The 57,671-nt window shown below is 38.3% G+C and carries 49 protein-coding genes (1 of these 49 running past the window's edge); 16 read left to right on the top strand and 33 right to left on the bottom strand.

Annotated features, from left to right (window positions below; genetic code table 11):
- From BI291_RS06200 to BI291_RS06155, 10 genes are all read right to left on the bottom strand, one after another.
- Positions 1-154: the 5' end (the start) of an NADH:ubiquinone reductase (Na(+)-transporting) subunit D gene (locus BI291_RS06200; RefSeq protein ID WP_074497189.1), read on the bottom strand. 470 nt of this gene lie to the left of the window's left edge; the window shows 154 of its 624 coding nt (coding positions 1-154); the start codon lies at positions 152-154; its stop codon lies off the left edge, out of view.
- Positions 154-933: a Na(+)-translocating NADH-quinone reductase subunit C gene (locus tag BI291_RS06195; RefSeq protein ID WP_074497186.1), complete on the bottom strand. Its 780-nt coding sequence runs from the start codon at positions 931-933 to the stop codon at positions 154-156. The genes BI291_RS06200 and BI291_RS06195 overlap by 1 nt, the downstream gene beginning before the upstream one ends.
- Positions 923-2,125, bottom strand: coding sequence for an NADH:ubiquinone reductase (Na(+)-transporting) subunit B (locus BI291_RS06190; RefSeq protein WP_074497184.1), 1,203 nt, complete (start codon positions 2,123-2,125; stop codon positions 923-925). Before BI291_RS06190 ends, BI291_RS06195 begins: the two co-directional genes overlap by 11 nt.
- A 2-nt stretch (positions 2,126-2,127) precedes the next feature.
- Positions 2,128-3,477, bottom strand: a complete 1,350-nt coding sequence (locus BI291_RS06185) for a Na(+)-translocating NADH-quinone reductase subunit A (protein WP_074497234.1) — start codon at positions 3,475-3,477, stop codon at positions 2,128-2,130.
- A gap of 371 nt (positions 3,478-3,848) precedes the next feature.
- Complete coding sequence (gene fabV / locus BI291_RS06180; protein ID WP_074497181.1) at positions 3,849-5,039, bottom strand: enoyl-ACP reductase FabV; 1,191 nt, start codon at positions 5,037-5,039, stop codon at positions 3,849-3,851.
- 122 nt (positions 5,040-5,161) lie between these two features.
- On the bottom strand, positions 5,162-6,259 hold the full coding sequence (locus BI291_RS06175; protein ID WP_254849537.1) for a TRAP transporter substrate-binding protein: 1,098 nt from the start codon (positions 6,257-6,259) through the stop codon (positions 5,162-5,164).
- Positions 6,260-6,282: 23 nt separating this feature from the next.
- Positions 6,283-7,668 carry a TRAP transporter large permease subunit gene (locus BI291_RS06170; protein ID WP_083601927.1) on the bottom strand — a complete coding sequence of 462 codons (1,386 nt, stop codon included), beginning with the start codon at positions 7,666-7,668 and terminating at the stop codon, positions 6,283-6,285.
- Complete coding sequence (locus BI291_RS06165) at positions 7,668-8,192, bottom strand: TRAP transporter small permease subunit (RefSeq protein ID WP_074497177.1); 525 nt, start codon at positions 8,190-8,192, stop codon at positions 7,668-7,670. The genes BI291_RS06170 and BI291_RS06165 overlap by 1 nt, the downstream gene beginning before the upstream one ends.
- 122 nt (positions 8,193-8,314) lie before the next feature.
- Entirely contained in the window at positions 8,315-8,644 is a 330-nt protein-coding gene (locus BI291_RS06160; RefSeq protein WP_074497174.1) for a BolA/IbaG family iron-sulfur metabolism protein, read from the bottom strand.
- A 125-nt stretch (positions 8,645-8,769) separates the two neighbouring features.
- The gene (locus BI291_RS06155) at positions 8,770-9,339 is read right to left on the bottom strand and encodes an alpha-ketoglutarate-dependent dioxygenase AlkB (RefSeq protein ID WP_368482958.1); all 570 of its coding nucleotides are present in this window, start codon (positions 9,337-9,339) and stop codon (positions 8,770-8,772) included.
- A gap of 95 nt (positions 9,340-9,434) precedes the next feature.
- On the opposite strand from BI291_RS06155, the gene BI291_RS06150 reads away from it, so the two are divergent.
- Positions 9,435-10,574: a methyltransferase gene (locus tag BI291_RS06150; protein WP_074497169.1), complete on the top strand. Its 1,140-nt coding sequence runs from the start codon at positions 9,435-9,437 to the stop codon at positions 10,572-10,574.
- 80 nt (positions 10,575-10,654) lie between these two features.
- Here the strand turns inward: BI291_RS06150 and BI291_RS06145 are convergent, their stop codons facing one another.
- Positions 10,655-13,621, bottom strand: a complete 2,967-nt coding sequence (locus tag BI291_RS06145; protein WP_074497167.1) for a TonB-dependent receptor — start codon at positions 13,619-13,621, stop codon at positions 10,655-10,657.
- Positions 13,622-14,119: 498 nt separating this feature from the next.
- On the opposite strand from BI291_RS06145, the gene BI291_RS06140 reads away from it, so the two are divergent.
- The 4 genes from BI291_RS06140 (at position 14,120) to BI291_RS06125 (ending at position 17,561) form a co-directional block, all read left to right on the top strand.
- A complete protein-coding gene (locus BI291_RS06140) occupies positions 14,120-14,722 on the top strand; it encodes a YajG family lipoprotein (protein WP_074497164.1) in 603 nt (200 codons plus the stop codon).
- 7 nt (positions 14,723-14,729) lie between these two features.
- On the top strand, positions 14,730-15,314 hold the full coding sequence (locus BI291_RS06135; RefSeq protein ID WP_074497162.1) for a peptidylprolyl isomerase: 585 nt from the start codon (positions 14,730-14,732) through the stop codon (positions 15,312-15,314).
- 229 nt (positions 15,315-15,543) lie between these two features.
- The gene (locus tag BI291_RS06130; protein WP_074497159.1) at positions 15,544-15,873 is read left to right on the top strand and encodes a hypothetical protein; all 330 of its coding nucleotides are present in this window, start codon (positions 15,544-15,546) and stop codon (positions 15,871-15,873) included.
- Positions 15,874-15,962: 89 nt separating this feature from the next.
- A complete protein-coding gene (locus BI291_RS06125) occupies positions 15,963-17,561 on the top strand; it encodes an MFS transporter (protein ID WP_286269608.1) in 1,599 nt (532 codons plus the stop codon).
- Positions 17,562-17,573: 12 nt separating this feature from the next.
- Here the strand turns inward: BI291_RS06125 and BI291_RS06120 are convergent, their stop codons facing one another.
- The 3 genes from BI291_RS06120 to BI291_RS06110 form a co-directional block, all read right to left on the bottom strand.
- Positions 17,574-17,828 carry a hypothetical protein gene (locus BI291_RS06120; protein ID WP_083601926.1) on the bottom strand — a complete coding sequence of 85 codons (255 nt, stop codon included), beginning with the start codon at positions 17,826-17,828 and terminating at the stop codon, positions 17,574-17,576.
- A 554-nt stretch (positions 17,829-18,382) separates the two neighbouring features.
- The gene (locus BI291_RS06115; protein WP_074497155.1) at positions 18,383-18,595 is read right to left on the bottom strand and encodes a helix-turn-helix transcriptional regulator; all 213 of its coding nucleotides are present in this window, start codon (positions 18,593-18,595) and stop codon (positions 18,383-18,385) included.
- Positions 18,592-19,083 carry a hypothetical protein gene (locus tag BI291_RS06110; RefSeq protein WP_074497152.1) on the bottom strand — a complete coding sequence of 164 codons (492 nt, stop codon included), beginning with the start codon at positions 19,081-19,083 and terminating at the stop codon, positions 18,592-18,594. Before BI291_RS06110 ends, BI291_RS06115 begins: the two co-directional genes overlap by 4 nt.
- A gap of 1,045 nt (positions 19,084-20,128) precedes the next feature.
- On the opposite strand from BI291_RS06110, the gene BI291_RS06105 reads away from it, so the two are divergent.
- Entirely contained in the window at positions 20,129-21,037 is a 909-nt protein-coding gene (locus tag BI291_RS06105; protein WP_074497150.1) for a polysaccharide deacetylase family protein, read from the top strand.
- Positions 21,034-22,422, top strand: coding sequence for an amidohydrolase family protein (locus BI291_RS06100; protein WP_074497148.1), 1,389 nt, complete (start codon positions 21,034-21,036; stop codon positions 22,420-22,422). Before BI291_RS06105 ends, BI291_RS06100 begins: the two co-directional genes overlap by 4 nt.
- A gap of 185 nt (positions 22,423-22,607) precedes the next feature.
- Here BI291_RS06100 and BI291_RS06095 read toward each other — a convergent pair whose 3' ends face one another.
- Complete coding sequence (locus BI291_RS06095) at positions 22,608-23,156, bottom strand: YkvA family protein (protein ID WP_074497146.1); 549 nt, start codon at positions 23,154-23,156, stop codon at positions 22,608-22,610.
- Between the two features lie 175 nt (positions 23,157-23,331).
- On the opposite strand from BI291_RS06095, the gene BI291_RS06090 reads away from it, so the two are divergent.
- Positions 23,332-24,561 (top strand): DUF3667 domain-containing protein, encoded by a 1,230-nt coding sequence (locus BI291_RS06090; protein WP_074497143.1) that lies wholly within the window; start codon positions 23,332-23,334, stop codon positions 24,559-24,561.
- A gap of 71 nt (positions 24,562-24,632) precedes the next feature.
- Here the strand turns inward: BI291_RS06090 and lysS are convergent, their stop codons facing one another.
- The 4 genes from lysS to dsbC all read right to left on the bottom strand — a co-directional run bounded on the left by lysS (position 24,633) and on the right by dsbC (position 29,973).
- Entirely contained in the window at positions 24,633-26,186 is a 1,554-nt protein-coding gene (lysS, locus tag BI291_RS06085; RefSeq protein WP_074497141.1) for a lysine--tRNA ligase, read from the bottom strand.
- A gap of 59 nt (positions 26,187-26,245) precedes the next feature.
- Positions 26,246-27,344 (bottom strand): peptide chain release factor 2 gene (prfB, locus tag BI291_RS06080; protein ID WP_175573082.1). Its coding sequence is split into 2 segments (ribosomal slippage): positions 26,246-27,268 and positions 27,270-27,344, totalling 1,098 coding nucleotides; the frame shifts between segments, so codons are not numbered across the junction.
- A gap of 112 nt (positions 27,345-27,456) precedes the next feature.
- Positions 27,457-29,181, bottom strand: coding sequence for a single-stranded-DNA-specific exonuclease RecJ (recJ, locus tag BI291_RS06075; protein WP_074497227.1), 1,725 nt, complete (start codon positions 29,179-29,181; stop codon positions 27,457-27,459).
- 24 nt (positions 29,182-29,205) lie between these two features.
- A complete protein-coding gene (gene dsbC, locus BI291_RS06070) occupies positions 29,206-29,973 on the bottom strand; it encodes a bifunctional protein-disulfide isomerase/oxidoreductase DsbC (protein ID WP_074497138.1) in 768 nt (255 codons plus the stop codon).
- A 273-nt stretch (positions 29,974-30,246) separates the two neighbouring features.
- On the opposite strand from dsbC, the gene fldB reads away from it, so the two are divergent.
- The 4 genes from fldB (at position 30,247) to BI291_RS06050 (ending at position 36,399) form a co-directional block, all read left to right on the top strand.
- On the top strand, positions 30,247-30,771 hold the full coding sequence (fldB, locus tag BI291_RS06065; RefSeq protein ID WP_074497136.1) for a flavodoxin FldB: 525 nt from the start codon (positions 30,247-30,249) through the stop codon (positions 30,769-30,771).
- 226 nt (positions 30,772-30,997) lie between these two features.
- Positions 30,998-32,233, top strand: coding sequence for an ATP-dependent RNA helicase SrmB (gene srmB, locus BI291_RS06060; protein WP_074497133.1), 1,236 nt, complete (start codon positions 30,998-31,000; stop codon positions 32,231-32,233).
- A gap of 188 nt (positions 32,234-32,421) precedes the next feature.
- Positions 32,422-33,444 carry a FecR family protein gene (locus BI291_RS06055; protein WP_074497131.1) on the top strand — a complete coding sequence of 341 codons (1,023 nt, stop codon included), beginning with the start codon at positions 32,422-32,424 and terminating at the stop codon, positions 33,442-33,444.
- Positions 33,445-33,537: 93 nt separating this feature from the next.
- Positions 33,538-36,399 (top strand): TonB-dependent receptor, encoded by a 2,862-nt coding sequence (locus BI291_RS06050; RefSeq protein ID WP_074497128.1) that lies wholly within the window; start codon positions 33,538-33,540, stop codon positions 36,397-36,399.
- Between the two features lie 31 nt (positions 36,400-36,430).
- Here the strand turns inward: BI291_RS06050 and yaaA are convergent, their stop codons facing one another.
- Positions 36,431-37,201 carry a peroxide stress protein YaaA gene (gene yaaA / locus BI291_RS06045; RefSeq protein WP_074497125.1) on the bottom strand — a complete coding sequence of 257 codons (771 nt, stop codon included), beginning with the start codon at positions 37,199-37,201 and terminating at the stop codon, positions 36,431-36,433.
- Positions 37,202-37,404: 203 nt separating this feature from the next.
- On the opposite strand from yaaA, the gene tal reads away from it, so the two are divergent.
- The 3 genes from tal (at position 37,405) to BI291_RS06030 (ending at position 39,303) form a co-directional block, all read left to right on the top strand.
- Positions 37,405-38,358: a transaldolase gene (tal, locus tag BI291_RS06040; RefSeq protein WP_074497122.1), complete on the top strand. Its 954-nt coding sequence runs from the start codon at positions 37,405-37,407 to the stop codon at positions 38,356-38,358.
- 152 nt (positions 38,359-38,510) lie between these two features.
- The gene (locus BI291_RS06035; protein WP_074497120.1) at positions 38,511-38,684 is read left to right on the top strand and encodes a DUF3545 family protein; all 174 of its coding nucleotides are present in this window, start codon (positions 38,511-38,513) and stop codon (positions 38,682-38,684) included.
- A 64-nt stretch (positions 38,685-38,748) separates the two neighbouring features.
- A complete protein-coding gene (locus tag BI291_RS06030) occupies positions 38,749-39,303 on the top strand; it encodes a hypothetical protein (protein WP_083601924.1) in 555 nt (184 codons plus the stop codon).
- Here BI291_RS06030 and BI291_RS06025 read toward each other — a convergent pair.
- From BI291_RS06025 to BI291_RS05965, 13 genes are all read right to left on the bottom strand, one after another.
- Entirely contained in the window at positions 39,285-40,058 is a 774-nt protein-coding gene (locus BI291_RS06025; protein WP_074497117.1) for an EAL domain-containing protein, read from the bottom strand. The two genes, BI291_RS06030 and BI291_RS06025, sit on opposite strands and share 19 nt — an antisense overlap.
- Before the next feature lie 92 nt (positions 40,059-40,150).
- Complete coding sequence (parC, locus tag BI291_RS06020) at positions 40,151-42,457, bottom strand: DNA topoisomerase IV subunit A (RefSeq protein ID WP_074497115.1); 2,307 nt, start codon at positions 42,455-42,457, stop codon at positions 40,151-40,153.
- Between the two features lie 220 nt (positions 42,458-42,677).
- The gene (locus tag BI291_RS06015) at positions 42,678-43,877 is read right to left on the bottom strand and encodes a GGDEF domain-containing protein (protein WP_074497112.1); all 1,200 of its coding nucleotides are present in this window, start codon (positions 43,875-43,877) and stop codon (positions 42,678-42,680) included.
- Positions 43,870-45,798, bottom strand: coding sequence for a GGDEF domain-containing protein (locus BI291_RS06010; protein ID WP_074497109.1), 1,929 nt, complete (start codon positions 45,796-45,798; stop codon positions 43,870-43,872). Before BI291_RS06010 ends, BI291_RS06015 begins: the two co-directional genes overlap by 8 nt.
- A gap of 110 nt (positions 45,799-45,908) precedes the next feature.
- A complete protein-coding gene (locus tag BI291_RS06005; RefSeq protein ID WP_074497107.1) occupies positions 45,909-46,310 on the bottom strand; it encodes a VOC family protein in 402 nt (133 codons plus the stop codon).
- A 137-nt stretch (positions 46,311-46,447) separates the two neighbouring features.
- Entirely contained in the window at positions 46,448-47,158 is a 711-nt protein-coding gene (locus tag BI291_RS06000) for a copper homeostasis protein CutC (protein ID WP_074497105.1), read from the bottom strand.
- Entirely contained in the window at positions 47,151-48,137 is a 987-nt protein-coding gene (locus tag BI291_RS05995) for an HD-GYP domain-containing protein (RefSeq protein ID WP_074497102.1), read from the bottom strand. The genes BI291_RS06000 and BI291_RS05995 overlap by 8 nt, the downstream gene beginning before the upstream one ends.
- A gap of 11 nt (positions 48,138-48,148) precedes the next feature.
- Positions 48,149-51,469, bottom strand: coding sequence for an MHYT domain-containing protein (locus tag BI291_RS05990; protein WP_074497100.1), 3,321 nt, complete (start codon positions 51,467-51,469; stop codon positions 48,149-48,151).
- 71 nt (positions 51,470-51,540) lie between these two features.
- The gene (gene parE / locus BI291_RS05985) at positions 51,541-53,430 is read right to left on the bottom strand and encodes a DNA topoisomerase IV subunit B (protein ID WP_074497097.1); all 1,890 of its coding nucleotides are present in this window, start codon (positions 53,428-53,430) and stop codon (positions 51,541-51,543) included.
- A gap of 37 nt (positions 53,431-53,467) precedes the next feature.
- The gene (locus tag BI291_RS05980) at positions 53,468-54,043 is read right to left on the bottom strand and encodes a YqiA/YcfP family alpha/beta fold hydrolase (RefSeq protein WP_074497095.1); all 576 of its coding nucleotides are present in this window, start codon (positions 54,041-54,043) and stop codon (positions 53,468-53,470) included.
- Between the two features lie 4 nt (positions 54,044-54,047).
- On the bottom strand, positions 54,048-54,794 hold the full coding sequence (locus BI291_RS05975; protein ID WP_074497093.1) for a metallophosphoesterase: 747 nt from the start codon (positions 54,792-54,794) through the stop codon (positions 54,048-54,050).
- 15 nt (positions 54,795-54,809) lie between these two features.
- Positions 54,810-55,190 carry a DUF1249 domain-containing protein gene (locus BI291_RS05970; protein ID WP_254849534.1) on the bottom strand — a complete coding sequence of 127 codons (381 nt, stop codon included), beginning with the start codon at positions 55,188-55,190 and terminating at the stop codon, positions 54,810-54,812.
- A gap of 94 nt (positions 55,191-55,284) precedes the next feature.
- Positions 55,285-55,911 carry an NUDIX domain-containing protein gene (locus BI291_RS05965; RefSeq protein ID WP_074497088.1) on the bottom strand — a complete coding sequence of 209 codons (627 nt, stop codon included), beginning with the start codon at positions 55,909-55,911 and terminating at the stop codon, positions 55,285-55,287.
- A gap of 179 nt (positions 55,912-56,090) precedes the next feature.
- On the opposite strand from BI291_RS05965, the gene tolC reads away from it, so the two are divergent.
- On the top strand, positions 56,091-57,467 hold the full coding sequence (tolC, locus tag BI291_RS05960; protein WP_074497085.1) for an outer membrane channel protein TolC: 1,377 nt from the start codon (positions 56,091-56,093) through the stop codon (positions 57,465-57,467).
- Positions 57,468-57,671: the final 204 nt, after the last annotated feature.

Here is a 57,671-nt window from a genome sequence, read left to right as displayed (position 1 = left end):
AACCCGTAACAATAACTACCGCAATTGTCATTACTAGGGCATTAGTCATTGAACTTGTTACAGCTAATGCTGAACAAATCCCTAATACTTGTAAGGCAATCGGGTTATTATCTACAATCGGTTTTGTTAAAACACTTTTGTTATCAGCAGACATTATTTAACCTCCTGAGTACGAAATTTAGTAATGAAAGGCTTATAACCTTTTTCACCAAACCAAAATTGCAACGTACGTGTAACACCGTTACTTGTTAGCGTAGCACCTGACAGGGCATCAACGCCATGTTCATTGCTTGCTTTCGCACCGCCTTTAACAAGTTCTATCGCAACGTTACCCGCTTCATCGTAAATTTTCTTACCTGGCCATTTAGCAATCCACTTGGGGTTTATAACTTCTGCCCCTAAGCCAGGAGTTTCCTTATGGTCTGAATAAATAAGATTTCTTACCGTATTTAAATCTGACTTTAAGCCAACATAACCATACATTAAGTCCCATAAACCAGAACCTACGATAGGTAAGACAACAGTTTCAATTTCACCTGCACCATTGCTCACTAAGTAAACAACGGCAGTGTGTGAACGACGATTAATGCCCGCAATATCTTCTTCAAGATCTGACGACTTTTCAGGATCACGAGCGTTACGACGTTCATCAAATAATTTCGGGTTGCCTTCAATAAACTCACCTGAGTCTAAGTCAATCATTTTCGCATCAACAAATTGCTCAAAGGTCGATTGAATTGACGCTTTTGTGCCATCTGTCATTGACAAAATATCTGCTGCTTGCAAAATTTTTGTTTGTTGATCAAATAGTTTATTTTCTACTTGTAGAGGCTTTAATTGAACCGCTGAAATTGATACTAATGCAGCACATGCTAAACATACTGCAATAACAAATCCAAGCGTTTTACCAAATGTTTCTTTTTTAGCTGACACGTGCAAGCCTCCGTTTCACATTCGATTGAACGACAAAATAGTCGAATAATGGTGCGAATAAATTAGCAAATAATATCGCTAACATCATACCTTCTGGGAATGCTGGGTTCACAACACGTACAAGCACTACCATGATGCCGACTAAGGCACCAAAAGCGTACTTACCAGTATTGGTAAATGAAGCTGATACAGGGTCTGTCGCCATAAACATCATACCGAAGGCAAAACCACCGAGTACAAAATGCCAATACCATGGCATAGCAAACATCGGGTTAGTATCGCTACCAATCATATTAAATAGATAAGACGTTAACACCATACCTAAAAATACACCTAAGACAATTCGCCACGAAGCTATACCTTTATAGAGGATATAAGCACCACCGAGTAAAATACAGAATGTAGATACTTCACCAACAGAGCCTGGGATATAACCCCAAAATGCGTTCCACCAGCTGGCATCTAATGCATAGCTAAGTTGGCCTGAAGCAGCAGCACTTAACGCTGTAGCTCCTGAGAAACCATCAACCGCTACCCACACTGCATCACCAGAAATTTCTAACGGATAAGCAAAGAATAAAAACGCACGACCCGCTAAAGCAGGGTTCAAGAAGTTTTTACCTGTACCACCGAAGATTTCTTTTGCCACAACAACACCAAAAGTGATGCCGATAGCAACTTGCCATAATGGAATTGATGCAGGAAGAATCAATGCAAATAAAATAGATGAAACAAAGAAGCCTTCATTTACTTCATGCTTACGTACAGCCGCAAATAATACTTCCCAAAAACCACCTACCGCAAAGGTAACCGCATAAATAGGAAGGAAAAAACATGCGCCGTAAAGCATCATCGCAAACCAGCCAGCGTCAGCTGAAAGTTCACCACCTAGCATTTGGAATAAACCAACCTGCCAAGAATCAGGTAAAGCGTAACCAGCAGCTAATGCTTCAGTCGCTTGGAAACCAATGTTGTACATACCAAAAAACATGGCAGGAAACACCGCTAACCACACTGTGATCATAATACGCTTCAAGTCAATGCTATCACGTACGTGCGTTTTACCTTTAGTCACATAACCAGGTGTAAATAAACCTGTTGCTACCGCTTCATATAAAGCGAACCATTTTTCATGTTTGCCGCCTTTTTCAAAATGCGGCTCGATATCTTCAATAAACTTTTGCAAGCCCATGACTAACCTTCCTTCTCTATTGTGGTTAGACAGTCACGAAGTAATACGCCGTAGTCTGTTTTGCCTGGGCAAACAAACGTACATAACGCTAAATCTTCTTCGTCTAGCTCTAGAGCACCAAGTTGCTGAGCGCCATCGGTATCTCCAGCACATAAATCACGTAATAACACGGTAGGGAGTACATCTAACGGCATCACACGCTCATAGTTACCAATAGGTACCATGGCACGTGGGCTACCATTAGTTGTTGTTGTCATGTTAAATAATTTACTTGGAAAAAGATGAGACATGTAAGCTCGAGTCACCGAAAATTTATTCGGTCCTGGGTACATGTAACCCATAAACTCTTTCTCACGGCCTTCTTTTAATATCGCAATTTGTGTGTGATAACGCCCCAAATAAGCATGAACGCCAGCAGCTTCACAACCTTGCAATACAGAACCAGAAATTACGCGTAATTCAACATCATTAGTTTCATTAGCAATAAGCTGTTCTGTGCTTGCGCCAGTAAGTGTACGAACTAATCTTGGATTCTTTGCTTCTGGACCAGCAATCGAAACAACACGTGTTGCATCAATTTCACCGGTAGTAAATAATTTACCGTAAGCAATAACATCTTGGTAACCAATGTGCCATACAATGCTTTCAGCACCGACTGGTGACAAGAAATGAATATGGGTACCTACTAAACCAGCAGGATGTTTACCTGAAAATTCATTTACTTCTTCATTACCTGTTGTTGGGATACTTGCATTAGGTGCTTTAGAAACAAACACTTTACCTTCTGTTAAACGGCTTAATACCGTTAAACCGTGTTTAAAGGCTTCGCTTTGTTCATTAATGATCACTTCAGGATCTGCAGCTAACGGATTAGTATCCATTGCGCTAATGAAAATAGCTTTTGGGGTGGAGTCTATCGCTGGAATTTTACTATATGGACGCGTTCTAAGTGCGGTCCATAAACCAGAATTAACCAAGTTGCTAACAACATCTTCACGGTTAATGGTGGCTAAATCAGATTCAGCATATTTAGCGAATGTTTCTTGTTCGTTACTATCTGACTCTTCATTGAGAGTGATAACAACAGACTGTAACACACGCTTTTCACCACGATTGATTTCTGTTACTACACCTGCAGCTTGAGCTGTGAATTTAACGCCAGCATTCTTTTTGTCTTCAAAAAGCGCTTGACCTTTTTTAACACGATCACCCACTTTAACAAACATGGTTGGTCGCATACCCACATACTCTTCACCGAGTGTCGCAACGCTTTTGATGGACGGACCATCATGGATTACTTGCTGGGGAGCACCTTGAACAGGAACATCCAGACCTTTTTTTATTGTAATCATAAACACTTGCACTACTTTGACGGGAGTAAAAATCAGCCGATTTCTCACCTAAGTACTTTTAAATCAAAACCTTAAAGTAATTAAGTGAGAAAACATTTGATTTCAGTGTATTTCAGTAGAAAAGCTCTTTATTAACATTACGCTAACAAAAAGTATCTACCGGCTCTTAAGTTAAAAATATTCTGGCACGAATTTTAGCATAATTTTAGAGAATTGCGCCATTATCCTGTAACACTTTCTGTATTATTTTTACGACTTTGCTGTTTTTTTAGACTAATCACTCGATTTTAATAATCTTACAAAAACAAAAAAGAGCAATGTTATAAAATCATTGCTCTTTTTTTACATCAACAGTTATAAGTTAGTAATTTTTACACTAAATTATTTATCTCAGTCACTGGACTAAGGTCCGCTTCATAGTCAACACCAGCAACATTAAAACCAAATAACTTTAAAAACTCATTATGGTAGCTTTCATAATCCGTAAGTTCATCAATGGTATCGCTGTCAACAGAATCCCAAATCGTTTGAACACGTTCTTGTACGCCATCTTCAAGCTCTTTATAATTTTGGCTTAAGCGACCAGCTTCATCAAAACGCGGTGTATTACTATATAAGTTTTCATTAAATAATGATTGAATTTGTTCAATACAGCCTTGATAAGTACCATCACTTTTCATCACTTTAAACATTGCTGAAATATAAAGTGGCATAATTGGTATCGCAGAACTTGCTTGCGTAACTACCGCATTTAATGAAGTAACATAGGCTTGGCCTGAAATATTTTCAGTTGACGCTTTAATCGCACTTGCTGCGCGATCAAGATCTTCTTTTGCACGACCAATTGTTGCATGGCCATAAATTGGCCAGGTTAATTTTTTACCTATATAAGTATAAGCAGTCGTTTTAAAGCCCTTTGCTAAAACGTCTGCTTCTTGTAACGCCTTGATCCATAATTCCCAATCAGCGCCGCCCATAACATCAACAGTACCTTGAATTTCTTCTTCGGTAGCTTGTTCAACACTGACCGAGTCAATGATGCGCTTAGACGTATTTAAATTTTTGGTAGTCACGCTTTGACCAATAGGCTTTAACGTAGAGGAATACACTTCACCTGTATCAGGATCAGTACGACGCGGAGAAGCTAAGCTGTATATGATCAAATCTACTTGGCCAAGTTCTTCTTTGATAACATCAATCGCTTTCGCTTTCAGCTCATGGGAAAAGGCATCGCCATTAATATTTTTTGACCACAATCCTGCTGCATCAGCAGCTTTTTGAAACGCTGAAGTATTATACCAACCCGCTGAGGCTGTTTTTCTATCTGTAGGTGCTTTCTCAAAGAAAATACCTAAGGTTTTTGCGCCACAGCCGAAAGCAGCCGTGATACGAGATGCCAATCCATAACCGGTGGATGCCCCAATCACTAACACATTTTTAGGTTTGTTTTCCGGTTGAGGTTGGCTTTTTACATATGCTATTTGTTCATTAACATGAGCTTCACACCCTGCTGGGTGTGCATTTGTACAGATGAAGCCACGGATTTTAGGTTTGATGACCATATAAACGCCTTTCGTGTTGTTCTTACTAAATTGCCGCATAGTGTACCCTTGTTATTAAAATAAGAGGTACGAGCAGTTGAAAAAAACGCTTGCAACGCAAGCGTCATGATTAAAATTATGATTTAACGATTTTCATAATAGGCTTTCATTGTTAAATCGTTATATTGGCGCGCATTGGCTAAAAACTCACTATACGACGCCCATACCTTTGCAAATGTTTCATCAGCATTGGCTTTTTCTTCGATCACTTCTTTGGTGTAACTTTTTAACGCTAACATAACATCAGCAGGAAATTGTTTTACTTGCACATTATGTTTATTAATGAGTGTTTGTAACGCATTATTATTACGGGCGTTGTATTCATCAAGCATGTTTTGATTGACGGCACGTGCGGCGACTTCAACAATTTTCTGTAGGTCCTCTGGTAATGAGTTTAGCGCCTTTTCATTGACTAAAAACTCTAAATTTGTGCCCGTTTCATGCCATACAGATGAATAGTAATACTCCGCCGCTTGGTGAAAACCAAACGCTAAATCGTTATATGGGCCAACCCATTCTGACGCATCAATCGCACCACTTTGTAAAGAAGAAAATATTTCGCCACCCGTCAAATTAACAGGAATAGCACCTGCGCGTTTTAAAACTTCGCCACCTAGACCAGGGATTCGCATTTTTAAGCCTTTAAGATCTTCAACGCTGTTGATTTCTTTTTTAAACCAACCCGCAAATTGCGCCCCTGAATTTCCACCCGCCATAGGTACTACACCGAATGGTTTGTATAATGCTTGCCACATTTCAAGGCCACCACCAAAGTGTAGCCAAGCATTAAACTCTGTGGCGGTCATACCAAAGGGGATAGCACTAAAAATAGGTGCCGCTGACATTTTACCTTTCCAATAATATGCACCACTGTGCCCCATTTCGGCTGTACCTTGAGAAACCGCATCAAATACTTCAAAACCAGGTACAAGCTCTCCGGCACCATACACTTTTACCGTCAATCGACCTGCACTCATTTCATTGACATACTTAGCAAATGTTTCAGGGCCTAATCCTAAACCGGGAAAGTTTTTCGGCCAAGAAGTTACCAATTTCCATTGATATTGCTTTTGCGGTTGTGCATTCGCATTGGTATCTTGCTTTTGTTCGCTGTTACAACCCACTAAGGCTGCGAATGCTAAACATCCTACAAGCCACTTTTTAATCATGTTTATTGTCATTGGTTTTCCTTTCCTTTTTATTATTAACCATAAATTTTTTCCGGTAACCATGTTACTAATTCAGGCCACTGCGCCAACACCACCAATAGTATCAACTGTATAATGATAAAGGGAATAACACCTTTGTATATTGAAGCAGTTTTCACCGCAGATGATGCTACGCCCCTTAAATAAAATAAAGCAAAACCAAACGGGGGCGTCAAAAAAGAGGTTTGTAAATTGATGGCAATCATGATCCCTAACCAAAGCGGATCTACCCCCATCGATAGTAAAATGGGTGCAACAATGGGCACAACAACAAACGTGATCTCAATGAAATCAAGAATAAAGCCGAGCAAGAAGATAATCGCCATCACAATGATAATTGCGCCAACTACGCCACCTGGCATCTGTTGAAAAAAACTATGAACGAGATCTTCACCACCAAAACCACGAAACACTAAGGAAAATAAACTAGCACCGATAAAAATTAAAAATACCATTGAGGTAATTTTTAAGCTGCTATCCATCACCGCTTTTAAATTAATCAATGTTAATTGTCTCTGCCATAGCGCTAACAAAATTGAGCCTGTTGCACCAACTCCTGCTGCTTCAGTTGGCGTGGCAAAACCTAATAAAATAGAGCCTAGCACTGCAACAATCAGCAATAAAGGTGGGATCAATGCTGAAAACATTAACTCAATAATTGAGCGTTCCTGTTTAATATCTTTAATATCTTGCTCGGTTAAACTCGGCACTTGTTCAGGTTTAATCACTGAATATATGACACAGTAAAGTAAGTACATGCTTACCAACATTAGTCCAGGTATGACTGCACCGGCAAATAAATCCCCTACTGAAACGGTTTCTGGGCTAAATATGCCCATATTCAACTGCGCCTGTTGATAGGCGCTTGATAACACATCACCTAGTAACACTAAGGCAATTGAAGGTGGAATAATCTGTCCTAATGTACCCGTTGCACAAATAATTCCCGTTGAAAATTGTGGGCTATAACCACGTTTAAGCATGGTCGGTAATGATAATAACCCCATAGTTACTACTGTTGCACCGACAATACCGGTGCTTGCAGCAAGTAGCATTCCCACTAGTGTTACTGAAATCCCTAAACCACCTTTAAAACGCCCTAATAAAATCGACATGGCATTCAGTAGATTTTCAGCAATTTTTGCCCGTTCAAGCATGGCTCCCATAAAAACAAAGAGTGGAACCGCTAATAACGTTTGATTATTGATCACCCCAAAAATACGGTTTGGCAATGCGTTCAAGAAACCCGCTTCAAAAACCCCAACGCTCCAACCAATACCTGCAAAAATTAACGAGGTACCAGCCAAGGTTAACGCCACCGGGTAACCAAATAACAACACAATACAAACAACAAGAAACATCACTAAAGACAAATATTCCATTATTTGTGCTCCTGACTTTCTTGTATTTGCTTAAGGCTTCTGAGTAACTCGGCAATACCTTGAATACCTAATGTTAAGGCAAGCAATATTAATAATGATTTACTTAAAAAGACAAATGGCAAGCCGCCGGCTTCGCCTGAAGCTTCTAATATTCGCCAAGACGTTGCTACGTAATCCCAACTGATCACTGCAATGGTAATACACACAGGCAACAACAATAACAGGCTGCCAAAAAAGTTGACGTGGGCTTTATTTCTCGGCGAAAATTTTTGATAAAAAATATCAACACGAACATGTCCATCATGTTTTAACGTATAAGCTGCTCCCAGCATAAAGGCAAAACCATGAAAATACAGCACGGATTCTTGCATGGCTATCCAGCCAATATTGAAACCATACCGCAATATAACAATGGTAAACGTGAGTAACACCATGATTAAGGAAAACCAGGAAATAATACGGCCAGTATATTCAGTAAAAGTATCGAGATGTTTAACAAAAGATTCTAGTTTAGACACAGACATATTAGTCAATAATTTTTCTTATTTTTGTACGTTACAGCTTAGCAAGCTTTTTCATCGCAGGAAACAAAAAAGCCATAAGATAACATCACCTTATGGCTCTATTGGAATAACAGCTACATAAATTAGATACGCTGCTCTTTTTTACTGCCGCCTAAACACTTTGGTGATAGCGGCGTGTTATCGGCATAATATTCTAGCCATTCTTTTTCAGTATATGTATGCAATGCTAATGCGTGAATGTGCTCAGATAACTCTTCTGATAGCGTCGCGTTCACTGCTCTATGACGTTTAATTAACCGCTCTCCTTCAAAAGATTTAGAAACGATAATCACTTTAAAGTGTGATTCACTGCCGGGTGCTACATTATGTTGGTGACTTTCATTAACAACATCTAAGTGAATGGGAGAAAATGCCGACAAGAGTTTTTCTTCAATGACAACTTCGATACTCATAAAATTCCCTTGTTATTTTTCATCATGCTCAGGCTTAAGTTTAGTTAGCCATGATAATTTAGCCATCTATCTAGATGGCTAAATTATCGCTTAAAACACTAACTCTTTGCTAGTAAAACTAAAATTTATTTAATTATTTTTCGAAAGGTTAAATTAATCCGCATTGGTGCATAAATACGTGATTTAAGTACAGCATGTTGCCAATACTTCTGAGTATTTCCTTTCATAATCAACAAACTACCAGATGGTAATTTAAACTTATGTGATAAAGGCTTGAACTTATGTTTTAAGTGAAAAAAGCGCTCTGCACCCAACGACAACGACGCTATCACAGGCATTTCACCTAATTCTGGCTCGTCATCACTATGCCAACTCACTGAGTCTTGATGATTCCGATAGCAATTGACTAAAACAGAATTAAACTCTGCATTTGTCGCTTCACTTATTTGCTGTTTCAACGTAAGTAATTGATTAGTCCAAGGCAACGGCGCCATTGTTAATTGTGAATACGTATAATCCGTACCTTGATCACCATACCATGCCTGTAACCGAGGTACTTTAACAGGCTTTCCGTACATCATTAACTCATCATGCCGCCAAGGTATGTCGGCGTATAGTTGTTGAGCCAATACCTTACTTTCAGACAATGCAATAAAATTAGGTAAAAAGGTAACATCAGCATCAGTTAGTGGAATTTTAATAACAAGCTCTTAATTTTATATAGAGTCGATACACGAATTTTGGCACAATGTACTTTCTGCTTCCAGCCAATCCGCACTGTATAAACATCATGATTAGCCCTTTTATTGTAAATGATCGAAACCTATTTTTAGAAAGATATCCCGCAAACCAAGTAACACGTAGTTTACAAGCATGGGATTCTGCAGACGAATATATCATTAACCATGTTCAAGAATCGGAGTTACTGACCCACGAAAGTCATATTTTAGTGATGAACGATAACTTTGGTGCTATCTCGTTAAATTTTCCTTTGCAAAAAGTAACGACCGTTTCAGATTCATATATCAGTGAATGTGGCTTAAAGAATAATGCTGAACATAACCATCTATCGCTGGAAAATCTTACGCAAATAACCAGTGTAAGCGAGTTGCCCGCTGATGTTGACATTGTGTTGTATAAAATACCAAAAAGTAACAACTTACTGAAAGAACAACTGCAAAAGATTAGGCAAACTTTTAATAGTAAGCTGATATTTATCGCGGTAGATAAAGCGAAAAACATACACAGCAATACCTTAAAATATTTCGAGCGTTATTTAGGCACTACCACAACGTCATTAGCGGTAAAAAAGTCACGTTTAGTTTTTTCAGAACTTAACGCAGAAGTTACTGATACTACTTTTCCAATCGTAAAACGCTGGAAAACAGAAGTCCATCAATTTGAAATAGTCAATCATGCAAATGTCTTTGCCAGAGACAAATTAGATATTGGCGCTCAGTTGTTATTAGCACATTTACCCAATGTTACTGAACATGAACATCTAATTGATTTAGGTTGTGGTAATGGCGTATTGGGATTACATATTCTAGCACAACAACCAAACGCGAAACTCACCTTTAGTGATGAATCATATATGGCAGTAGCATCAGCTCGAGACACTGTTGCGCATAACTTGCCACAGCTTCTAGACCAATGTCGTTTTATGGTTAATGATTGTTTAACAGATGAGCAAGCTTCAAGTGCAAATAAAATTTTATGTAACCCACCATTTCATCAACAAAATGCCACTACTGATCATATTGCTTGGCAGATGTTCAACGACTGCTACCGTGTGTTGAAAAAAGGCGGAACATTAACCATTGTAGGTAACAGACAACTTGGCTATCACATCAAATTAAAGCGTATTTTTGGTAACGCAACGTTAATCGCCAGTAATAAGAAATTCGTGATCTTCTCTGCGAAAAAATAAAATGCTCGAAACTAAGTGTCGAGCATTTTATATACCCACGTTAAATAGGTTAACGCGGTAAACCGTTACTTGTGGTTTAATTAAAAGCTATAACGCGCTTCAAAACTAACATAACGAGCGCCTAAGCGACCTGTAGTCATGCCCCAATTTGGGTTCTCTTCGATACCATTATCGCCATCACGAGAAAATGCTTGTTGTATAGACGTTTGCGTATCAAAATTAAAGACATTATAGATTGTCGCTTTAAGCATTAAATCACCCTCACCAAGTGTAGTGTTATAGGCAAGGCTCATGTCAAACTCTTTAAGCCAATCAGTTTCACCGTAAATACCTCGAGGAGCTGGATTTCCCTCTGCATCATAAAACGATACATGTCCATACCCTGCACCAGAACAAGCTTCCCAAACAGAGCCGGCAGCACAACTGTCAACACCCAATGGATGACGAGAGAACTTACTGATCGGTGCACCTGAAGCAATACGCGTGTTAAAACCAAGTGTTAATTCATCATTAATTTGATAGTAACCATTTAACTTAAATGAATGACGGCGATCATTAGGTAAATTACCATTTGAATGATCCATCAACTCAGCGTAGTCATATGAAGTAGTCCAACCTGGATCAGCCTGGCCATTATCAGTACGCACTAAGCCTTCTGTATTACCCCAGCTATGTGACCATGTATAAGAAGCGTTATAGTTAAACTTCTCACCTATTTTACCAGACAACGTGTTTTCAATGGCAGCATACTTACGTTCAGGTTCAGGTAAGCCAATATAACTCGCAGGAATATTAACTCTTTCTGCCACGCCATCACCATCAAAGTCATAGCTGATGTCTAAGCCAGAACCTGGGTTATTAAGTACGTATGCACTACTAGGAGCCCCTGACATACCGTTTTCTGCAAACCATTTTTGTAACACAGGTGCATAGTCAGTATCTTCAATGGAACGTTTTAGCTCACGATAAATACCGCGAATACCGTACACTAAATCACCCTCCATAAATTCACTTTCATAACCGATAGTAAATTCATCTGAATACATAGATTCCATATCTTGGCTAGCAATTAAGGTAGGTTCACTAATACCTTCTTGCACAACATTTTCACCTAAATAATCCCCAACATTCGGTGCTCCGTCTGCATCAAGAACAACTTCTCCGTTCGCATCAACTTGACCAAGTTCATAAAAACGTCTTACATCACGACGTTGGCCGCCTTGTGTAATATTCATATTTGCAGATACAGGTTGAAAGTAGCGACCAAAAGTTGCATATACTTTTGAAGTTCCATCGCCCTCTAAATCATAAATAGCTTGTACACGCGGCGCAAACTGGCCTTTTACATCAACATATTTACGGCCGTCAGAAACAGTGTTGTATACATTTGAGTAACGTAAGCCCAGATTTAACACGAGTTGATCAGTCACAGCCCAAGTATCTTGAATATATAACGCGCTAGAGCTTACTTCTGAGTCTGTAAAGTCAGTACGTATACGCTGGCGAATATATGGGTCACCTACTGGATAATCTACAGGGTTGTTCGCCCATGCATAATAAACATCCCACCAACCAACTCGATCACCTACGCCGTTAGGGCTATTTTCATACTCAATTGCAATATTGGTGTAATCAAAGCCAATTTTAATATCGTGATTTTCTAGCATCCAACTAAAATCAGCACGAAACTGATCACGTACAAACTCACTTTCAGTAATTGATGAAGCTGTTTCTCGAGAAACTTTAACCCAACCCCCTGTCAATTGTGACCATACAAGTGGGTCACTACTTGTTGCAGTATTATAAGTTTTGTCTTTGGTTCTACCTGCAACAACCTCGATTGACATGTCGTCATTTAAGATACCAGAATACGTTAAACCAAATATATCGCCGCCACTGCGTGATTTATAATGACTTAATTCTTCGCCAACATCTTGTGTTTCCCAATCATTGGCATACGTTTTACCTTTGCCTTTATTAGTAAAGCCAATCGCGGTTGCTGTAATTGAATGGTCATCATTAATAAACCAATCAAGTGTTGCTAAGTAACGATCTGCCGTGTTTTCACCAATATCAATGGTATTTCTACCCGCTGCATCGTACTCATTTTTTTGTGGCGCATAAATACCGTAGAAGAACAGTGAATCTTCAATTAACGCGCCACTTGCCCAAATTGAGGCACGAGTGAAAGTGCTTTCGTCTTGCTCCGTATTCGAAAAGTAATCCCCTTCAGTGGTTAACAAGTTATTATGCTGTGATTGTGTCGCAGCTGGGTCGATGCGGCCATATGCACCAAATTCCCATTCATTTGACCCTGACTTAGATACTGCATTAACAATCCCACCTAATGCACCACCAAACTCTGGTGCTACTCCACCCGTAATCACTTCAGTTTGTGCTACGGCTTCCCATGGAAGACCGATAGAACCAATACCTGTTTTTATTGATGTAATGTTAATACCATTTAGGTAATACGCATTTTCTGCTGAGGAGCTTCCCCCGACACTTGAAGCGCCAAAGCTGTTACTGCCAACTACACCTGGCGCAAGTAACGCGATAGATTCAAAACCAGTTTCAACGGGTAAGCGTTCAAGTTCTTCTGCAGTGATTACAATACCACCTGCTGAGGACTCCATATTAACAGGCGCAATTCGACTACCAGTGACTTGAATGGTTTCCATATCAGTACCGCTTGAATATAGCACCCCATTGTAAACAATGGCACTACCCACTTTAACGAGTAAATCTTGCGCTTGTATTTGTTCAAAACCTGACTTTTCAATGGTCATTGTATATAAGCCAATAGGTAACTTCCGAAGCGTATAATTACCATTCTCATCAGTAATTATCGTACGAGTAATACCTTTGGTTTTATGCTTCAAGGTGATAGTTGCACCTGCAAGTTGTTGATTACTTGCCGAAGAAATAACCCCTTTAACCGTACCGTTAAAAGCATCATTTGCAATAGTTGGTGTTGTAATCGCAACAGCTGACGCAACGGCTAATGCACAAGCTGAACGTTTTAATATTGTTTTTGTATTCATCATTATTGTGTTTCCTGAATTGTAACAGAGAACATAATGCACACTTATTTTTTAATATATTGTATACATTATGCTCAGCCGATACTACACCCCATTAACCCCCCTGTAAAGATTGTATACATTATATTTACAATTAATATAATGTATTAAAAAATTATAACTAATAATAAATAGTACTATTAATATACATAGATAGAATTTGCCTATTGGCGGGGGAAATGAGAAGGATAAAAATTGAGTTTAACTAAGGTCTGTTGAACTTTTGAGATTGGACTTTGTTCGAACTAAATGCGAAATACAACAAACCATAACCTGTTACATTTACCCTTTGATGTTTGATATTGATACATGAATACACCTGTTTTTTATGGTATTTCTTTAAAAAAGATCAACGTAAAAAGATAAGAATCAACTAAGCTACCATATTCATCACACACGAATGTGTGATAATGTTAATCAAGGAATATTACAAACTCTCAGAAGATTTACGGCTATTAACTCATGATAAAAATCTCATATTTTCGTCGCTTTTTCGCGATCAGTACGGTAATCGCTACCAGTGCTATAACCACAGCATGTAGCACTACACCAAATGCTTTCATTGTTACTCCGCAATTACATTTGCAAACAAATACTCATTATTCTGGACAACATGCTTCTGTGGCAGTAGAAGATATGCGTACTGCACATCATGTATTAGAAATAATAAAAGACGACAGTGCAGCACATATCGTAACGTCTCGTACTCCTTTACAAACAGATATTGCTACTGCATTTTCTGCGGGCTTAAAAAAAAGTGGCTTAGATGTTTCACCAACGTCAGAAAATCAACTGCGCTTAGTGATAAATCAGGCAAAAATTACCGTTGAACAATCACTTTCAAAATATGCTAGTCGCTCTGTTATTCGTTTGACGGCTCAGTTTTCAGGGGGTGAAAAAACATTAACGAAAACCTTCAACAGCACTACCACTAGCAATGGTATTTTGAAAGCCGATATGGCAGTGCTTGAGCGAGATTTTAATCAACAACTTAGCTCTTTGCTAACACAAGTGGTGCAAGATCCAGAGTTACAACAATTTGTGCAAAAAAATTCAGTACGATAGGAAAATAATGAAATACTTACTTTTAATATTAACGTGCTTTATTCAACAAACGTTTGCGCAAAATATGGAGTTAGATCCTTACAATTTGTATCCAAAAGTAAAACTTGAAACCAATAAAGGTGTGATAGTTGTTGAACTTGATCGTGTTAAAGCGCCTTTAACCGTTGATAATTTTTTAACCTATGTAGTGAGTGGCGAATATAACAATACTATCTTCCACCGTATTGTAGAAGACTTTGTAGTACAAGGTGGTGGTTATGATACCGATCTCAAAATAAAGAAAACTAACGGTGATATTGTTAACGAATCAGGAAATGGGTTGAAGAATGTAACAGGCACCATAGCCATGGCTAGAGAGCGCCAACCTCACTCCGCTAACAGACAGTTTTTCTTTAATATTGGCGAAAACACCAATTTAGACCCAGGCGTGAGTTGGGGTTATACCGTATTCGGGTTAATCGTTGAAGGTGAAGAAATTGTCACTGAAATGGCAAAAGTAAAAACAGACTTTAATGAAGAACTCGGTTGGGAAGATGTACCCATTGAGCAAGTAATACTCAAAAAAGCAACCTTATTACCTGAAGGACAATAAACCAGTTAAACAAGCTACCTGTATTGCGGGCTACTCTTTGTGCTCGCATTCTTCTATTTGTCCCAACAGTAATACGCGTTAAATTTTGACAGAATTCAATTTATCAACGATAACTAAATAGTACGTGTAGCAGCCTCCCAATAAAAATAACAATCAGACTTGCACACCATCTCAGCTAGTTCATATTACGGTAGCTCAAGCATACGCGAGAACTCAATTGGGGAAAGTCATGATCATTGAGCAGTTCATCAATGAAAAAATTTTACAAACAACAGCATACGTTAAAGCCGTCATAGACAACACATTACACTACACCGAACTTGACCGCTTCGTAAACGACACCATGGAAGAGTGGACACTCATCAACGTTACTGATGAAACCCCCGGTAGCGCAAAAGAGCGAGTGTTTTGGCATGTGATACATCAATTTTCACTACATGGCAGCCAATCGCTGCTCACTAATTTATATTTTCAAAGTGAAATAAAAACCTGTATTGAGTTTTTTGAAGGTATTGGCAGCTACCCTATTGATTGCATAGGTTGGCGCCCGTTAGCGTAAAAACTATATTTGTGTACATATTTTACTTCTGTCCCTTTTTAGAACCTGTTACCCTGCTAGCAGCTTTACTTACCGTAAAATAAATTTCAGTGCAAAGTATTAAACAAACGCTTCTCTATTTTAAAAATAAACGCTTATTAACAGTTTTCTTTTTTGGCGTGGCCAGCGGCTTCCCTTGGGTAATGATAGGCTCAGCAATGACCGGCTGGTTAAAAGATGAAGGCCTAAGCCGTTCAAGTATCGGATTATTTGGTTTAATATTTGCTGCTTATAGTATTAACTTTTTATGGTCTCCCTTAGCCGACAGAATAAAGCTACCCTGGCTAACCGCTAGCTTTGGACAACGACGTAGTTGGATTATCGCGACCCAAGCCATTATAGTATTGGCTGCACTACAGCTTAGTGCCTTTGATGTAAAACATCAGTTGCACTTAATGGCATTTTTCGGCTTGGTTATCGCTATTGCCGGAGCCACACAAGATATCGCAATTGATGCTTATCGTATTGATATTCTACAAGCAAAAGATAACAATTTAATGGCTGCGGGTTCGGCTATGGCTACCGCCGGCTGGTGGACTGGTTACGCAGGTCTAGGCAGCATTCCGTTTATTTTAGCCAGTGACCCTCAATGGCAGTGGTCAGAAGTATTTTTAGTGCTAGCCTTAATAATGTTACTACTAATGTTAACTGCTTTTATCGTAAAAGAACCAAATGAAAACAACCGTGAAGCAGTGCTGAATAAAATACAAACCGATTACGTAAAGGTATTACCCCATTACACGCGTGAAGCTTGGCTTATTTTACTCATTATCCCGCTGATTTTCTCTGCGATTATTTACGCTAATATTGGCTATCCAAGCTGGCCAGACAATGTGATCAGCACAACCTATCGATTTCATGCCTTATCAATAACCGTTGTCGGTTTAATCGCATTATTTTATCGCCAATTAACCAGGCTTAATCGCAGTATTTCCCATCATGAATTGATTGATAATAGTAACCCAAGTATTCAACGAGTACATAAGCTTACTGCTTGGTTATTAGCTACATTAGTTTCCCCCATACAAGAATTTTTTACCCGAAATGGCACCAAATTAGCATTTTCAATTTTGATGTTTATTTTTCTCTTTAAGATTGGCGAAGCGTACTTAGGGCGTATGTCGATCGTGTTCTATCGTGAGGTAGGTTTTTCCAACGAAGATATTGCTTATTATTCGAAACTCATTAACTGGGGCACTACAATCGTGTTCTCTTTATTAGGGAGTATATTCACTATACGTTTTGGTATTTTAAAAGGGTTATTTATTGGCGGTATTGCGATGTCTGCGAGTAACTTGCTCTTCTCTGCGATGGCGGTTGTAGGCCCAGATAAAGCACTATTCGCCCTAACGGTCTTTGTTGATGGCTTTACTTCGGCTTGGGGATCGGTCGCCTTTGTTGCATTGCTTTCAGTGCTTTGTAATAAAAGCTTTACTGCGAGCCAATATGCATTAATGGCATCATTAGGTACCTTTGGAAGAGTTATGGTCGGTTCGTATTCTGGCATTATTGTAGATTGGCTTGATGGCAATTGGGCATTATTTTTCATATTGACTTCCGCTATGGTGATCCCTAGTTTGCTGTTTTTATACAGTATTAGAAAACCATTAACAGCACTTATTGAGCAACAAAACAAAGTAAACGGGTAGTTAGATAAACATTTATTCAGAGCTTTCGTGAGGCTCTGAGTTCTCCTTTTCCTTTTTTATTTGTTGCTGCTTTATTTTTTCTAATTTTTTTATTTCTTGTGGCGGAATAGGAAATATAGAAATTAACGGGAAAAGTGCCAGAAAAATAAATGCGCCTTTTGGCATCTTTTTACTCCACTTCACCAAGCGAAACATCACAAAACCGAGCAAGCAACAACTGATGATAATTAACAAGACTGTAATAAGTCTAACACTCAAAAAATCCATATTTTCACCAAGTTCCCCATTTCTTTCAATGATATATGGGTAACTAGGTATTAATACAACACATAAATAAAGGTAGACTTTTAAGCGTTACGCCCAGCCGATAAATAATGTTTAACGCTTTTTATCAACTTTCAGTGCAAATAGCGCTAAAATAAACTACCATACTGTTATTAATCAATCACTTGATGTTTAAATATGATCCGTCTTTTTTTCTTATTACCCATAATCATGTGTGGCGTTTGGTGGTGGTACCTCAACGCTAAAGGATACACAGTTAAAGAGGGTATTAAAGGGTTTGCTTATATTATTACCTTTAATGCGGTAATCATCGCTTTTTTTGTTCTCATGCTTTTTGTCACCCACCCTTAACACAAGCCTATTTCCATTCACATCTGTAGACTTGGCTTACTCAAAATAAATAACCACGTTTACTAAAGTCTGTAGTAATCAACTAAGCATTTAATGTACCTGACCCCATTTTCCAGCTTAAAATATGCAGCCTGAACCCTTGTGTTAGATACAAAATTTCTATTGCACTGCGAAAGTTAAGGTTATTAAGTCTTGTCATCAAGCGTAAATATTTCCTCTACTTTGGTATCAAATAATTCCGCCAGTTTTAAGGCCAAACCCACAGAGGGCATGTAAACACCTCTTTCTAAAGTACTAATTGTTTTGCGTGAGACCAATACTTTTTGTGCCAACTCTTGCTGGGTAATATCCAACTTAGCGCGCCAGACTTTGATGCAGTTGTTTACTTTATAACTCATGCGTCTTTTTCCAACAATAAATAGCTAATTAAGGTGGACGCTACCGCGACCAAAAGAACAGACCTCGCCACTAAGGTGCCACTTAAGGCAAAGTTTTGGGCGAACGCATCAAACAATATTGATGCCCCAAAAAGCAAGGCGGTTGTACCAAGTGTAATGACTAGTCCGTAAGACATTGCCCGAAGTCTGATCAGTTTTGTACGCTCATCGTTAATTTGATGATTTAAAGCCAGATTATTTTTTAGAAACCGACCTATTTTAATGAAATAAAGAATAAAGCCAACCCAAGCAAGTGCCCCCAGCAAGTTGATTAATTGAAATACAAATAGAACATAAGGGTGAAGAATGTCAGTGAAATGATCGCCCATTATTTGCCCTAGTTGCCAGCCAATAAAACTTAAAATGAGTCCTTTCAGTACAAAAAATTTATTCTTTTCATATTGTTCAAGCTGCTCTATCGAGTGTGCTGTTTGCTCAGTATTTTTCATATTCGACACCTTTTTCGACCTTTATGACACCCTAAGGTTACAATAAGGTAATTTTAGGTGTCAAACATTAATTTATATTTGATGCAGCTTAACTAATTTATCGGCTTGTCCGATATTGGATAATCAATCAAGGGTAAAGTCTTTGGCAGTGGTGAGCAAATAGCGAGGTAAGCGAGTCGGTGCGATGTCGCGGTTATTTCCTTTCTTACTGGGTGATGGACGTACTGTCTCATTTATAGTTCAAGCATATATCACCTGATGAAAAAACCTTTGCTCAAACACAAAAACCGACTTTATCTGACCCACGTATTGTGAGCAGCCAGTAACGATAATAGTGATCATACATAGGCACGTGGAAGGCGGGTGTAAAAATTGATTATTTCTTATTAAGGATATAGGAAGTATAAACCACCTTTTTGCTCCTCTGGTTAAGTATCATACCTGAAATTCCCTCACTCATTTACCGTCAAGTCCCCATTTCACCGCTGGACCAGCTCAAATCACTCTTATTATGTTCGGTTTAGAATAAAGTCTCTGACTGGTAGTTCGCTGGATGTAAGTTACTCTCTGGCCGCTGTGAATACTGGCAAAATAGGCTTTGATGTCGTTAATCAAAGAACTTTGCGCGTTTAGCTAATACCATATTTCCCACCTAAAAATGATGATTTACCATGAAAAATAATTATATAAAGCACCACTTCATGAATTATGATTACAAACTATATTGTGCGTGAAAAACAATTACGGAGCGTGAAATGTGATTATATTTAACGCACTAGTGTGAATTATGGTTATTTGTTAGTGGATACCAAAGTAATTTATTACTAATTCAAATTATAAAAAGGGTAATGCAAATGCAACCTCCTTGGCTGGGTTAGAATATGCTGTCATCATTTAACGCAGATGGATGAGATTTACCATAGACCTCAACCGACTTTGACCGTTACATCCAACTTCACTTTCAAAAAATTGAAAATTAACTAGAGCTATGTGACGATCGTGTAATTTTTGATAGGCTAAAGAAAAACTCGAATAAAGAATATTCATGAATTATAAAGCCCTATGTACTGTTTTTTGTTTTCTGTACTTTCCAAGCATTTTTGCTAAAGAATTAGCGATTACTTTTGATGACTCACCAAGACATGCAAATGGTTATTTAGATGGTAAAACCAGATCGCAATTATTGATTAAACAATTGGCCAAGCACAATGTACCGCAAGTCGCTTTTTTTTCCGTGTCTAACAGGTTAGATGCAGAAGGAACTGCACGATTAAGACGTTATGCGAGTGCAGGACATATCATAGCAAACCATACGGATAGTCACCCTAACATCAACCAATCAAATCTAAATGATTACGGTGATGACTTTTTACAAGCTCACACCAAACTCCACTCATATGATAACTTCCGTTCTTGGTTCAGGTTTCCATATCTGAGAGAAGGAGACAACTTAGAAAAACGCAATGGAATGCGACAATTATTAACTAAATACCGTTACAAAAATGCTTATGTTTCGTTGAACAATTACGATTGGTATATTGAAAGCTTATTTCAGCAGGCGGTCAAACAAGGTATAAAGATTGATATGCAACGCATGGAAAAATTTTATGTGGAGCAACTAATAGAAAGCATAACCTACTATGATGACATGGCAATTAAGCACTTAGGCCGCTCACCAAAGCACGTATTATTACTGCATGAAATGGATATCTCTGCCCTTTTTATCGGCGGACTAGTAGATGAACTTAGAAGGCTGGAATGGAAAATTATATCTGTGGATGAAGCATATACTGACGAAATTGCTAACTATAAAACAGAAAATATATTCAAGTTCAACCCAGGTCGAATCGGTGAAATCGCAAAAGATAACGGGCAAAATAAAAATTTATGGCATCATAGCCTGAATGAGAACTACCTTGAAGAAAAGTTCAAACAACAGGTAATTTTACATTGAAAGCTTCATATGCAGTTGCATTATTATTGCTAGGAGGTTTACTTCTTAATAGCCTATTTGTTGTCGCTAATAGTGAAGCTTCCCAACATGTTATTACTTACCACAAAGGTGCAAGAGCTTTTATCAATGTGCAGCTAATAGATGGTACAGGTGAGAAGGTAAAGTACGATCAAACTATTCTCGTTGTGAATGATCGCATAGTAAAAATAGGCGACACTAGCAAATTAAACATTCCCTCTGGCTACGAACTCGTTAACGTAAAAAATCACACCGTGATACCTGGATTTATTGGCGTTCATAACCACTTGCATATTTCTGGTCATAAATATAATGGCGATAATATAGCTAAGCTATATTTAGCCGCAGGTGTCACAAGTATTCAAACAGTAGGCTCCGCGTTTCCAGAGAAAGAAATTGCTCTAGCGAATGACATAGCCTTAGGTCAAAAACTTGGACCCGAAATTATTGCTAGTGGCCCTTATTTTACCGGCTCTGATGGTAACAATAATATGCAACAAGTAAATAAAGCTAAAGATATTGCTAAAACTTTAAAATACTGGAAAGACAAAGGCGTAAAATGGATTAAAGTCTATAGACATATAGAGCCTACTCAGTTACAAACGATAATCACTGAAGCACATAAATTAAAACTCTTCGTGACTGGTCATCTTTGCTCGATAACCTTTGCAGAAGCTATCAACATGGGCATTGATGGGATACAGCACGGCCTCAACAGCGCGAGTGATTTTAGAACGAATAAAACATTTGGACAATGTAATGGCGGCCGTGAATACATAGATATTATTGATGTTGCTAGTCCCAAAGTTAAAGCTCTACAACAGTTAATGATCTCTAATAATGTATTTTTAACGTCCACCTTGTCTATTTTCGAATCATCTATTTCGCACCGTTCGCAAGCTGACCAACGGAGTATTCTACTCATGTCAGAACAAATGAAACAACGCTATCAAAGTTCACAGCAGCATAAAGGCAAAAGCGACCATCAACGAGAGCAAAGACTTAAACGAATTATGGCATTTGATTACCAATTCTACAACATGGGTGGACTGCTTGGTGCTGGAGTAGATGCTGGACGATTCTTATTACCAGGTTATGGCGATCAACGTAACTTTAAACTTTTTCTGGAAGCCGGATTCAGCACAGAACAAGCGATACAAGTGATGACATACAATGGTGCTAGGATCCTAAAAAGGAATGATATCGGTTTAATTAAAGAGGGAAAACGTGCAGACTTTTTAATTTTAACAGGAAGCTTAAAGAAAAACCCAAATGTGATCAATAATATTAAAACTGTATTTAAACAAGGTGTTGGATACAGCACAGATAGCATTGAAGCATCCCTACAGCATAAAATAGGGCAATAAGAAGCTATCAGAGGTTACTAGATAACGCCTGTTCGCTTTAGCTTTTAGAGAACTTCATCTAAGTATTTTTCATACAGTATCAGACCAATCTAACGAAATATATTTGAATAATTATCGTTTTTTCATTAAAAAGCACTAACGGGAATACGATTAGTGCTTTTGTTTATTCTGTTAACTGGTGTCGATTAGAAAATCGAACGGAATGATGAGCGGCCACCTCGGCGTGTAGACCTACGGTTACGCATACGGCTATGAAGTTCACGTCGTTTTGCATCTAACCAATCTTCGGTAGTAATTGGTGCGTCACCAGAGCGTGCTTGCTCTCTTTCACGATAAGCACAGAACTCTTCAAACGCTTCAATATCATCTTTTAGTTCTTCGGCCACGAGTTCAATCATGATGGCATCATCTAAAAAGCCTAATGCTGGAATATGATCAGGCACGAGATCTTCAGGATCACTAAAATAAGCAAGTGCTGTAAGTACGTCGTTTTTTTCTTCTTCTGGTATTTGCCATTCACTATCTTCAATCATCGCGACTAGCGTTTCTAATTTTTTAATACGCTCACTAACAAAAGCAGGAACACCACCTTTTACATCTTCGCTTAATTTACGCGCATTATCTAAAATACTCGCTTGTGATAATATTTTTGCTCCTTGTTGAGCTTTCTTCATTACATCACGAAAATGGTCTAGATCTGAATCTGATAATTCAAAGGTCACTTCAAACGCCATTATAATTCTCCTACTGTTGGCTTTTTTGTGAGAAATTCTCAATAGACTAAATTTAACAGAACATTTTGCATTCATCACGTAAAAGATACGAATTCATGACAATATCTTTAAAAAATTGCTACTGCCGCTAACAATGAACTGATAATATTAACTTTTTTAATGTGTTTTTATTATTATGGATCACGAACAGCAGCTTCAAAGAAGTCCTCCTGAGGCATCCGCTCAACCACACATCAAAGAATGTGATAACTGTCATGCGCCAATAAACGGGCCTTATTGTTCACAATGTGGGCAAGAGGCTGAATCAACATTGACATATTTTTGGACGGTCATTCTACATATTCTAGACGATATATTTAGCTTTGATTCACGCGCTAATCGAACATTATTGCCCTTGTTATTTCGCCCTGGCTTTTTAACTAATCAATACTTTGCAGGTCATAGGGTACATTATATTCCCCCGCTTAGACTTTATTTGTTTATCAGTATTATCTTTTTTATCTCTTTAAAGTTTTTTGCTTCCGCAGATTTACAATCAGAACATACTAAGGAAATTGAAAGTTTATCAAAGGAAATTAGTAAAATTGAGGCAATTTATAAAGCACAAGAAGCCACAGTAAACATTTCTGATAAGCTAACGTTATTAGCCTCTTTAGAAAGTAAACTTGCTGATATAAAAGAAAAGGACACCATTAATAATCGTAATTTATACCTATTAATACAAAAACTAGTTGAAGCGGAAAAAAAACAAACCACAGCAAAGAAATTAACCGTTGAGGAGCAAGAACAATATCAAAAGCTTGTCGCTAAATGGCAGAATGTTCTCGCAGGAAAGGCTGAGCCAAACAACACAGGTGGTGTGCAATTTAGCAATAATCCCGATGGTACTTTTACGTTTAATTGGTTAACCCCGAGTGCAAATAAAAAACTTGAACAAGCAACCAACACCATTGAGAAAAAGGTACAAAACTCATCTTTAGAGCAACTATTTGAGCAAGCGTTAGATAAATTGCCGCAACTAATGTTTGTGTTACTACCTATTTTTGCCGTGTTATTGAAAATAATGTATATGTTTTCAAAAAGACTTTATTTAGAACACCTGACCGTTGCTTTACACAGCCACAGTTTTATCTTTTTAGCCGTGTTATTAATTGAATTAATATCTTTGCTTCAAGATATGCTGCCACCTTCAAGCGGCATTATGGTTGATGGCTTACAATTTATTATTACCCTCGGCATCATTTGGATACCAGTTTACTTATACCTCATGCAAGTGCGTGTGTATCAACAAGGTCATTTTTTCACGCTGCTCAAGTATGGAGTCATAGGAATAATTTATATACTGTTATTAACTATCGCCTTTTTAATCGCTTTTATTTGGGGGGTGACAGACCTTCCTAGTTAGCGGACACATCCTGTTGATATCCACAAAAAAAGGCAATCAATCGATTGCCTTTTTCAATATGAACGTTATTTTTACTCAGCAACTGGTCTCATATGCGGAAATAAAATAACGTCTTTAATCGTTGGAGAATCTGTAAATAACATCACTAATCGATCGATGCCAATACCTTCACCGGCTGTTGGCGGCATACCATGCTCTAAAGCACGAATATAGTCATCGTCAAAATGCATTGCTTCGTCATCGCCAGCGTCTTTTTCTTCTACTTGCTTACGAAAACGCTCTGCTTGATCTTCTGCATCATTTAACTCTGAAAAGCCATTAGCAAGTTCTCGACCACCAACGAAAAACTCGAAGCGATCCGTAATGAAGGAATTCTCGTCATTGCGACGTGCTAACGGTGACACTTCCCAAGGGTATTCTGTGATAAACGTGGGTTGATCAAGCTGATGTTCAGCTAATTCTTCGAAGATCTCACAGATATATTTACCTGGCCCCCAAACTTTTGCCGCTTCACCTTCTTTCACATGCGCCTTTTTCGCTAACGCTTTTATCGTTTCAACGTTATTTTTAGGGTCACGCAATGCCGCTTCATCTTCAGAAGTAACTAAGCCTTCCGGTGCATATTTTAGAATGGCGTCAACCATTGATAAACGAGCGAATGGTTTACCAAAGTCATAAAACTTTTCTTCAACCACTTCACCATCAGCGTTCTTCACCGTATTACGGATCATGCTTGTGCCTAATACCTCTTCAGCAACGGTACGAAGCATTTCTTCGGTTAAATCCATCAAGTCATTATAATCAGCATACGCTTGATAGAATTCAATCATGGTAAATTCTGGGTTATGACGCGTTGATAAGCCTTCATTTCTAAAGTTACGGTTAATTTCGAATACACGCTCAAAACCACCGACAACTAAACGCTTCAAATATAACTCTGGCGCGATACGCATAAACATTTCAACGTCTAACGCGTTATGATGGGTAACAAATGGTTTTGCCGTTGCACCACCAGGTATGGTTTGTAGCATTGGCGTTTCAACTTCCATAAAGTCACGCTCGGCTAAAAAGCGACGTATACCTTCAACAACTTTCGAACGAACTTTGAAGGTATTGCGTGTTTCTTCATTGATGATCAAATCAACGTAACGTTGACGATATTTTGTTTCTGTATCTTGTAAGCCATGAAATTTTTCAGGTAACGGCCGCAATGATTTAGTTAATAACTGATATTCATTCATATTAACGTATAAATCACCTTTGCCTGATTTATGCAAGGTACCCGTTACACCAATAATGTCACCAATATCTAACAAGCCCCAACGCGCTTTAATATCTTTTTGTACATTTTTATCGGCATAAGCTTGCACGCGACCTGACATATCTTGAAGCACCAAAAATGGACCACGCTTCGCCATTACACGGCCAGCAATACTATAAACGTCAGTTTCAGATTCAAGCGTTTCTTTATCTTTCTCGCCATGTGCAGCTTGTAAATCAGCTGCATAGTGTTTTCGATCAAACTTGTTTGGGTGACCATTGGCCGAACAGTTTTCTCGAATTTGCGCTAATTTGCCGCGACGCTCGGCAATCAATTTATTTTCGTCTTGAATTTGCTCTGTCATTTGAATTCTCAAGTGTTACTTATGCTTCCCCAATAAAACATTGGGCATGTTTTTATGTACTACAAACCCGATTTAAGGCTTGCCTCAATAAATTTATCTAAATCGCCATCGAGTACAGCTTGTGTATTGCGGTTCTCAACACCGGTTCGTAAATCTTTAATTCTACTGTCATCAAGTACGTAAGAGCGTATTTGGCTTCCCCAGCCAATATCAGACTTACCATCTTCTAGTTCTTGCTTACTTTCGTTTTGTTTTTGAATTTCCATTTCATACAATTTTGCTTTTAATAGCTTCATGGCTGTTGCACGGTTTTTATGTTGCGAGCGATCACTTTGACATGCCACAACTGCACCAGTAGGAATATGCGTAATACGAATAGCAGAGTCTGTTTTGTTTACATGTTGCCCACCAGCACCAGATGCTCTGAAGGTATCAACACGTAGATCAGCAGGGTTAATATCAATGTCGATATTGTCATCAATTTCTGGATAAATAAACGCTGAGGCAAATGAGGTATGTCTTCGACCGCTAGAGTCAAAAGGTGATTTTCTCACTAAACGGTGAACACCAGTTTCAGTGCGCAACCATCCGTAAGCATAATCACCCGTATATTTAATCGTACAGCCTTTTATACCAGCCACATCACCATCCGTTACTTCGATAACTTCGGTTTTGAATCCGTGAGCTTCACCCCAACGTAAGTACATACGCATCAGCATTTCAGCCCAGTCTTGTGCCTCGGTGCCGCCAGATCCTGATTGTATATCTAAGTAACAATCAGCGGCGTCTTGTTCGCCAGAAAACATGCGGCGAAATTCTAGTTTTTCAAGGTTTTCGACTAAAACAGCAACTTCTTGTTGCGCATCTTCAAAGGTTTCTTCGTCGTCTTCTTCTACGGCTAGCTCAATTAATCCTTCAATATCTTCACAACCTGCTTCTAGCGTAACAATGGTTTCTACCACGGCTTCTAGGTTAGCACGTTCTTTACCCAGCGCTTGCGCGCGTTCGGGCTCGTTCCAAACATCGGGTAATTCTAATTCCCTTACAACTTCAACAAGTCGCTCTGCTTTAAGATCATAGTCAAAGGTACCCCCGAAGCATCTGTGTGCGTTCGCGAATTTCTTTTATTTGATTTACTACTGGATTTACTTCAAACATAGCCATTTTCTGAAATTATTAGGGTTCTTTAGATAACGAAAAAACAATCGCGCATTGTAGCGTAAAACATTAGGCAAATAAACGCTTTCCGACGGTTTTATCTGTTTATTTTTTAACGAGGTTCCACCAGTATTTGTTCAACTAAAAGTTGAACATTTCGTTGTCCTCTAAATTCATTTATATCTAGCTTATATGCTACACGAACGTAGGTAGCAGCATGATTTGGCCATAGATTAACATCAACGTTAAACGCGATGGCATCAAACACTTGCTTATCTTTTGCTAACACCAGTTTTAAATGTTTTTCACCAACAATTCGTTGCTGCTCTAGGGTAAAAACACCTTCAAATACAGGCTCTGGAAACGCCTGTCCCCAAGGCCCACTTTGTCTGAGTAATTCCGCAAAAGGTAACGTCATGTCTTTAATGGCAAGCTCTCCGTCGGTAAGCAATTGCCCTTGTAATTTATCGGCAGCAATCCACTGTTGTGCGTATTGATTTAGCAGTTTTTGAAAACGTGAAAAATCCGCTTTTACAATACTAAGCCCTGCAGCCATCGCGTGACCACCAAATTTTAAAATAAGCCCAGGATGCTGACTGTCAATATGTTCGAGTAAATCACGAATATGTAAACCGGCAATAGACCGTGCAGAGCCTTTAAGTTCATCACCAGCTTCATTGGCTGCAAACACAATGGTAGGTCGGTAATACTTTTCTTTTATTCGCCCTGCAACAATACCGATTACACCTTGATGCCATTGCGGGTGAAATAGTGATATTGCATACGGTAAGGTGTTAATATCAACATCTAAGCGTTGTAATATAGTTTCCGCTTCTTGTTGCATGCCTTGTTCGATTTCTCGTCGAGACTTATTTAATGCATCAAGCTCTATTGCCATTGTTCTTGCTGACATCATGTCAGGTGCTAATAAACAATGAATGCCAAACGACATATCATCAAGTCGACCAGCAGCATTGATACGCGGACCAAGCGCGAAGCCAAAATCACTAGCGACTAATTGTCGTTGATCTTTATTCGCTACTTCGATCAATGCTTGAATACCTGGCCTTGTATGCCCTGCTCTGATCCTTTTTAACCCTTGTTCCACTAAAATGCGATTGTTATTGTCTAACGAAACAACATCAGCCACGGTACCAAGCGCCACTAAATCTAAAAGTCGCGCTAAATTAGGTTCTGCCAACGCTTGCTCAGTAAACCAATTAATATCTCTAAGATACTTTCGCATTGCCAACATAAAGTAAAAAGCAACACCTACACCGGCTAAAGACTTACTTGGAAACTGGCACTCAGGTTGATTTGGATTAACGATAGCATCAGCATTGGGAAGCGTTTGCCCAGGTAAATGATGATCTGTGACAATCACTTTCATGCCTAACGATTTGGCGTGCGCAACGCCACGAAGGCAACTAATACCGCTATCTACCGTGATTAATAACTTTGCTTTTTGCTGGTGGGCGATATCGACAATTTCAGGTGTTAACCCATAACCATATTCAAAACGATTTGGCACAATAAAATGATGATGTTTGCTGCCAAGCCAAGTTAATGCCTGCATCATTAATGCTGTACTTGTTGCACCATCGGCGTCAAAATCGCCAACTACGACAATTGTTTCTTGGCTGATTATCGCTTGGTGTAATACCGAACAGGCAGCATCAAGCCCCATCAATTGCTTTACGTCAATAAGCTTATTTACGTTGAGGGTTAATTCATCAGCATGATTAACTCCTCTACTGGCATAAATTTGCTTGATTGTTGGATGTAATTCATTAGGAAGGAAGCTATCGTCAACGATAGCTCGACGTGTAATCGTCATTGATTGTGTCATTACTATTACTTATTAACCATCAGTCGGCATACTTTCTAATATTTCAATTAAAGATGATGGCGTTTTATAACCTGGGATCATCATGCCATTATCAAAAACAATCGCTGGTGTTGCATTAACACCTACTTGGCGGGCAAACTCAAACTCTGCTTCAAGCGGTTTATCACAAATACGTTGTGCAACAGAAGAGCCGGCTTTAGCTTTTGTCAGCGCGTTATCTGGCTTTTCATGACACCAAATAGAGCGTAAATCTTTAAAGCCTTGCGTTAAATTACCAAAACGGTCTACAACACCAGAACGCGGATAAGGCAAGTAGCGAATTGTTATGCCAAGATCGTTATAGTCACTCATTTGTTGATGTAGCTGACGACAGTAGCCACAAGTAATATCAGTAAAGATGGTAACGACATGTTTTTCATCTTTAGCAGGATATACGATCATATCCTCTTCAAACTTAGAGAGCCCTGTCATGCGTAATTTAGCAAGCGATCTCTCAGTGTAATTTATCACGTTATCCCCAATACCATATAGCTTACCTTGGATCAGGAACTTTCCGTCTGCACTGGCATAAAAAATCCCTTGATCTGTTGTCACTTCAATAATGTTATCAACCGGCGTTGGTGTAATAGATTGAACGTCCAAACCAATTAATTGGTTCAGTCGTTGTGATAATTTTTGACTCTCTGTGGGTATACTCTCAGCTGCGCTTACCGCAGCTATTGAAGAAAACAATAGTGCTGCGTTAAATATCGCAGCGGAAAAAACACGTGTTGAAAACATAAAACTACCTAAATATCGAATTATTAACCACAGTGTATCATTAGCAAAATAGACAAATAAACCGATTATCGCTAAATCCTTCACCGATAAATGAAGATTAAAGATGATGTGAAAAAAGCTCAACTGTTAATCTGTAAAAATAAGACCTGAAAACAGACAATAAAATTACGTCATGCTAAGTACTTGTGATGACAAACTAGCAAGATACTATCAGCATCTGATAAACTGCGCGCGTATTCTACTACTCACTTAAATATGGCGTTCAATAACTCAATGAATATTGGTCTTTTTTACGGTTCAACAACCTGCTACACCGAAATAGCAGCTGAGAAAATACAGGCAGAATTTCCAGAACACAGCATCACGTTGTTTAATTTAAAAGAAACGAGCCTAAGTGAATGTTTAACATTCGACATCCTGATTTTTGGGATTTCCACATGGGATTACGGCGAAATTCAAGAAGATTGGGAAAGCCAATGGCAAGACATTGCGCTATTAGATCTGAATGGGAAAATTATCGCCCTTTATGGCATGGGTGATCAAATTGGTTACACAGACTGGTTTCAAGATGCGCTTGGTTTATTACATGATCAAGTTATCGCCCAAGGCGGTTATGTTATTGGTCAGTGGCCTAATAGCGGTTATGAATTTGCCGCATCTAAAGCATTAACTGAAAATGGTGAACATTTTGTCGGTCTTGCACTTGATGAAGACAACCAATATGACTTATCAGATGAGCGTATTGCCACTTGGTGCCAACAGATTACAAATGAAATATCAGAAATTCTGCAACATTAATCTGATTGTTCAACGTTACTTGTAGTTGTTTTTTATTTTCTATGTCGTTTTCACTTATTTATAAATGAACGCCCCTGCACATAAGTTCAGGCTTGTACAAACAGCAAATATAACGCAGCTAAAGTGTTCAGCAAAGATCAACACACCCGAGTAATAATCTTAGCTAATTTTGTTTAAACCCATTATAATTAGCGCCAATTTTTGTTAACAACCCAAAGCAGTATATATGTTTGAACCTTTTGAACTTGATTCAGCCCTATTAGCCGGTATTAAAGAGGCGGGTTATAAGAAGCCGACTTCAATTCAATCTTTAGTTATTCCAGAAGCAATGACAGGAAAAGATATTCTTGCATCAGCTCCTACAGGTACTGGAAAAACCGCAGCATTTTTATTACCCGCTGCTCAGCATTTGCTTGATTATCCAAGAACAAAACCCGGCTTTCCTAGAGTATTAGTGCTAACACCAACACGTGAACTTGCTCTGCAAATCAGCGAACATAGCGAACAGTTAACCGCGCAAACCAATATAAAAACGGGCGTGATCACGGGTGGTGTAAATTACGGTAGCCATAAAGAAATACTCACCTCAACTACAGACATGCTGATTGCCACTCCTGGTAGGCTATTAGAGTACATAGAAACAGAGCAATTTGATGCACGTGAAATTGAAATATTGATCCTTGATGAAGCTGATCGAATGTTAGATATGGGCTTTTCAGAAACTATTAATCGAATTATCGGAGAAGCTCGCTGGCGAAAACAAACCATGTTGTTTTCAGCCACATTAGAGGGGTCAGGGGTTGTAAAATTTTCAAAAGATATTCTTAATGAACCAGTATACCTTGAAGCTACGCCATCTAGAAAAGAAAAAGGCAAAATTCATCAGTGGATCCACCTAGCTGATGATAAAGATCATAAATTAGATCTATTAATTAACACATTAAAACAAGAAGAAGTTACTAGGGCCGTAGTTTTCGCCAATAAAAGAGAAACCGTACAAACATTATCTGGCAAGTTATATGCTGCACAAATTCCCTGTGCATGGCTTGAGGGGAAAATGCCACAAGATAAAAGAAACAGTGCCGTTGAGCGTGTACGAAATGGAAAAGTACGCGTTCTAATTGCCACTGATGTAGCAGCGCGAGGCTTAGATATAGACGATATATCTCACGTTATAAATTTTGATATGCCACGTAAAGCTGATATTTACCTACATCGTATTGGTCGAACAGGTCGAGCAGGCAACAAAGGCACCGCGATTTCATTAACAGAAGCGCATGACATGGCGAACGTTGCTAAAATAGAGCGTTATATGGGCGAGCGTCTAGCTAGAAGAGTCATTGAATCATTAAGGCCCAAACATAAAGAAGCACGCGTTGCAGTAAAAAAACCTAAAGTAAAAAAATCAGCCGCACAAAAAAAAGCCAAAGCAAAAAAAATTAGTAAGCGTGTAAAGAAGTAGTCGTTCATCGTTTTAAATTGAACATTTGAACAAATTTGGTTGCCAAGTAATATAAATTAAGTAAAAATACCATCTCGCTAGATTGTATACTATATTAAGTATTATCTGCTGTTGGTATTTTATTAGCTATTTTTAATGCTTTTTACTCAAAATAGACAACGAGCTACATTTAAGGAAAAATAAGCGCGATGGCAAATCATTCTGTTCATGACCCTATACGTTTACAAGCGAGTGCTTGGATAAGCCGCTTAAATCGTGGGCTAACAGATGAAGAAAAGCCGCAATTAATCGCATGGATTAATCAAAACCCTAAACATCATAAAGCCATTTATAAATGTGCTTCCTTTTTTGATAATATTGCCCACCTTGAAGAACTCAATGGTGTATTTCCTTTAGAAGAAAATCCCCGTATCTGGACAACTAACGTCATCATTTCTACCGCCATCCTACTGGCAATTGCCATTTCTTTAACGGTTGCTTCTTTCTATTGGATTAAAAAACTCAACAACACACCATCTACACGTTTTTATGCCACGAACATTGGTGAATCACACCAATACACTTTACCTGATGGCAGTAAAGTATTACTAAACTCTAACAGCAAAGTCAGCGTAAATTATTCGGAAACCTCAAGAGTCGTTAATTTAATTTATGGTGAAGGTCAATTTAATGTCGAAAAAAATGCTGATAAACCCTTTATTGTTATTGTTGGGCGCAAGTCCTTTACCGCATTAGGCACCATTTTTAATGTTGAAAAAAGCAACGAAATGGACATGGAACTCATTGTCACCGAAGGTGTGGTTTTAATTAGTGACTCAACCCTAGATCATGCTCAATTAAAACAACGTATCAACCACGAGCAACAAAAAACTCACTCAAGGGACATTATTACTGCACATGAGAAAGCAAGCATTGAAAACTCACGAAATCAACACGTAGCTACGCTATCTATGCCGCAATTATCAAAAGCACTGGCTTGGCAGCAAGGTATGTTAATTTTCGACAGCCAACCTCTAATGGAAGTGTTGCAAGAAGTGAGTCGTTATACAGACATTCAATTTGAAATATTGTCGAGCGATATAGCTAACATTGAAATATCAGGCACCTATAACACTGGTGATGTAAAAAAATTATTAGCATCTTTAGCACATAATTTTAATATTCAATACAAGTACAACGCGACAAACACCGTACAATTATCATTAAAATAGGCGATTATGTAATGATTGCCTTTGCCCTTTAATCTCATCGTAATATACTAACGCATAATTACATTCACTTATGAGTAAGTGCCACAGACTTTTATGTTGTTTTCTCAACTAACCACAAGAGAAAAAAAGCGTGTCTATTGGGCAAAATTCTTCAGCTTTAAGCTATTGATATTTTGTACCATTATACTCGTTACTGTTGCCAGCAGAGCTAATACTAATGATCTGTATTTGTTCGAGATACATGCGCAAAGTGTCGATAAAGCACTAAGCTTATTTGGCCAGCAAACACAACAAACGTTAATTTACTCATACGAATTAACCCACCCCTTTACATCAAACGCGGTACATGGATATTACACGCAGCAACAGGCGTTACGTATTTTATTACGTAACACTAGTCTGCACGCAAAAATAAGTAAAACGGGTGAAATAAAGATTGTTAAACAACATGAAAACTCGAACAACGCTATTGCAAAAACGAATGATAAAATAGTAGAAAATACTGACAACAATACTAAAGGGCTCATTGAAAAGATTGCCATTATTGGCAATCGGGGATTTTCGAGAAGCATTACCGAACTAACAATACCGGTTGATATTCTAACCAACAAGGCATTATTAGCAACCGGAGAAACAGAATTAGGTCGAATGATTCAAAAGCTCGCCCCTTCGTTTAATTTTTCAAGCTCTTCAATCAGTGATGGCACTGATGTTTTAAAACCCGCCACACTCAGAGGCTTAGGCCCGGACCAAACACTAATACTGATTAATGGTAAACGTAGACACCATGCAAGTTTAATTCATATTAATACCTCAGTAGGCCGTGGTACTGCTGGTGCTGATATTAATGCTATCCCTGCTAACGCTATTGATCGAGTAGAAATTCTTCGAGACGGTGCGGCTGCACAATATGGCTCAGATGCAATAGCTGGAGTCATCAATATCGTCTTAAAGTCCGGTCGTCAAAAAAATAATATAAGTACTTCTATCGGTCAATATCATAAAGGCGACGGGGAAACGGTAAACACCAGCATAAATTATCATCACGCTATTGGTACCAAGGGCTTCATAAATACGACATTGTCATTAATACACCACAACAGTACAGATCGTTCAAGCTTACATGGCACTTGCCAATACACAAACTGTAAAGAACTGGAAGAAGGAAAGTACCTATCAGATGATCCTAGAGAAGCTGCCGCCAATCGTAAAACATTTCGCATCGGTGACCCTCATTCTAAACAATTTAACCTAGCCTATCATTCAGAATTTACCTTAGCTCAGGGAAAACTCTATAGCTTCGCTGTGTATTCAGAGCGTCACAATAACACTGCTGCTTTTTTCAGACACGCGAATAGCCAAGAGGCAAACCCAGTATTAGCAGACGGTCTTGCAACGGTGAAAGATGGTTATCTACCCTTCATTGATTCAGACATCACTGATAAATCGTTCACACTGGGCTATAAAGGAACAATGGCTAAAGATTTATTTTATGATCTTTCATATTCCTATGGAAAAAACAGCATTGATTATGAAACCCAGAACGCCATAAATGCTTCTTACGCGAATTCATTACAAACACAATTTTCTCCGGAGGATATAAGAAACAAAACACCTACTAACGCAAGTGCATACGGTTTATCGTTATCATTACAAACAGTAAATCTTGATTTAAAACGCCAATTCAGTGAATTTGATTTAGCCTTTGGCCTAGAAGTCAGAAAAGATCATTATCAAGTCATTGCAGGGGAACAATACAGTTACTTTGATTATGACCAACACTTACAACTCCCCGTTAATGCACTTCCGGGGATCCAAGGATTTCCTGGTATTTCACCAGACGAAGCCGTAGATGAACAACGTGATGTTTTATCATTCTACCTCGAGCTAAACACTAGTATCACGCCAAATATTGACTTTACGGGGGCATTGCGTTTTGACGACTATGATGGCGTTAACGATATTTCTAATTTTAAATTAGCCGCTAATTGGCAAGTAAACAAAGCTCTTGCCCTAAGAAGCTCTGTTAGCACAGGATTTAGAGCTCCGTCGATGCAGCAGCTATATTTTAACAACACCAGTACTCAATTCGTAGTTGAAGATAGTCAACATCTTGTAGCAGAACAAATAGGCACGTTTAGAAATGATAGCCAACTCGCAAAATCAATCGGCATTCCCACGTTAAAAGAAGAGAAATCGACAAACTTTTCGTTAGGCGGCGTGTTAGATTTTGATGACTTAAAAATGACGCTTGATTATTACGCGATCAACATTAAAGACCGCATCGTGATCAGTAATCAGTTATGTGCTGATTATTCAACAGTTCTTACCGAAGCACTGGCACAGGAACATGTTGATAAAGCACAAGTGTTTCTCAATGCTGCTGATACAAAAACACGAGGCCTCGATTTCATCGCGACTATAGATAGACAACTACCATACGGTGAATTAGCGTTTACTCTTGCAGCCAACATCACTAAGACCGAAGTCACTCAATTATACTCACCTAAAAACAGTGAGCTACATGTGCTTAATGTCGATGATGTTTTTTCCTCGCAAGACATTTCTATCATTGAAACATGGCAACCTCAAGACAGAGTAAGCTTCATTGCTGATTTCCAACGTCATACTTGGCGCGTTAATTTTGCATTAAACCGTTACGGAGCTTATACCATCCAAGATGGCGGTAAACAGCGATTCGAAGCTGAATGGTTAACAGATATCAGTATTGAGCAAAAACTGACACCTGCCCTGTCTTTATATGCTGGTATCAACAATCTTTTTGATATAATGCCCGATAAAAATAACATTGGTAATGCGCATAGCGGCACTATTATCAATTCAAATAATGAAGTAATTGTGGAAAGCGACGGAGTCTTTAAATATTCAAGACGCTCAGCCCCCTTTGGCTTTAACGGGCAATATTATTATGTTGGCTTACGGTATCATTTTTAACAATAACCGCAGCCAACATTAATTCACATGATCACTCTTTACGGGTAAAAACCCAGTCGTTACCTTTAGATAAATCAGTATTGTACTGATATCCTGCAGCATTAAAGGCTTTTAAAGATGACAAACTATCTACTTTGTTCTCAATGATATATCGCGCCATTAAGCCACGTGCTTTTTTCGCAAAAAAGCTGATCATTTTATATTGGCCATTTTTCCAATCTTTGAACGCAGGGGTGATCACATTAGCCTTTAATTGCTTTTTCTTTACCGATTTAAAATATTCGTTTGATGCCAAGTTAATTAAAGTGTCATCACCCTGCGCTGAAATAGCATCGTTTAACTTGTCTGTGATGATATCTCCCCAAAACTGATAGAGGTTTGTGCCACGTTCATTATCAAGCTTAATACCCATTTCAAGACGATAAGCTTGCATTAAATCAAGTGGTTTTAAAATACCATAAAGACCTGACAATATACGCATATGACGTTGAGCAAAATCAAAATCGTCATCTGATAAACTTGCTGCATCTAAGCCAGTATAAACGTCACCATTAAATGCTAACACTGCAGGCCTTGCATTATCAGTGGTAAATGGTTGCTGCCAATCACCAAAACGTGCAGCATTTAACCCAGCTAATTTATCACTAATTTTCATCAAACTTGCGATATCAGCAGGTGATAATTTTTTACAACGATCCACCAAAATTTGACTATGTGATAAAAGCTCCGGTTGCGAGTATTTATCTGTAGCTAACGGCGACTCAAAGTCTAAGTTTTTTGCGGGAGAAACAACGAATAACATAGAATACCTAACAGAAAAAGACGATAATTAACTACTATATCACAGCGATATACAATTAAAATAATTTGCACTAAGAAGTCTCTTGCATTCAAGCTGTTTGTTAGGGCATATTAGAGCTGAAACTCAAATTAACAATATCGTTAACAAAGGTTAATCAGCACCATGATCAACCTCTCTTTTAGGAATTTATTAAGGCAACAAGTATGGCGACGCAATTAGAACAATTGAAACAAATGACAACAGTAGTAGCAGATACCGGTGATATTGAAGCTATTGCAAAGTTTCAACCGCAAGATGCAACCACTAACCCATCGCTACTACTAAAAGCAGCTTCATTACCTTCTTACCAGCATTTATTAACGCAAGCGGTTACATGGGCTAAAGAGCAATCATCAGACAGAAAGCAACAAATTATTGATGCCAGTGACAAGCTGTCAGTGTTAATTGGTTTAGAAATTTTAAACATTATACCTGGCCGTATTTCAACAGAAGTAGATGCACGTCTTTCTTATGATACTGCGGCATCTATTGAAAAAGCCCACAAGTTAATAGCAATGTATAACGAAGCAGGTATTAGTAACGATAGAATATTAATTAAACTTGCTTCAACATGGGAAGGGATCAAAGCAGCTGAAAAGCTCGAACAAGACGGTATTAATTGTAATCTAACCTTACTGTTTAGTTTTGCTCAAGCGCAAGCGTGTGCAGAAGCAGGAACATTTTTAATTTCTCCTTTTGTGGGTCGCATTTTAGATTGGTACAAAAAAGATACGGGTAAAACTGAATACTTATCTCATGAAGATCCTGGTGTGATCTCAGTGACCAAAATATACAACTATTATAAAGCTAAAGGCTATAAGACAGTTGTCATGGGGGCAAGTTTTAGAAACAGTGGTGAAATTCTCGAATTAGCTGGTTGTGATAGATTGACCATCAGTCCACAATTACTTGATGAGTTAGCGTCAACCGATGCTCCTTTAACCCAAAAACTTGCTGCAAATCAAGCTCCGTTAGAGCCAGAAGCTGCATTAACAGAAGCTCAATTTCGTTGGGCATTAAACCAAGATGCAATGGCAACAGAAAAGCTTGCAGAAGGCATCCGTAATTTTGCCGCTGATCAAGTAAAACTAGAGCAACAGTTAAACGACTTATTTTAATATCAATATACGTTTTATTGTTATTCAATTGGCTTTTGGAAATAAAAAACACGTAAAATTCATTTTTTATTAAAATTTAGTTAAAAAATGTTTCATTTATATAACAGAGTATGGTATTAAAAACATGCTGTTGTAGAAAAAAGGAGCATTCCATGAATAACGTAGAACAAATATTGGACTCACTAAGTAAGCAACCTAAGGCGTCAACATCAAGCAATAAAAAGCGAAAATGGCGAGAAATAGAACAAATAAAAGAACGGTTCCAACTCGAAAAAGAACTCAAGGAATACGAAGATTCACTTGAGTATATGTTGGATGAGTTTTAACGAACACAAGCCATTACACAAAACCCAGTTTCGACTGGGTTTTTTATTAATTATTAATTATTAATTGTTAACGGAGTTAGTTATTAAAGGCCTTGGCAATAAAAACGCCGCAATAAATGTTTATGTAGAATCAACACCTAATATTGATAAATATCTTGAGCAAACTACTTGCCGCTTTATGGACATGAATGAGATTAACGCCATTGGCCAACAAGCCGGCAATGGCTGGCGAAAAGTGTTTAACGTGTATGCAAAGTTTATCTATGAATTATCGACTGATGAAGCTCGCTCTTTTGAAAATTGGCAACAATTCCGTGATAAACAATTATTACAAGTGGGATCATCGTTATGTCTTTGGCTTTCATGCTCAGCTGAGCAGTTAAAACGCAACATTAACAAAAGTGACGCTATTCATATTGTAATGGGCAAAGGATATGCAAAGAAACTATCACTAACTGAACGATGTTTTTGGTTAAGTGAAGACTTTGCTATAAAAAGTGAGCAACAGTTAATCATTTGCCCTTATTTCGACTATCGGCAACTGACTAATGAAAAAATCACTTATTTATGCCAGCTGCTGAAACAATCGTTTCCTGATTTTTATAAGGCACTCAGTTGATATAAATTACCACTAAGTAACCATGGGGGATAGACTTGACTAGGCTCACTAGCAGGCATAGCAAGGTAGTATCCTTGAGCAAAACGCATGCCTAAGCTACGTAAAAGAGTGAACTCTTGATGGTTTTCAATTCCTTCTACAATAACTTCTGCGTTAGCAGACTTTGCTAGCTCAAAAATAGCAGTTAGAAACTTTCGTTTAAAGCTATCTTGATGGCAATTTTCAACAAAATAACGATCAACTTTTACAATGTTAGGTCGCAATAAGCTCCACATTTTTAAACCAGAATAGCCAGCACCTAGATCATCAATGGCCACATCAAAGCCAAATTGACGGTATTTTTCTAATGCTTGTTTCAACATCGTTGCATTCGGGTAGGGATACTTCTCACTTAACTCAATAACAATTTGGTGACAATTTAACCCTGCTAATTCAACTAACTTTATTGTTTCTCCTTGAGGGTGAGCCTTATCAAGGAGTACTAATGGACTGATATTAAGAAATAGCTTTCCTTTAAGCCCTAGCTGAACAAACTTTTTGATAGCAATATCACGGCAAATAATTTCAAGTTCAGATAACAATCCTAAATCAGTTGCGCATTGGAATAAACGATCTGGAGAATGCAATGCGCTATCTTTAGGGCCTCGCGTTAACGCTTCGTATCCTAGGATGGATTTATTTTGAACATCAAAGATCGGCTGAAAAACAGTACTTACCGCTTTGTTATTAATTATTTTTTCAATTTCTCTATACACTAGAATCTCCTTACCAGTGCATAGTAGGTGCTATGTGTGACATTTTTATGACAAAAACAGCACCTTTATTCTTGTTTTACGAAAAATCTCTCTTATGAGCCTTCAATATCTATATGCTCTGATCCTTCAATTTCTGATCCCACATGAACCGATTCAATATCGATGCGATCAACACGTTGTAAACCTCTTGGCAGTTTATTGCCTCGACGACCTCTTTCTCCACGGTAATGGGTAATATCGGTGGCTTTTAAGGTTAATTTACGCTTACCAGCGTGAAGCGTTACAGCGTCGCCTTCTGCAATAATTTCAATGAGGGTGACAAACTCTTCTCTTGCTTTAGCACGCGCTGAAGCAATATTTATAATTTTATTGCCTTTACCTTTACTTAATACCGGTAAATCTTTCACTGGAAAAACCAACATACGGCCTTCAGATGTAATGGTTAGCACTAAAGAAGACTCGAAGTTATCAATAGGCTTAGGTGTTAAAACCTTGGCATTACTTGGTAAACTTAACAGGGCTTTACCATTTTTATTCCGGCTTACCATGTCAGAAAATTTACCGACAAAGCCATAACCAGCATCGCTACTTAGCAAATAACTACTCTCGTCATCAGCCATAACAGTTTGTTCAAAATTTTCACCTGTTGGTAGGTTAAAACGACCGGTTAACGGCTCTCCTTGACTACGTGCTGTAGGCAAAGAATGGGCATCTGTTGCATATGCACGCCCTGTTGAATCTATGAAGACCACTGGACGGTTACTTCTACCGCGGGCAGAACACAAGAAGGTATCACCAGCTTTATAGCTCATCGCCTGAGGGTCAATATCATGACCTTTTGCACACCTCGCCCAGCCCTTTTCTGAAATCACAACAGTGACAGGTTCACTTGGTACTAAATCTTTTTCTGACAGGGCTTTAGCTTCTGTACGCTCAACAATTGTTGAACGTCGTTCATCCCCATATTTTTCAGCAGCAGCAAGAATTTCTTTTTTCAATAACGTATTCATTCTCGCTTTAGAATTAAGCGTTTTCTCTAAATATTCTCGTTCTTTGTTGAGTTCGTCTTGTTCTGCTTTTATTTTAACTTCTTCTAATTTAGCAAGTTGACGTAGTTTAATCTCCAAAATCGCTTCTGCTTGACGCTCAGATAGCGAAAAACGGGAAATCAACTCAGCTTTTGGATCATCAAAGTTTCTAATGATCTCAATAACTTCATCGATATTTAAATACGCTATTAATAAACCTTCAAGCAAGTGTAACCTTGCTAAGACTTTGTCTAAACGGTACTGTAATCTTCTGGTGACGGTATCACGCCTATACACTAGCCACTCTGACAAAATATCACGTAAGTTTTTAACCGCAGGCTTACCGTCTAAACCAATCATGTTGAGGTTAACACGGTAATTTTTTTCTAGATCAGTCGTCGCAAATAAATGTTGCATTAACTGTTCAATATCAACACGATTAGAGCGCGGCACCACAACGAGGCGTACTGGATTTTCATGATCTGATTCATCACGTAGATCAACAACCATCGGTAGTTTTTTTGCTGTCATTTGAGCTGCTATTTGCTCTAAAACTTTTCCGCCCGAAGCTTGATGAGGCAATGCGGTGATCACAACTTCACCGTGTTCAATATCATAAACAGCCCGCATTTTTATACTTCCGCGACCTGTCTGATAAATTTTTTCAATGTCAGATTTAGGCGTTATAATTTCTGCGTCAGTTGGATAATCAGGACCTTTTACGTGTTCAAGTAATTCATGTAACTCTGTTTTAGGGGCTTCAAGGAGTTGCACACAAGCACTAGATATTTCACGAACATTATGAGGAGGAATATCGGTCGCCATACCTACCGCAATCCCTGTAATACCATTTAACAAGATATGAGGTAAACGCGCAGGTAAAGTTTTAGGCTCTTTCATCGTACCGTCAAAGTTAGGCACCCAATCTACCGTACCCTGTCCCAACTCAGCTAATAGTACCTCACTAAATCGTGAAAGCCGTGCTTCGGTATATCGCATAGCGGCAAATGACTTAGGATCATCTGGAGCCCCCCAGTTACCTTGACCATCCACTAATGGATAACGGTATGAGAATGGTTGAGCCATTAACACCATGGCTTCATAACACGCAGAGTCACCATGAGGGTGAAACTTACCTAACACATCACCGACGGTTCTCGCCGATTTTTTGTATTTAGCAACGGCTGACAAACCTAGCTCTGACATTGCGTATACGATTCTACGCTGTACTGGTTTCAGGCCATCGCCAATATGTGGCAATGCACGATCCATGATGACATACATGGAATAATTTAAGTAAGCTTCTTCAGTAAACTGTCTTAACGGACGTTGTTCTATTCCGTCTAAACTATAATCAAGCGCATCAGACATTCATCTTTCCCAAAATTTGCTAACGATTTTATGTATCAATAGCAATAATTACTCGTATATTGTTTTTTTCTTCTTAAAAAAGTTAAGTTGCTACATAACTTCAACTCTCCTTTGTAGCTTAGCGAATTATTGCACTGGAAAAAACTGTTTGTTGTATATATTTTGAAATACAGCAAACTGTTTATTCGCTATCGGTCTAGGGATTATCTTGGTTCATTAATCATTGACAAACTTGATTACGGCCTGAGGTTTTAGCTCGATACATTGCTTCATCTGCTGCATGCAATAGCTGATCAAAGTCTGTATTCTCAGAAGATAGAGTTGCTACACCGATACTGATAGTTACGTTAAAATTTTCAGTCGTTTTATCTTCTAATTCAAAGACGTGTTGCTGTACCTTTTCTCTCAATCGTTCAGCTATTGCTTTGGCTTCTTTTAATTCGGTATGTGGTAAAATAATGGCATACTCTTCACCACCAATTCGTGAAAAAATATCTTTGGCTCTCAATGTTTCTTTTCCCAAATTAGCCACAGCAATAATCACTTTATCTCCGACATCATGTCCATAGGTATCATTTATATATTTGAAATGATCAATATCAAGCATCATTACACTGAGCGGGATTTGCCTTTGTTGGTGCTCTTGTAAAAGTAATACACCTTGTGTAAACAATACACGGCGATTATATAATCCAGTCAAACTATCCGTTTTTGCAAGGTACTTTAGGGTTGCCCTTATTTTTAGCTGTCTAATAAGTAACACTAAAATAATTAAAGCGGTTACCATTAAAATTGCTAAGTTACGTTGTTGTGATTCGCGCCGCTTTGTTGCTTCAGCCAATTGAAGTGACTTTAGCTTTTGTTCGTTTTCGAGTAACTCATTTTCTTTGATTTTCAAATCAGTCGCGTATTTTTCATTCAAGCTCGCTAAACGTATTTTTTGTAATACTGATCGGTTCTTTTTTCTTTTTTCTAAGTAATGTTTTTTTTCATCATACGCAAGTTTATATTGCCCTTGAATTTGATAAATTTCAGCTAGCAATAAATGAATATGTGAAAAATTTTCAGTATTGAGTTGAGCGGTATCCATTCTCTCCTCAAATGAAAGTGCTTGTGTTAATTCTGTGACACTGAGCGCTAATGCACCTTCTTGCTTATGAATATAAGCACTGATCATTAGCATCAAATACTTTTCTGCAATATTGAAGGTGCTTTCTTGTGACTGTAATCGTTGAAAAATTGTCGTTATATCACCCTCTTTTTTCCGCACTTTTTCAACTAAATCGATAATTCGGTCATCAACAGGCAATGTTTGCTGCTGAGTAAGCAGCTTGCTTTCGCTAGGTTCTTGTTGAGATGCTTCAATGTTAGTACTGAAAAAAAATAACAAGAGAAGATAATAACTATGCAGGTTACTCATCGCAAAACACCTTATCCTTCCCTTGATGTTTTGCTTTATAGAGCAACTGATCAGCTTTTTTCAGTAATGCTTGGCTACTAGTATAATTGCCTTGGTTTAAACTTACCACGCCAATACTTAAAGTAACGGTAGCTGAGCTGTTGTGTTTCCATCTACTTTCTGCCACTTGTTTTCGTAAACGTTCAGCAATAGTATTTACTTGTGTAGAGGCTACACCAGGTAACACAGCAATAAACTCTTCACCACCATAACGGCCAAAAGTATCGGTTTCACGCATTAACGCTTGACCAATTAATGCGATTCTTGTAAGTACTTGATCACCAACTTTATGCCCGCATTGATCATTGATTTTTTTAAAGTCATCAACATCCACCATAAACAGACTAAGTGGCGTACCTTGTTGTGTAGCGGCAAGAAACGCTTTCTCTACTTGCTCAATAATATGGCGACGATTAGCTACGCCTGTTAAAGAGTCTGTTCGAGTGGCATGTAACAGTTTACGCTGACCTGATGCTATTTTAATTAATATCCAGCCTAACATTAATGCCACGATACCAAAAAACACAATGAACCATTGACGGCTTTCTACTGTTCGTTGAGTTTCACTCAACATCAATGCCTGCACACTTTCTTTTTGTTGTAACAGTTGCTTTTCTATATCAGCTTGTTGGCTTTCATAGCGCATACGTAAATCTTCTACTTCATCAACATTACTTTTTTTAAGTAAGTGTGTCACAAATTCAATCAATGCATTTTGAGCATCGCTTGCTTTTTTATACTGCTTTAACTGGTAATGTAATTCACCTTTTAGATATAACAAATCAAGTTTGGCGTTATTAGCTACTGCCCTATGATTACTGTTTTGGTAAGGCTCCATGTATTCACTTGCCTTATCCAAGGCTAAGAGTGCATCTTCAAACCGTGCAAGTTCAAAAAATAAATACGCTTGGTTTAAAGCATGATTAATTGGAATATCTGCTTGTTCTGCATCTTCTATATAATTACTTGCCATGCGCATATATTGATACGATGCTTCTGGGTTTTTATTTTTCTTTCTGGCGTGTGCCCATGCTAAACCTACATAAACTGAAGCAATTAGTTCGTTATTACTAATTTTATCAATGTCAGCTAATACTTCTTTATATGCTTCTATAGCTTTTTCATATTGTTCAATAGATGAATAATGTTGTGCAATATTGCGCATGGTATTATATGCATATTGGTTTTTACCGGCGTCAAGGTAATGCTGTTTTGCTTTCTGATAAAAAGTTAATGATTTTTCTTTTTGATTGAGATAATCATAAAGAATACCTAATTCAGTATTAATAAAGCCTAATAATTCACTATCTTGAATTTTGTTAGCAATGGCTAAAGCATCATTAAACATAATTAATGCACGATCAAACTTTTCCATAAGATAATCTAGTGCGCCAAGATTAATTAACCCTGTGGCGACAAACTTTTGATTTTTTAGTGAGTTGGCAATTTCAAAACCATTTAAATAATCTTCCCTTGCACTGGTGTAATCTCCTAAACTTTCATGAGAAAAACCTCGGGCATATAAAAGTTCAGTTGTAACAATACTAGGGGTTGATAATTCTCTGGCAAGCTTTAATGCTTCATCAGCAATCTCTTGCGCTTGTTGATAACGCGCCTGCTCTACAAAAAGTTCAGTTTGTAACTTATAAAAAACTAATTGTTGTTCTATAGAAAGCAAATGTATATGTATAATTTGCTTTTCAAGTTCATGAAATGCTTTGCTAGGGTTGTTATCTTTTAATTGTTCAATCTCTGCAACGAACTGGTCGAATCGAGCCTTATTTAACACTTCACTTGCAACTACTTCACAAATATTTAACAAAAACAAAAAGAAAACTAAGTAGCTAATTTTGACATAGTTAAATGTAAATTTATTAGACAACTAAATTTCCTTACACAGATAACACGGTGGAAAAATATTAACCTGAAATAACATCGGTTGTTAATGTTTAAATCGATATATCTTACATATTCATTTAACAGGCAAACTTGTTAACTAAGTCGCCAATAACTTGCTTCTATTTTATTACTATCATGGTCAATGATGAAACAACCATAATATGGTTCACCATATTCAGTTCTACCGCCCGGTTTACCGTTACACTTACCACCTAAGGACAACGCTAAATCGTAAAATTGATCAACTTGTTCCATTGATGTTGCTACAAAGCCAAAGTGAACACCATTACCAGGTGACGCCAGTTTTTTATCAAAGGGTTGTTGCACCCAAAACTCTGGGTACCCTTTACCAAAGGCGATAGCATGTTCATATGAACTCACTAACTTTATACCTAAAACAGCTAATATCGGTTGATAAAACGTTTTCGCTCGCTGTAAATCATTTGTGCCGATAGAGGCGTGGCAAATACTTCGGTTAACTCTTTGTTCAATCATCTCGAATGTTTACAATTATTAAAAGATTAGGTTACCACGATAAAAAATGAAACGTTATGGCTTTAAAAGTATTTAAATTACTAACAATAATGTAAATAACAGGTTAGTAAAAGGCTTTTTGTGAGAAAATAATCGCTTCAGCATTTTAAGTTTTTGATAGCTAACGCATCAATAAGGCCATTATTTAATACGCCTGAATAACTATGGAAGCTAACACGTGCGCTATCAGGGAAAAGCGAGCTAGTAATTGCTGATATGTTCTTGGCCGAGACGCCTCCACCTATCACCACTTCAATGTGTTCATCCGCCAGTGTAAGGTACCGGTTGATATTATCAATTCCGTCCAGTGCATTACCTTCTGTTTTCCAGGCAACACCAGACGTTAACACACGATCAAACGCTAAATCCTTTAATTGTGCTAGTGCGGTTTCTCGTTCCAATATCGCATCAAAAGCACGATGAAAGGTTGTTTTTAATGATAACTTTTTTGTTGTGTAGAGTAACATTTGGCAAGCATTTAGGTTAATTTGCTGCTGTTGATCAACCACGCCAAAAACTACACCATCTGCTCCACACTCTTTAGCTTGTATGATTTGCTCGTTCATTGTAATCAGCTCATCGACAACATAATTAAAATCCCCCGCTCTAGGGCGTATCATTACCAAAAGTTCGCCCTTTGGAAAATGTTGCCGAGTGACTCTGATAGCGTCAACACTAGGGGTCAAGCCATCTACATGCATATCAGCACATAATTCGATTCTATCGACACCTGCTTTGTTACATGTCTTCGCATTTTGTGCCAAGATGGCTACATTGTCAGTATCTAGGCAAACTTCAATGCTATTCATCTTGATATTGCTGCTTAATTGCGAGTACTTTATCAAGTTCTTGATCCAGTAAATCAACGAGCTTAGGCTCAAAGTGTTTACCTCTTTGTTCTCTAATAAAGCTCATGGTTTTGTCGATGCTCCAAGCATCTTTATAAGGCCGTTTACTCGTTAGTGCATCAAATACATCAGCTAATGCAACTATACGCCCTTCTATAGGAATATCTTCACCTTTTAATCCGTTAGGATAACCACTACCATCCCATTTTTCATGATGGGTTAAAGCAACCACTTTTGCTAGGCTGATTAACTCAGAATCATCTTCACCTAAAATTTCAACGCCTATTTGAGGATGAGTTTTCATAATGGTAAATTCTTCATCGGTTAATTTACCCGGTTTGAGCATGATATGATCTGGTATACCTATTTTGCCAACATCATGCATAGGTGCAGTATGTAAAAGCATGTCAGCGTTAGCTTCACTGAACCCATACGCTAAAGCAATTATTTTTGAGTAATGGCTCATACGAACCACATGCATACCTGTTTCGTTATCTTTAAATTCAGACGCTCTTCCCAAGCGTTGAATAATTTGTAAACGCGTTTCCTTTAATTCTTCAGCATTCACTAATGATAAATGGGTAGCAACCCTTGCTCTAACAACTGCAGATGAGACTGGTTTTGTAATGTAATCAACAGCGCCAATCTCAAAACCTTGTGTTTCATCTGTTTCATGATTTAACGCCGTGACAAATATAACGGGAATTTTTCTCGTAAGCTCTGCTTCTTTTAGTTGCTTACAAACATCAAAACCCGTCAAGTCTGGCATCATAATATCAAGTAAAATCAAATTTGGTTGTTTACTTACTGCTAATCTAAGTGCTTCTTCACCACTTTTAGCAAATACCAAACGATAATCTTGATGTAAAATTTGTTTCAGTACCCGTAAATTGGCAGGTTCATCATCAACAACTAAAATTAATGGTCTATTATCTTGCATGTCTCTATACCTTAACGATTAGCCATTTGATTTAATACATCTTCAATCAATGCGACAGCTTGTGTAAATTCAAAATCGTTAATCGATTGATTAATTGCATTAAGCTCAGACTGAAAACACTGTTGTCCTTGAATGTCCGTAATTTTAAGTAGCGCCTGTTCATCTATTTCATTTTGCTCCGCTGCAGCTTTTAATATTTGCAATGTATCAATAAGTTCATCTGCATTGCCAAGGTTTCCTTCTGTTGAAGCTACCGTATTCCCTTCTTGCTCTACTTCAGCTTTTACTGCATCGAACATCGCTTGAATAGCATCAATAACAGGAGCGCTTTGCATCGGATGACTAGTAATGATTGCTTCTAATTTTTCTAAATGACGCATTAAACTAATTAACGATAAGTTACCACAAACGCCTTTTAGCTTATGTGCGAGTGCTTTTAATTCTTGCCAATTTTGTGCTTCGCATAATGGCGTTAACAACGTAAAATCTTCTGGGTATTGCTGGGTAAACTTCACCAGTTCTTGATAATATCCTTCTTTTGATCCCCACAAAGCAACCCCTTTTTTCTCATCAATGAGTTTACCTAATGCTTCTTCTGGTTCTGTTATATCTGGTTGACAAGTCTCAACACCTAACACGCGAGCGGCCTCATTGAACAATGCAAAAATATCAACAGGTTTATTAGCAAAGCCATCCATACCAGCATTTTTTGCAGCAACCCGATCATCGTCCAATACACTCGCAGTAAAGGCAATAATAGGAATATGATCAAGCCCTTCTTCCTGCTCTACTTTTCGCCGCTCTTTGGCTGCAGTTAAACCATCCATGATAGGCATTTGAACATCCATAATCACCAGGTCTAAGTTGTCTTCTGCGGCCATGCGAATTAACGCTTGTTGACCATCACGAGCTGTTAACACCGTATGCCCCTCTCGCTCTAATAAAACAGAAAGTAAATCAATATTTTGCTGAATATCATCAACAACTAAAACCGTCATTGGTGGTAACTTGATACGTTCTTGTTTTTGTTCTACAACAAGGTTTTTACGCGCTTGGAGTGGAAGAGTAAATCTGAAGGTACTGCCTTTATTTTCTTCACTTGTCGCACTAATTTTACCCCCCATTAATTCGACAAGTTGTTTACTAATCGTTGTTCCTAGCCCTGTGCCACCAAAGCGGCGACTCATTGAAGCATCTGCCTGAGTAAAAGGGTCAAATACAGCAGAAAGTTGTGACTTACTCATGCCTATTCCACTGTCTTCAATCACAAATTCAATGTTGTTATCTTGGGTTGGTGATACGGTTATTTTCACATAACCTTGTTGCGTGAATTTGACGGCATTACTCACTAAGTTGGTGAGTACTTGACGAACTCTTTCTGGAGAACCTGCATATGTCTTCTTTAATTTAGGTGATACGTCAACGGTTAATTCAAGCCCTTTATTTCTTGCTTGTAACCATAAGGTAGAGACAACTTCGTCGACTTCTTGAATTAATGAAAAATCACGAATTTCGAGATCCAGTTTTCCTTTATCTAATTTCGCACTATCTAAGATATCATTCAATAAATGTAACAAAGACTTAGCAGAATTATTGATGGTTTTTAAATGTCGCTGTGGTTCAGCCGCTAAGCCACTTTCTAGTAAAATATCACTGAAGCCAATAATCGCGTTCATTGGTGTACGAATTTCATGGCTCATGTTTGCCATAAAACTTGCTCTTGCAGACGCAGCTTGCTCAGCAGACTCTTTAGCCGTTCTAAGCTCTTCTTCCATTACTCGTCGTTCAGTGATATCCATAATGAAACCGTCTATCCAAGATTCATTTTTTTCTTCATCTTGCACATGACGCCCCTGCCCAATCATCCAACGAATGTCACCGCTTCGGGTAATGATACGATATTCAATATTAAATGCCCCGCCAAGAGTAACTTTTGCTGTTATATTGTCAATATCGTCAGGGTGAACCAGCTCTGAAAAGCTTCGCTTAGGAGATGGTAATAAAAAATCTTCCGGTGGATACCCAGTGATAGCTTCAACAGCTTCACTAATAAAGATCATTGGCCGGCCAGGCACATTTTTACATCGATAAGCAATGCCTGAAATATTGGTAATTAATGAACGATATTTTTCTTCATTTTCACGTAACGCTCTTTCCATGCGTATACGAGGTCTAATATCTGAAATAAACGCAACAAAAAAATCATTAGTGCTTAATTTAACGTGTCCTATGCCAAGGCGAATTGCAACACTGCTACCATCCTTATGTACAGCTTCTACTTCTCGGCCTTTACCAATAATATTTGCTTCGCCAGTCGCTAAATACCGCTCAATATAGTTGTCATGTTGTTCATGATACGGTGAAGGTACGATAATTTTTACGTTTTGCCCTATTAGCTCAGCCGACGACCAACCCAATAACTGTTCTGTCGCTTGGTTGATACTTAAAATAGTGCCTGTATTATCAATGCTAATAATGCCATCGACCGCGGTGTTCATCATGGCACGCATGCGATGTTCACTTTCGGCTGCCTTTCTTGAAATATCTTTATAACGATAAATCATGTTTAGTCCTAACACTAAACAGATAATCACAATAGTGGTAATTGAAATACCTAACGCTAAGTAAATGGATATTTCGGACGTTTGCTTGCTTAACTCAAGCCCAGGAGGTCTAACAAATCGTGCTGCCGCCATGCCAGTGTAATGCATTCCTGTTATCGCGCATCCCATCACGATGCTTGCCCATAAATGAGGGGACCACCACTTAAACTCTTTCTTGCTCAACAACGTTAGACCAAAATAAATCCATAAAGACAGCATTGCCAACGTAACAGCAACAACTATCGACAAAGCAAACATCCAAGGCTCATATCGCAATAAAGGCGCCATCTCCATCGCTGCCATTCCAGAGTAATGCATGGTGCCGATCCCTGCTCCTACCAAAACGCCACCGATTAATAACGATAAAAAGCCTTTTTTGTGACTATTAATATAATTTAACGCAACCCACGAAGCGAAAATGCCTGGTAGCATAGAAAAAAAGGTAATTAATCCGTTATATTCAACGGTTGTGCATAAATCAAAAGCGAGCATACCGATAAAATGCATACTCCATATGCCGCCACCTAACGCAACGCTACCTATGCCAAGCATACTGTGTCGACGTAATGCTGATACTTTCCCCTTTGCTTGGGCTGCAACCTGCAGTCCCATAAAAGAGGCGAATATTGCAATAAAAATGGAAAGTGCTACAAGCCAGGGATTATAGTTACCATAAATAAGAATACTGTCGGCTGAGATTGTAAATTGTGTAATCACCCAATCTAACATACATCAAAACTCCAAAATCAAACGACTCTATGAGTCGTTAAATGCATCGCGATGCATTTCTACAAAGCAAATTATATAACTTCTACTCGATCGCCGTGTTCTTGCAACCATTCTTTTCTGTCGCCACTGCGCTTTTTCGACAAGAGCATGTCCATAATTTCCATTGTCGCGTCAAACTCATCAACCGTTAGCTGCACTAACCGTCTAGTATTTGGATCCATAGTTGTTTCACGTAATTGTAACGGGTTCATTTCACCTAACCCTTTAAAGCGTTGAACGTTAACTTTACCGCGTTTTTTCTCAGCTTCAATACGATCTAAAATACCATTTTTTTCATCTTCATCGAGTGCATAATACACTTCTTTACCCACATCAACGCGATATAAAGGTGGCATAGCAACATACACATGACCTGCTTGCACTAATGGCAGAAAATGTTGAGTAAACAGCGCGCACAATAGCGTGGCAATATGTAACCCATCTGAGTCAGCATCGGCTAGAATACAAATTTTTCCATAACGCAACCCTGATAAATCGTCGCTATCAGGGTCAATACCTAATGCCACAGATATATCATGTACTTCTTGAGAAGCTAAAATTTGACCAGAATCAACTTCCCAGGTATTTAATATTTTCCCACGCAATGGCATGATTGCTTGAAATTCTCGATCGCGTGCTTGCTTTGCACTGCCCCCGGCAGAGTCACCTTCAACTAAAAATAATTCGCTTCGTGTAGAGTCTTGGCTACCGCAATCAGTTAGCTTGCCGGGTAAAGCTGGTCCTTGTGTTACCTTCTTACGCACTATTTTTTTAGCGGCTTTTAATCGTCTCTGCGCATTTGAAATACAAAACTCAGCTAATGCTTCGGCAATTTCGGTATGTTCATTAAGCCAAAGGCTAAACGCATCTTTAACAACACCGGTTACAAACGCCGCGCATTGTCTGGAAGATAAACGCTCTTTCGTTTGGCCAGCAAATTGTGGATCTTCCATTTTAACTGACAAAATAAAAGCACATTTATCCCAAATATCATCAGGCGTTAGTTTTACACCTCGAGGAATAAGGTTTCTAAATTCACAAAACTCCCGCATAGATTCCAACAAGCCTTGGCGCAATCCATTCACATGTGTACCGCCTTGAACGGTTGGAATTAAATTAACATAGCTTTCCGCAATACCGTCACCACCTTCGGGTAGCCAAGTAACAGCCCAGTCAGCAGCTTCATTTTGAGAAGAGAAAGTGCCGATAAAAGGCTCTTCTGGCAAACTTTCGTAATTTTTTACTGACTCTTTTAGGTAGTCACACAGGCCATCTTCATAGCACCACTGATATTTTTGGTTTTCATTTTTATCGTGGAATTTTATCGTCAAACCAGGGCATAAAACAGCTTTCGCTTTTAACAAATGCACCAATCTACGTACTGAAAATTTAGCCGAATCAAAGTATTTTTCATCTGGCCAAAACTTTACTCTGGTACCAGTATTACGTCGGCCAACAGTCCCAGTTTCATGCAATTCTTCTACTTTATCACCGTTTTCAAACGCCATTTCAAAAACTTTTCCTTCACGGCGAACAGCGACATCAACACGTTTTGATAACGCGTTAACAACAGAGATACCTACACCGTGTAAACCACCGGAAAATTGATAATTTTTATTGGAAAACTTTCCGCCAGCATGTAGCTTACAAAAAATTAACTCTACGCCACTAACACCTTCTTCTCGGTGAATATCTGTAGGCATTCCGCGACCATCGTCAATAATTTCTAACGATTGATCTTTATCCAAGATCACGGAAATATTTTGGGCATAACCAGCTAGTGCTTCATCAACAGAATTATCGATAACCTCTTGGCCTAAATGGTTAGGCCGATTAGTATCGGTATACATACCTGGACGGTGACGGACAGGGTCTAAGCCACTGAGGACTTCTATTGATTCAGAATTATATTGTTCGCTCATAATGGGTTCTAATAATTATTATGACTGTGAATTGATGTTATTGCAGAGACAAGAATACCATTATTTCAGGTAACATTTTTTGATAATCAACAAAACTGTGATCGCCGTTTGTTTGCACAATTAAACGATTACCCTGATATTTTTCTACTGCTTGACGATAATCTAACACTTCATCACCTGTTTGTACCATCATCATATAACGATTTATTGATATTTTTTTGTGATAAAGATCGTGTAATTCATGCATATGTTGTTCAGTCACATCATAAGTCTCACCTGTATATGGGTTCTTTTGCTCACCAATATAATCATGAAGCAACTCAAAAGGCTTCACCGCAGGATTAATTAATACGGCCGAATAACCGTACTTTTCCGCTAAGTAAGTAGCAAAATAACCACCTAATGATGACCCCATCAAAACCCATTGTTCATTCGGTTCACTCGCTAATATTGCTTCACATTGCGCAATAGCGGCTAAAGGTGAACTCGACATTTGTGGACAATGAAAAATAACATCAATGTTTTTATCATGAATATATTGTTTCGTTAATATTGCTTTTTCTGATTGAGACGACGAATTAAAGCCATGTAAATATAAAAGATGTTTAGTCATATGTTTAAGATAAGAATACCGCTTGAGTCGTTAGCACATTGTTTTGATCGATAGTAAATAGCCGAAATCCAGCCGGTAAGTAACTGTTTACTACCGTATCAGCTGTTTTATCGAATTGAATTGATGTCGCAGGACAGGTAAATAAGGGCATGTCATTAACGTCTAGCGATAATGTCATGGCATTGTGCACATGACCGCATGCAACCGCCTGAATATTATCATATTTAGCCAGAAATTGATTAAAAAACGCATCATTTATTAATGGGTGTTTGTCAATAAAGTAACCCACGTGCTTCGGGTGATGATGCATTAAAATACATTGATACTTTTCAGGGGTAATACTCTTGGCTAACCGAGCTGCTTCTTCAGCACTAAATACCCCAGCAGGCGTAGCACTTTTAGTGTTTATCAATTGTATTTGCCAGTGCGGTAAATCAACCGTTTTTTCATGACTAAATACGTCATCAGTAAAAAATTGGCAGAACTTATCTGGCTCATCATGATTACCCGCTAAATAATAGATAGGTTTATCCGGTCCATATCGTTTAATTGCTTCGGTGAAGAGTTGATAGGCGCCATCAGAATGATCTTGGGTTAAATCACCAGTAAACACAATAAAATCAATATTTTGATTGTTTTTTATATCGGTTAACACCTTCACTAAATTGTCATAAACATTCGCGCCATGATGACAAGTTTGACGGTCAGCGAACAAATGACAATCTGAAATTTGCGCGAACGATACAGTCAATTTTCTGCCTTAAACTTATGACAAAGCAACATGACTTTGACCCAATTGTAAACTTAATTGCAACCATTCGGTCAAAAACTGATTTATTTGCTCTTTCTCATCAGGCAAGTGCATACGCTTATTTGGGTAGTCATATCGTGGCTTAATTTGTCGCACATCTTGATTAGACACTACTTCAGCCATGCGGGCATCATGGTATAAGCGAATGACCATTTTAGGACGTAAAAATGCTGATAAATCAACACCCTTGATTGTTGCTTCTTGTTTTATGGTCACTAAGGAAGTGTAGCGAGTCACTTCATTTACCGTTAACGCAAATGAGAGAAAATCAGAAATAAAAAAATGCCGAGACTCACCTTGCTGCTCTTTACCAGCAAGCAACCTTAAAAGCAGCATATAATTAACCTCACATATTGTCATCAATGTAGACAATTTAGGACGATATGGTGTATTTACAGTGCTCATTAGTTAAATAAAAATCCGGTAGCGATTACAAAGTTTGATAGTTTAAGGCTAGCCATTGTAACCCAATTATCGTTGCAGCATTAGTGATTTTTCCTTCCGAAAGTAAAGCCATTGCTTGCTCCCTTTTTATCACATGCACGAGTATATCTTCGTGTTCTTCATCTAAGCCAAAAACCCCTCCAATATTTTCACTGCTTACTTTAGCCAAATAGACATGCATCGCCTCACTCATGCCGCCAGGACTCGAAAGATACGTCATCACTTTTTGCATGTTTTCTGGTGCAATATCAATATTTGCCTCTTCTTTGGCCTCACGTATTGCAACATCAATCGGAGATTCATGCTTTTCAAACATACCAGCAACAAATTCTAGCAACCAAGGGTTACCACCGTATCGAATAGCCCCAGCTCTAAATTGTTCAATCAAAATAACCTGGTCTAATGCTGGATCATAAGGAATGACAACCACAGCATCTTCACGTTCAAATACTTCTCTACTAATTACTTCGCTGACACTACCATCATATTTTTTATGGCTAACGTGATAACCATCAACCTTAAAAAAACCTTGATATAATGTTTCTTTGTTATGTAATGTATAATCGTTTTGCGTGTAACCTAATATCGGTGGTGATGTAAATGTGTGTTTCATTGTGTAAAATTCACCCTTTCAAATGTAACGAAATAAATTTTTAGAAATAGTAATAAATATTTTGTTACACTAGAATGCCCTTGAAAACATTTATTCTATTTAGGTTAATCCTATGTCCATGTAGGATAACGACATATTAATAATAAGCACTAATAGCATATCTAAGGAATTGCTTCGACATGAAAAAATCAGTTACCTCGATAATTATCGGCATTGTATGTGCTACAAGTAGCGCTTTTACTTATGCGCAAGATCTATTATCGACTTATGAACTAGCAAAAGCGAATGACCCAGTTGTTCTTAAAGCGCAAGCACAATTTAACGCCTCTCAGGAAGGAATAGTACAAGCTCGCTCTTTATTATTACCACAACTGTCAGCAAACGCGAGCATAACAGCCAGTGAGCGTGATAGCCAAAACTACAACAGTGACTTAGGTGGCTTTGGTAGCAACATAACCACAAAAACAGACTCTACTAGTTATGGTGCTAATTTAAACATGCAGTTATACCATCATGATACTTGGTTAAGACTCGACAACGCGAAAAAAATAGCGCACAGAAGTGATATCTCGTATCAGGTTGCCAAGCAAGATTTGATCATTCGCGTTACAGAAGCATATTTTGCCGTATTAAGTGCGAAAGATGATTTAGAGTTTGCTAAAGCTGAGAAAAAAGCCATTGAACGACAGTTAGAACAAACAAAACAGCGTCATGCTGTAGGCCTAACTGCGGTAACAGCTGTGCATGAAGCACAAGCGCAATTTGATAATGCGGTAACAGCAGAGATTCGCGCAGAAAATAATGTGTATAACGCCGAAGAAGCATTACGCGTTATCACAAATGTATACCCGCGCGATCTAAACATTCTCAATACTGAGCGTTTTAGTGCTTCACGCCCATCACCAGACAGTGCGAATGAGTGGCAACAAACAGCAGAAGCGAAAAATCTTGATTTAATAATAGAGAAGATATCCGTTGATATTGCTAAAGAAAGTATCAACATTGCCCGTGCTGGTCATTATCCCACACTCGATTTAAACGGTTCTTATGGTCAAGACAAAGCACAATCGGATTTTACTACCGGAGGCGTGACGCAGAGCTTTCCTGAGTCGCCTTACAATGACAGCCAATCTATTAGTATTACTTTAAGAGTACCAATCTATTCTGGCGGTGCTACCACAAGTGCGGTAAGACAAGCTCAAGCAAACTATGTTGCAGCAAGTCAAGACCTTCAGCAGAGTCATCGAAATGTCGTTCGTAATGCAAGAAACTCTTACAATACAGTCATTGCTAATGTTTCAAGCATTAAAGCATTACAACAGTCTGTAATTTCTGCTGAAAGTGCATTAAAAGCTACTGAAGCCGGGTTTGAAGTGGGAACTCGTACCATTGTGGATGTACTAGACAGTACACGTAATTTATATAACGCTAAGCGTAATTTATCATCAACTCGATATAATTATATTCAAGCAATTTTAAATTTAAAACGTGCTGGTGGCACCATTAGTGAAAAAGACATTATCGCAATTAACCAAGGGTTAAAAACCGCAAGTTAATTATCTATGAAGCGATAAAAAAGCCGATAAACAGTGTTTATCGGCTTTTTTATCAGTTAGAATCTGATCGCCATTAAATTCTATAGAAATGTGAGATCTTTTAGAGCGTATTGATCTTTGCTGTTTAAGTTTTGTTCAAATTAAACGCCTTCTGATCGCGGCACTTGGATTATTGCATAGTCATTCTATGGTTAATTCAAGTAA

The organism is Thalassotalea sp. PP2-459 (genome assembly GCF_001913705.1).
Lineage (GTDB): Bacteria > Pseudomonadota > Gammaproteobacteria > Enterobacterales > Alteromonadaceae > Thalassotalea_C > Thalassotalea_C hakodatensis.
The sequence above is the reverse complement of the archived record's forward strand: the minus strand, read 5'-3'. Positions and strand labels throughout refer to the sequence as shown.

Excerpts from the sequence above, each read along its gene's own strand:
- BI291_RS06190 (WP_074497184.1), bottom strand. The coding sequence starts at position 2,125 with ATGGGCTTGCAAAAGTTTATTGAAGATATCGAGCCGCATTTTGAAAAA.
- BI291_RS06185 (WP_074497234.1), bottom strand. The coding sequence starts at position 3,477 with ATGATTACAATAAAAAAAGGTCTGGATGTTCCTGTTCAAGGTGCTCCC.
- fabV (WP_074497181.1), bottom strand. The coding sequence starts at position 5,039 with ATGGTCATCAAACCTAAAATCCGTGGCTTCATCTGTACAAATGCACAC.
- BI291_RS06175 (WP_254849537.1), bottom strand. The coding sequence starts at position 6,259 with ATGACAATAAACATGATTAAAAAGTGGCTTGTAGGATGTTTAGCATTC.
- BI291_RS06170 (WP_083601927.1), bottom strand. The coding sequence starts at position 7,668 with ATGGAATATTTGTCTTTAGTGATGTTTCTTGTTGTTTGTATTGTGTTG.
- BI291_RS06165 (WP_074497177.1), bottom strand. The coding sequence starts at position 8,192 with ATGTCTGTGTCTAAACTAGAATCTTTTGTTAAACATCTCGATACTTTT.
- BI291_RS06160 (WP_074497174.1), bottom strand. The coding sequence starts at position 8,644 with ATGAGTATCGAAGTTGTCATTGAAGAAAAACTCTTGTCGGCATTTTCT.
- BI291_RS06150 (WP_074497169.1), top strand. The coding sequence starts at position 9,435 with ATGATTAGCCCTTTTATTGTAAATGATCGAAACCTATTTTTAGAAAGA.
- BI291_RS06145 (WP_074497167.1), bottom strand. The coding sequence starts at position 13,621 with ATGATGAATACAAAAACAATATTAAAACGTTCAGCTTGTGCATTAGCC.
- BI291_RS06140 (WP_074497164.1), top strand. The coding sequence starts at position 14,120 with ATGATAAAAATCTCATATTTTCGTCGCTTTTTCGCGATCAGTACGGTA.
- BI291_RS06135 (WP_074497162.1), top strand. The coding sequence starts at position 14,730 with ATGAAATACTTACTTTTAATATTAACGTGCTTTATTCAACAAACGTTT.
- BI291_RS06130 (WP_074497159.1), top strand. The coding sequence starts at position 15,544 with ATGATCATTGAGCAGTTCATCAATGAAAAAATTTTACAAACAACAGCA.
- BI291_RS06120 (WP_083601926.1), bottom strand. The coding sequence starts at position 17,828 with ATGGATTTTTTGAGTGTTAGACTTATTACAGTCTTGTTAATTATCATC.
- BI291_RS06115 (WP_074497155.1), bottom strand. The coding sequence starts at position 18,595 with ATGAGTTATAAAGTAAACAACTGCATCAAAGTCTGGCGCGCTAAGTTG.
- BI291_RS06110 (WP_074497152.1), bottom strand. The coding sequence starts at position 19,083 with ATGAAAAATACTGAGCAAACAGCACACTCGATAGAGCAGCTTGAACAA.
- BI291_RS06105 (WP_074497150.1), top strand. The coding sequence starts at position 20,129 with ATGAATTATAAAGCCCTATGTACTGTTTTTTGTTTTCTGTACTTTCCA.
- BI291_RS06095 (WP_074497146.1), bottom strand. The coding sequence starts at position 23,156 with ATGGCGTTTGAAGTGACCTTTGAATTATCAGATTCAGATCTAGACCAT.
- BI291_RS06090 (WP_074497143.1), top strand. The coding sequence starts at position 23,332 with ATGGATCACGAACAGCAGCTTCAAAGAAGTCCTCCTGAGGCATCCGCT.
- lysS (WP_074497141.1), bottom strand. The coding sequence starts at position 26,186 with ATGACAGAGCAAATTCAAGACGAAAATAAATTGATTGCCGAGCGTCGC.
- recJ (WP_074497227.1), bottom strand. The coding sequence starts at position 29,181 with ATGACGATTACACGTCGAGCTATCGTTGACGATAGCTTCCTTCCTAAT.
- dsbC (WP_074497138.1), bottom strand. The coding sequence starts at position 29,973 with ATGTTTTCAACACGTGTTTTTTCCGCTGCGATATTTAACGCAGCACTA.
- fldB (WP_074497136.1), top strand. The coding sequence starts at position 30,247 with ATGAATATTGGTCTTTTTTACGGTTCAACAACCTGCTACACCGAAATA.
- srmB (WP_074497133.1), top strand. The coding sequence starts at position 30,998 with ATGTTTGAACCTTTTGAACTTGATTCAGCCCTATTAGCCGGTATTAAA.
- BI291_RS06055 (WP_074497131.1), top strand. The coding sequence starts at position 32,422 with ATGGCAAATCATTCTGTTCATGACCCTATACGTTTACAAGCGAGTGCT.
- BI291_RS06050 (WP_074497128.1), top strand. The coding sequence starts at position 33,538 with ATGTTGTTTTCTCAACTAACCACAAGAGAAAAAAAGCGTGTCTATTGG.
- yaaA (WP_074497125.1), bottom strand. The coding sequence starts at position 37,201 with ATGTTATTCGTTGTTTCTCCCGCAAAAAACTTAGACTTTGAGTCGCCG.
- tal (WP_074497122.1), top strand. The coding sequence starts at position 37,405 with ATGGCGACGCAATTAGAACAATTGAAACAAATGACAACAGTAGTAGCA.
- BI291_RS06035 (WP_074497120.1), top strand. The coding sequence starts at position 38,511 with ATGAATAACGTAGAACAAATATTGGACTCACTAAGTAAGCAACCTAAG.
- parC (WP_074497115.1), bottom strand. The coding sequence starts at position 42,457 with ATGTCTGATGCGCTTGATTATAGTTTAGACGGAATAGAACAACGTCCG.
- BI291_RS06015 (WP_074497112.1), bottom strand. The coding sequence starts at position 43,877 with ATGAGTAACCTGCATAGTTATTATCTTCTCTTGTTATTTTTTTTCAGT.
- BI291_RS06005 (WP_074497107.1), bottom strand. The coding sequence starts at position 46,310 with ATGATTGAACAAAGAGTTAACCGAAGTATTTGCCACGCCTCTATCGGC.
- BI291_RS06000 (WP_074497105.1), bottom strand. The coding sequence starts at position 47,158 with ATGAATAGCATTGAAGTTTGCCTAGATACTGACAATGTAGCCATCTTG.
- BI291_RS05995 (WP_074497102.1), bottom strand. The coding sequence starts at position 48,137 with ATGCAAGATAATAGACCATTAATTTTAGTTGTTGATGATGAACCTGCC.
- BI291_RS05990 (WP_074497100.1), bottom strand. The coding sequence starts at position 51,469 with ATGTTAGATTGGGTGATTACACAATTTACAATCTCAGCCGACAGTATT.
- parE (WP_074497097.1), bottom strand. The coding sequence starts at position 53,430 with ATGAGCGAACAATATAATTCTGAATCAATAGAAGTCCTCAGTGGCTTA.
- BI291_RS05980 (WP_074497095.1), bottom strand. The coding sequence starts at position 54,043 with ATGACTAAACATCTTTTATATTTACATGGCTTTAATTCGTCGTCTCAA.
- BI291_RS05970 (WP_254849534.1), bottom strand. The coding sequence starts at position 55,190 with ATGCTGCTTTTAAGGTTGCTTGCTGGTAAAGAGCAGCAAGGTGAGTCT.
- BI291_RS05965 (WP_074497088.1), bottom strand. The coding sequence starts at position 55,911 with ATGAAACACACATTTACATCACCACCGATATTAGGTTACACGCAAAAC.
- tolC (WP_074497085.1), top strand. The coding sequence starts at position 56,091 with ATGAAAAAATCAGTTACCTCGATAATTATCGGCATTGTATGTGCTACA.